A 57,671-nucleotide genomic window follows, 5' to 3' on the forward strand; every position below is an offset into this window, starting at 1 on the left:
ATGCCTAATCTAATCATAGAGTTTCTGCCCAAGTATAGCCCGGACTACAACTTAGTTGAATTGGTATGGCATTCGGCCAAGGAATATGTTGCTAATAGATTATTTGAATCCATTGAAAAACTAGAATCACTGTTAAATAAATTATTAAATGAAGGAGAACTAATTATAAAATGGAACCGAAAAGTAAAAAATAAAGGTAACTTAGTTAATGCAGTTTAGATGTTTGACAGCTTATTAGTAGTTGTAGAGTTAGAATATAAAATTATGAGCATTGAAAATAGAGTCGAAGCCACAGCGAAGAATATTGAAGGCAAAATCCAAGAAGCTGTTAGCGAAGTTACAGGCAATCAGAAAGATAAATTAGAAGGTCAAGCCAAGCAGGATGAAGCATCAGCAATTCACCTGAAAGAAGACCTCAAAGATAAAGCCAAAGAGATTGTAGACCGAGCCTAGTAACAGTATTCCCTACAAGTTTCCTGCCTACTAAATCCCGCAAACGATATGTTGGCGGGATTTTTTATAATGAGACTAAATTATTTGTATCAATATCTAGGGGCGAGTTTATAAAGATTATTCGTGGCAAAATTCATCGAGGAACTGCCCCTACAGATTCTACTAACTCATAGTGTAAAAGCATTAATTTTGTGGCTGGAATTGTTTCCATTGCATAAGTTGTGCCATCTTGATGAGAAAATTCTACCTCAAAAGCACTGCCATCAAATTCCATCACGACTGTTCATACTTGTCCTTTATATAATTTAATGATTTGTTTTGTTTCAAAATGGGTGGCTTCTAAATCTTCAGTTAAAGCAACAATATCTAGGTCTTTAATTGTTTTCATTGTTTTTACCTCACTTTTTGACGGGATAACAACTTGTTAATCTGGGGAAACTTTCACCTAAGCGGACGATCCAAGCTGCTAGAATCAGAGATTCACCTACTTCGGTTTTCAGCAAGAATTTCATGTTGTAATGTGTTCCGTATTCATTGTTTTTTTAAATAACAACATCTTCGTTGATAGCAGCTTCTTTTAAAGCCTGTTTGAGCATTTCAGCATTTTTTAGGGTAATGCCTAACTTACTGGCCAACAAAACAGCTTTATTTTTTCCTTCTTGATGATTCGGATTTAGAGAATATTCTTCTATTTTATTGCCTAAATCGGCTAGATGACCATTGGACAGTTTCACTATTAATAACTTTTTTTGAAGGACAAAATAGAATATTAGTCTGCTACGATAATCGACTGTTACTCAAATGTCAATTATATCGTCTTTGAGTTGGGTGGCTGGTTTATCAACATTATTGATGGGTGGCAAAATGGATCGGTGAATCTGCCCTTCCTTTCAATGCCCAATGCCCAATGCCCTATCCCCGATGCCCAATTCCCAATGCCCACAAAAAAGCCAGGGATGGATATCCCCAGCTCGAAACAAAGCACAATTAGTTTTGAGAGTTGGTAGGGCGATGTTTCAGAATCGACCTCACCCACTTTTACCCAAATTAAATCAGGGTAATGTCAGAAGCCGTCACGCCCGGTCTGCCATTCAGATTTGCCAGCGTAACTACTCCGCCAGCATTACCAAAACCGTTAGAGTCATATCCTAGTCGTCCAGTTTCATTTTCATAAAAGACGAACGGATCTGCTGATGAAACCACCCCGGCTGGACCAAAACTGCCGTTGTACTGCCCACTCTCAAGCCCCAAGAACGCCTTCGTAGAAAGTCGATTCGTACCTTCGAATGCCCTCAAGTTGGGGAAGCCGTTGGAGCCATTGATTTGGAAGATAAACTTGTCTTGGCCGACCGTAAAATCGCCGATTTGGTCTACGTTAGTACCATCGGCGCCCTCACCGAAGTTGTTGTAGTAGAAGCTGTCATTACCCGATCCGCCAATCAGCGTGTCAGCACCAGGCCCGCCGCCGAGAGAGTCGTTACCGTCGCCTCCGATCAAATAGTCGTTACCAAAGCCGCCCAGCAGGGTGTCGTTTCCGGCACCGGAATTTAAGGTATCGTCCCCCAATGTTGCATCGAATGAGTCGCCGAACAGGATATCATCCCCGTTACCAGTAGTGATGGAATCAGTGCCGTTGCCACCAATAATGAAGTTGCTGCCTAAGGTATCGCTTATCAAGTTTGGCGCTGTAAGACCGGTAAAGCTGACGCCACTAGCGTAGGAGATGAAGTCGTTACCCGCAACGTTGCCAATCACGCGATCGCGATTGCTGCCAAAGATGATGGTGTCACTTCCCTCGCCACCGTTCATGAGGTTGGTGACGGTGAAGCTGCTGGCAGTAGTAGGATTGGTGTAGCCAATTAACGAGTCGTTGCCCAGCCCGCCTTCGAGAGTAATCAAAGCAGTACCAGTAGCATTACCAAAAAAGGCAGCGGTAGCATTGATAGTATCGTTGCCATCTCCACCGGCTGCGTTCGTAAAGGTACCGCTCAGGCTGTCGTTGCCTTCGCCGCCAATCATTGTATCCGTCGCAAAAGCTGCAACGATCGTGTCATTGCCCACTCCGCCGTCGAGCAAGTTGCGACCCGCGAAGCCTCCAAATGAACTCTGGGCCCCTCCGCTCAAAGTTACACTCACCGTCGTTCCTGACGTGATGAAGTCGTCGCCGACACCTCCCAACGCGGTATCCTGGGTAGCAAAAACCGTGATCGTGTCGTTGCCGTCGCCACCGTCCAAGAAGTTTTTGCCGGCGGCAAACTCGGCGATACCGCCGACGAGAGAATCGTTGCCGGCACCGCCGAGCAAGGTGGTTTTCTCAACGCCAATGGTGACGAAGCGGCCTGGATCAAACTGGTTCGGCTGGCTAGTGTTGCGAATGACTAAAGTATCGTTGTCAAGGTCGCCGGACAGATAGCTGTTGCTGGCCACACCGTACAGTGTGTCGTTGCCTTTACCGCCGAACAGAGTATCTTTTTGATTGATACCTACAACGTAGTCCTCGCCAAGGTCTCCCCGCAAGTAGTTGCTACCTGCATTGCCACCGGCGCTGCCGCCGACGGGCAGACCGAGGTTGTTGCCGCCGCCGGAGATGAAGAAGCCGAGGGAGTCATTGTCCTTGCCGCCGTATAGGCTGTCTCTTCCGAGGGCGCCTCCGAGCATCGTATCAGTGCCCTCATTACCAAACATGAGGTTGCCATCTACTGTACCTTGGAGCAAGTCTTCTCCCGCACCGCCGAACAGGGTCGTATTCCGGCTTTGAGCGATTACGGTGTCACTGCCTGCATCGCCAAACATCAAAGCCCGCTCGCGCTGGGCTACTAATGAATCTTCGTCCTCGCCGCCCACCAAGGTATCGTTCGGGCCGACGGAAGTCAGAGTATCGTTATCGCCTTGGCCAAATATTAAACTGCCGCCGAGGGTAGAAGTTGTAATTAAATCCGCCCCCGCTCCAGCGAAGATTGTATCCGGGCCCAGTCCCGGAGTGTTTAAATTAGTTTGATCGGAATTGTCAGTTAACGTTGTCATAAAGCTTCACTCCTCTACTTGTTGGTCATCGCTGGTGCGACTACAGACACTGCCTAGAACACCGAATGTTTGGATTCCGCTGTAGTTTAACCTGTTTGCCAGCCGCAAGTCTAGCCTACTGGCGTTAACCCTGTCTAGACTTTCTCCCTCGCGGATTTTTTGCTTGTAAGCTTTTATATTCAAAGTCTTCACCCTTTAATAATCCTGGTGCACTGTCTCAGGTGCTCACGCTCTACAAGACGCGGCTCATATTCTTAATGTTCCATTCTGGATTGGCGGTCGGGGATCGCGTCCGGGGGAGGAAATTAAAGATTAAAAAAGGCAGATCTGGGTGATCCCGAAGACAAGGGAAATTGGGAGATTTGTTACTTGGTAACAAGGCTTTGTGGCAATTTCCGGTTTTCCAGGCAGGGCCGTCATTTAATAATTCTGGCCCGGATTGAACTCGGTACCGCTCCGGGCTTTAAAAGTCTACGCCCCGCTTTAGTTCTACGCCCCGATCGCCGTAGTGTTTGTGACAGTATACCTCGGAGTGTACGCTTGCCAAGTCAAAGTAAGCGTGGGGTTTGTGGCAGCGCCCGGTGATAATAATTTCTGTATCCCGCGGCTTGCGTAGCAGGGCTTCTACGATCGGCTCTACCGGCAGCAGTTCTAAGTCTACTGTGGGATTGAGTTCGTCGAGAATAATCGTTTTGTACCAACCGCTGGCTATCGCACATTTGGCGATTTCCCAGCCGCGTTCTGCTTCTATGCAGTCTAGCTCTTGCTGTTGCCCCCGCCAAACTATAGCATCTCGGCCGCACCGCTGGTGATCTACTAGCTGCGGGTAGCTTTGCCGCAAAGCTGCGATCGCCGCATCTTCTGTATAACCGCTGCCACCTTTGAGCCATTGCACGATTAACACCCGGTGAGATTGGTCTTGACTGATACCCCTACCTATTGCCTGCAAAGCTTTGCCCAAAGCGCTCGTAGACTTGCCTTTGCCTGCTCCAGTGTATATTTCGATACCAGAAATATGATGGTCTGCCGCTGCGGGGTGATAGTGGGGCTTCATTTCTGAGTGTAAGTCGGCAATCTCCAGCAAAGCTTCCGGGGCCGCTCGGCCTGTGGCGATGACTTCTAAATATTCTGGTTTGTTTTTGAGGGTTTGGACTACTTCGTCAACTGGCAGCAAACCCAAGTCCAATACGGGGTTTAGTTCGTCTAGTACCACGACGGAATAGAGCTCGCTGGCGATCGCTCCTTTGGCGATATCCCACCCTCGCTGAGCTTCGGCGCGATCGAAGCGGGTGATTGCTTCGGCCCCAAAATATTCGGCTCTGCCGGTTCGCACTTGGTCGATCAAGTGGGGAAATGCCCGTTGCAAGGCTTCTATTGCCCCGTCTTCGTCGTAGGAGCGGCCGGGGCCTTTGAGAAAGCGCAGCAACAAGACTCGCGTGGGCGAGTCAGAATTGATACCCAGCCCGATCGACCGCAACACTACTCCCAAAGCTGCCTGAGACTTGCCTTTACCAGCGCCGTCGTAGACGTGAATCTGACCTGCAGCGCGTTCCGACCGGGATGAGGCTGTCCGAATACCAATGCCATTCCTTACCATAATCAGCAGTTGTTTGAGTCTGTATCGGGGTGGGTATTCGATCGCGCGCCTTGAATGTTTAATTTTTCCATTCTGTTGGCGGATCTCAACAGATTATACGATAACTTCTAACCCCCAATCTTTTAAGCAGCGATTTAACGGAATCAGGTGCTAAAACCTCCGGTTAAGATTATTCCGTTTGTGCTGTACAATTAAAATTTAACACGGACTGATATACCTAAAGGCTTATGATTGCGAGTGTTTTCCCATTTCGGACTATTTTGGTGCAAATTTTAATTATGTTTTTGGCGATCGCGATCGAATCGTGGTTTTTGCAAAAACTACTTAAACTCGGCCCCAAAACCAGCATTGAATATACAGCCATCCTCAATCTCTCTTGTACTTGCGTAGGCTGGTTAGTTTTCTTCGGCATTGAAAGCGTTCTGAGCAAAGAATTGCGGGAACAGCTTATCGGTTATATTTTATTAGGACGTGTGGATAATGTTTACGCCCCAATAACTATGATAGCACTCTCAGTATTAGCAGTAACTTTTCTAGCTAAATGGCAGGGATTAGAATTCATAGAAAACATGGTTTCCGGGAATAAAAAAGCTTCCAAGCCTCAGTTTTTAGGACCACCAACCCTCACGCGTCGTCCTCCCAAAAAAACTTTTCAAGTAACTACACAGTTTGGGGGAATTTTAATCGCCCACACTGTTAGCAATCTCGTTATTTTAACCGTGTTGTTTTTGCAAAGCGTCTATTGAAATTTATGATGAAGCAATTTTTTGATGCCACTCAGCAACTCACTAAGCTGACGAACAACCTTTGGGAAACCAATAAAAAAATCCAAAAGGCGATGATTCCGCCTAAAGTTGTCCACTGGAAGACTCCTTTACTGCTCAGCATCTTTTTAGCTTTGCTGACAGTGGCGGCAGTCACTGACTGGCGGACGAGAACTCTGCTTTTTGATATGAGCTGGTTATTTTTTACACTTTCAATGGGTTTGCTGACCAGCCAGCAACCTTTTGTGATTAAAGGAGTAAGTCTGAGTCCGTGGGTGACAAGCATCTTAATTGGCTTGTGGTTACTGATAAGATTACCGTCGGATAGGAAGGAAATAGCATGGATATCCGGCCCACTTATAGCAGTAGTGGTTCTTGCTACAATAGAGATTTGGAATAGCGAGTCAAAACGGGAAGGTATCAGGTCGTTGGTGCGCCCTCAGTTTTTGATGATTACTCTAGTTCACATCCTGTTTTCCTGTTGGTTTGCTTTTCACTTTTTAATTCAAGGTTGGATACAACAGTATCCGAGCGTTTTATCTCAGGATTTAAGGCAAAGCGATTATGTGGTGACATTTCAACAGCCAACTATTAATCGCTCCCGAGGAGTTGTCATCCTCAATGAAATGGAGCGATACCTGCGAAATGAAGCCCGCACAAAACCGTGGGCGCAGGTAGAGCAAATGTTAATAGATATTGACAACGAGCGATTTTTTCTGCGGAATCAAGCCTTAAAAACAACTGGGGTCGTCGCAGAAGATGCGAGCTGGGATGTCAAAACTTCGATCGTCCAAGGAGATTCCCGCTATCAGTTAGAGATGCAGGCAACTTGGCTGGGGCTGGTTTTTAGACCGGAAATATATTCGTTTACCAAATCTTGCGAGGTGTTCAATATAGGCAATAGGGCGACTGTAACCTGCGATGCCATCAAACGCTCTCAACCCGGACAGAAAAAAGATGGAACGGCGGGGGACACTCAAGTTTGATTCTGTCTGTGTTAACTAATTGCGATCGGTATAGCGGGAGAGTGAAAGAGTCTGAGAGTGGGAGAGTCTGAGAGTCTGAGATGAAAAAAATCCTCTTTCTTCCTTCTTCCCTCTTTCTTCCTTCTTCTCTGTTCCTTCTTCCTTCTTCCTTACACTAAAGTATGGTGAAAGTTTCTAACGGGTTAATAACTAGATGAATTTGAGAAGACTCTTGACAGTCGCGACCAATGTATTTTGGGAAGTAATTCGCGATCGCATCCTTTACTTAATTATTATTTTTGCTCTGTTGATGGGCGCCTCGGTACGGTTGATACCGGAATTGGCGGCGACAACCGAAAAGAAAATTATCTTAGATATTGGTTTGGCTGCTATAAGCATTCTCGGTCTAATTGCCACAGTCTTTGTGGCTACCGGACTGGTCAACAAAGAAATTGAAAAGCGGACTGTTTATCTGTTAGTTGCTAAGCCGATAAGTCGGGCTGAGTTAATTGTGGGCAAGCACTTAGGACTGTCGGCGGTGCTGGCCGTGCTTGTAGCAGCAATGACTGTTATCTATCTGGCTATTCTGAGTTTGAGCCGCATTCCTTTCCCTTTGGGAAGCATTTTAATCGCTTCGCTGTTTATCTGGTTTGAGCTGTGTCTCATGGCCGGTGTCGGGATTTTATTTGGGGTGTTCAGCAGTTCGCTGTTGGCAACTTTACTGACATTTGGCGTTTATTTGATGGGACATTCGACGCGGGATTTAGTGGCTTTGGGCAAGTTAACTAAAAATCCTGGCCTTGAACAATTGATGATGGGACTTTATCTAGTTTTGCCTGATTTAGCCAGATTCAATTTGAGAAATGATGCTGTTTACGGACAAGTTCCTTACTTGGCAGGTTTGATTACAGATGCTGGCTACGGTTTGCTGTATGCGGTGCTGCTGTTGTCAATTGCGATCGCCATATTTTCCCGGAGGGAATTTTAAAACGCGCCTTCGCTACTTTCAAAAGTGTGAGTATATCAAATTATCACGCTAAAATATAAAGGAGGCAATCACTCAGAAATCTCGACTAAAACTAAAATTTTTATTGGTAAAAGGAGGTGACTTATGACTGCTATAATTCACAAACCGATATCACAGCTAAAAATTACCTGGCGCCTACTTCCCAATGAATTTATCCTACCAGACGACCCTGTAGACGATATAGACCATCCCTTGCTAGCTAACGGTGTACGCCAGTCTGTAGTGGATTCCCCGGAACTAATGCAAGACGCGCTAATAGTTTCTAATTTTGCTTTGTGTGCTGCTGTGGACGATCGCACTATTTGCAAAGCCCCAGACTGGATGTACGTGCAGCCAGTTCAACCTTCGCCTCACAACTATCCCCGTCGCAGTTACACGCCTCATACCGAAGGAACAGTCCCTGTTGTAGAGATGGAATTTCTATCAGCTACTTACGGCGATGAATACTCTGTCAAATACACAGAAGAAATCGGCAAGTGGTTTTTTTACGAACAAGTAATCAAAGTTCCTCGGTATGTTATTTTTCGGTCGCATACAGGCAAAATAGAAGTTTCTGCGCTAGAATCAGACCGTTATGACCATCAAAATTCTGATGAAAACGGCTGTTATTTAATACCTGGATTAAATCTATTTTTGGGAGTGTGGCAGGGAACTCGCGAAGGTAGAACAGGATATTGGCTGCGCTGGCGGACTGCGGGCGGAGAAATGCTTTTGTGGCCGGAAGAAAGGACAGAAAATGAACGCCAGCGGGCAGAAAATGAACGTCAGCGAGCCGATCGCCAACAGCAAGACAAAGAGTTAGCCGAGACGCTGCTGGAACAGGGAAGACAGCGAAATCAAGAAATTTTGGCTCGATTGGCAGCCCTCGGTATCGATCCAGAATAGCATTAGAAGTCCGATGTCCGTCGGAAAAAGGAACAGGTTCGAGGGAAAAAGGGAACCCGATCGAGATATGCTTTCTTCATCCTTCTTTCTTTAGTTTGCTTTCTTACTTCTCTGATTGTCACAAAAAGTTAAAATTATGTTAGTAGAAAAACTCGCTCAATTAAAAAATATTTTCGCACAAATGGAACGGGCTTTGATTGCCTACTCCGGCGGAATTGACAGCACTTTGGTGGCAAAAATCGCTTTTGATGTGTTGGGCGATCGCGCTTTGGCAGTGACGGCAGTTTCCCCCTCTCTACTTCCCGAAGATTTAGAAGATGCGCGCATTCAAGCAGCAGAAATTGGGATTGCCCACCAGGAAGTACAAACTCAGGAAATGGCAAATCCAAATTACACTTCTAACCCGGTTAACCGCTGCTATTTCTGCAAAAGCGAACTGCACGATACTCTGAAACCGCTAGCACTAGCAAAGGGTTATCCTTATGTGGTGGATGGGGTGAATGCTGACGATTTAAAGGATTATCGTCCCGGAATTCAGGCTGCGAAGGAACGCGGCGCGCGATCGCCTTTAGCAGAAGTAGGCATGACTAAATTTGAAGTGCGGCAATTGGCAAAAGAATTGGGTTTGCCTTGGTGGGACAAACCGGCTCAACCTTGTTTGAGTTCGCGCTTTCCTTACGGCGAAGAAATCACCGTTGGAAAGTTGCAAAGAGTGGGGCGCGCCGAACGGTATTTGCGACAGTTGGGACTGAAAAATTTGCGAGTGCGATCGGACGGAGATACAGCGCGCATTGAGTTACCAGCGGAGGAGATTCAGGAGTTTGTGGTAAATACGGATTTGCCTGCATTAGTCGCGGTGTTTCAGGAGTTTGGCTTTGTGTACGCGACTTTGGATTTGGAGGGGTTTCGCAGCGGCAAATTAAATCAGGTTTTGCAGCCGCAGTTGTTGCAGGCAAAAGGTTGATTAATAATTATCCTGAAAAGACGATCGCAATTTCGCTAAATTTGCATAAATCCTGACGGCTGGTTCAATGAATAGCATAAACTAAAGTAGCAGCAAGTTTTATGAAAGTTAAATTTAGGTTAATTTCCGTCGTGTTGGCTTTGTTATTGTCGGCGTACATCCCCTTTCGGGTGTTAGCTAACCCGCAACCTGCTGGTGATACGGTGAGCTCTGCACTATGGTGGCAAGTTGCTGTATACAATCAGGTACAACAAATTAAAGACAAGCAATATCAAGGGTGCGTGTGGGGCGATTCTATTTCCTCGGCCCTCAGCGATTCTTTGGGTGAAGAAAATTTTAATTTTGCGATCGGAGGGATGAGTTCAGTTTCGCTGCTAGAACAGCTTAAACTTGTAGTGCCGCTTCGGTTTAACTGCAAAAAAGCGATTGTGGCGATCGGTACAAATGATGCTATGTACGGCATTAGCGATGAGCAGTTTGTCAGTAATTTAAAAGAGGCGATCGCCGTGATGCGATCGATCGGAACAAAACAAATTATTCTGATTCCTGCTTTTTACTCAACTCTTGCCGCCAGCTACAATCCTAAATTTGCCGGAACAATTGCCAGAGTTGACGAAATCAATGTTCTCATCAATAAAGTAGCCGCCGACGAAAATCTGACCGTGGAATCTAGCGGTATACAAGCCTTGTTTAAAGAAAAAGCTCTGAATGAAGATTTAACAATAGACGGCGTTCACCTCAATGCTAAAGGTTTAGATATATACAGAAAAGTTTTGTTAAATATTTTGAATATTCCCTTAACAACTAGCAATTTTTATGAGATAATATGTGTTTAAATTATTACTTCAAATTCCTTGCGGACTTTAATCTTGTGTTTTGAACTCAACGACCCCAATCATTTTTTTTGCAGGGAGGACTTCAGTCCTCACTACAAACTTATAATGGTTATTTTACCTGACTAGATATCAAGGAGTAGTTGTCGTAGTTTGTGGCTGAATTTGCTGCGGCTGCTGATTTTGGAGCTGAATTTGCTGCTGCTGAATCTCAAGTTGCCGATTTTGCAGATCGATTTGTCGCTGTCTGTCTTCAAGTTGCAGTCTTCTGTCTTCTGCTTGCTGCAATCTATCTTCACGTTGTATCTCTCTTTCTAGCTGTCTGTCTTCACGTTGCTCTTGTCTGTCTTGACGTTGTTCGCGAATCTGTCTGAGCTGATTTCGCCGCTCGAAATCGCCTCCCAAAAATAAGTTTTGAAAAGCGTTGATAGTTGCTTGAAACCCAGTAAAAACGCCGCTAACAGCGCTGATCCCCGTTGCAACTCCTGTTATTGGCTGCAAAAAACTGTTGATATTGTCTCCTACCCTAGCATAGCCCGATCGCGCTACCAGAATCACATCGTCGTTGCGGAGAGTGGGGTTATTGTCAGGATTCAACGCTTGAGCAAAATCCACCTCGATCGTGCGCCGAGAAACAGTACCATTGGGGTTCAATCGCAATAGTTCTACCTTGTCTTTTTTTGCCCGCAATTGATTAAAACTGCCTGCGGTCAGCAAAGCTTGGTGCAGGGAGGTACTAGGCCGCACCTGCAAAGCGCCAGGCCTAATTACTTCTCCTACAATATTGATGCTAATCGCGTTCGGAGAAAAACTACTATTTGCGACTTGAGAAACTTCCGCTAAGTCTACAGTAGCTGCTGTCGGGATAATTACGCTATCTCCTTCTTGCAGCAAAATATCTTGAGTTGCGTCGCCTTTTTGCAGCAAATCCCACAGATTTACCATGATAGTTTGTTCGTTGCCACCTCTGACTCGGCGACGGATTTGCACGCGGCGAATGTCAGCTTCTGTCGTGATACCACCAGCAATTTTCAGTGCTCTAGTTATTGTTGGTAAGCCCACAACTGCTCCTTGCTGTTGGTCGATTGATACAAAACTCAACTCTGTTTGTTGGTTGCTCGATCGTACATCCGAAGCAAATACAGTATAAGGCCCCGGCCGGTTTACTTCCCCGACAATTACCACGCCAATCGGTTTAGTAATATCAGCGGAAAAATTAGCACTGGCTCTTTGACGAACTTCTTGGGTATTAAGGGCCCTTGCTGTCGGTACAAAAATTGTATCTCCATCTCGGATCGTGACATCTTGACGCAAATTTCCCGTGTCTAAAAAATTCTGTAAATCAACAGTAGTAACCTGCTCCGGCCCGCCTCTGCGGGAACGACGAATTTGAACATTTCGCATATCTCCTGCTGATGTCACCCCTTGTGCAAGTTGCAGCATTTCCATCAAAGTCGGGAATTTTACTCCTCCTCCTTCTCTAGTGGGATTAATCTTGTAGGAACCCGGGCGAGTAACTTCACCGGCAAGACCTATATTTAGGGGGCGAGCGACGACCAGAGTCACGGTAACAACGGGAACATTGATGAAGGGTTCGTATCGCCTGGTAATTACGTTAGCGGCTTGTTCCAGCGTCAACCCTTGAATTGAGACGCTACCAATGATTGGCAAATTGAGCGTCCCGTCAACTAACACTTGATATTCTCTGCTGAATTCAGGGACGCCGAAGATCTCTAAAGCAATGCGATCGCCCGACCCTAAAGTATAAGCTGCTTCTTGTGTCAGCGAACCAGAAGTGTCGCTCGCCGGCAAACTCGATCCCGGAGGTGGTGGAGGCGGTACTCTCGGTTGGTTTGGGTTCCTAGCGGGCGCAGGATTTCTGACGGCAGGCAACTGAGCTATACTGGGCAGCGAACTCAATAGCACCAGGAGTGCTGACAAACTCAGACTTGTAGCGGTTTGAATGGTATGTTTCATCTTTCTTTCCTGGTTGCAGCCTGCCATTGAACAAGAGCAATTTAGCTAGTGGATTTTAGTTTATTTTCCCTGCTGTCCAGTGTAGCCTCGCTTCGCTGCAAAATCCACAAGTGCAAGCATAAAAATTGTACGATCGCACTTAACTATTTTGCCCCTTTTTTGTAAAGAAAGTGTAAAGCCCGCCCACTGTTCTCAGGATTAGGATCTCGTTTGAGCAAAATTTTTCATACATAACTCGCGATACAAATCAACCCGCCACAGAAAGGGGATAGGAAAAAACCACCCTGATTTGAGGTAAAATGTTAAATAATTCTCTCTGCAGGACAAAGACAAGTGTCACTAAAATTGGATAAAGTAATTCCCTGGGGACGCTGCTTGGATGAATACATAGGAATGTTTAGCTTGACCTCAAGTGACCTCAAACTAGCAATTCTTGATTGTGCGGGCGGCCCGGCGAGTTTCAATGCCGAAATGACTCGCCAAGGTAAAAAAGTAATTTCTTGCGATCCAGTTTATCAGTTTACTGCGGTAGAAATTGGCGATCGCATCCAAGAAACATATCAAACTGTAATTGACGGTGTTAAGGCCAATTTAGACGGCTACCTGTGGAATAATTTTGAATCGCCGTACCAGCTAGGCGAAGTGCGAATGAAGGCGATGCAGGAATTTTTAGAAGATTTTCCATCAGGCTTGCAGCAAGGTCGCTACCTGAATGCTGAGCTGCCAGTTTTGCCTTTCGAGAACGGTCAATTCGATTTAGCTTTGTGCAGCCATTTCTTATTTGCTTATTCTCACCTGCTTTCCGAAGAATTTCATCTAGAAGCAATTACAGAAATGTGTCGGGTTGCAAAGGAAGTCCGGGTATTCCCTCTATTGCAGAGTTTTAGCGGAGAGGAATCCGATCACTTAAACCCGATCGTCGCCGAATTGAAAAAGAGAAATTTTAGTGTAGAAATTCAAGAGGCTCCTTATGAGTTTCAAAAAGGCGGGAATAAGATGCTGCGAGTTAGAGGGCGAATGTGATTCGCGGCTGCGGAGGGCATGGCAATTTGCGATCGCTTATTTCAAAAAAATTAGATAAGCTAAGCATAAGGTCATGCCTCATCTTGGGGTTCGCCAATCGCACGCTGGACTGCATGGCGAATGTGGATAATCCTCACCGTTGGTATGGGTTGATCGTCAAAAATAGTGAATAGTATGCGATACGTGGTTTTACCACTTCCATACAGAAGCTGGCGAATCTCTTGGCTGAAAAACGCGTTTTCACGGGCTAAAACACAACGACGCGGCATTTCTTTCAGTGAGGAAATCGCTTTAATCAAACCCTGATACCATGCTTGAGCGCGTTCGGGAGTCGTGAATTGGGAAAAGTTCAGAAACGCTGCATCAGCTTCAGATTGAGCTGTACTGGAAAAGTCAATGCGATACATTATGCTTCCAAAGAAAGTCCGTATTTCTGGTTTTGTCTATCGACAAACTCTTCCAGAGTAGAAAACTGACCCCGATCCAAGTCATCAAGTCCGCGTTGAATCCCTTCTAATGCCTCGAAGAAATCGCTTTCATCAAAGCTAAGTCCGAACGCGATAACAGCTAGGGTAACGTTGGTTATATCTTGTCCTGTACTTTCCGCCCGTTGGCGCAGCAGTGCTTCGATTTTTGGGGGTAAGGTGAGTGTAAGAGTCATAAAAGTTATGATGAATGGTTAACTTTATTGTCTAACTTTATTTTGGCATAGGTAGCCAAAACGATCGCTTCCTAAACTATCGGCTCATTGCTTAACCCGATCGCCCGAAATACCTATCTTGTTTGTCTAATAATCTTGCAATGCCCTGAGACTTTGGGCGATCGTTTCTTCTTTGCTGAGGGGTTGAAACTCGTTTACTGTGCCAATTTCTCCCCACTGATATCCCTCCGTTTCCTCGGCAATTTCTGGGATTAGGCGTTCAAAGTTGCTGAGATTACCGTTGGACTGATTCAGCCATGAAAGCACGATCGCCTTAACCGAATCGCTGGGCATGGCTTGAATTTGGGCGTGGAGTTGCTTTATAGATTGAGCCATTGGACAATACAGAGTGACTGATGTAATTTTAGCGCAGTGTCAAATAGTTGTGGACACGATAACGCACAGTTGCGGTAAAATTGGTTAAAGACTTTAAGAATTGTCAAAATGCTAAGCAGCGCCGCATTGAGGAAAACAGGGTCTGGGTGGGAATTTGCAAATGAAGAAGCCTTAGAGGATTTTGTCGAAGTTCACTTGCAGATCTTGCTCGGTTTGACAGTCATCAAGCGGCAATTCACTGTCAACGAGCAAAGATGCGATATTATAGCGGTGGACGAGAATCAACGGTTAGTTGTGCTGGAGTTGAAAAACGGCGAAGATAGATATGTCGTTCAGCAGTTAACCCGTTATTACGATGCTTTGTTGGAACACAAACCTTTTGGCGATCGCGTGGATTACGCTCAACCCGTTCGATTAATAGCAATTGCGCCCAAATTTCACAGGGATAATTTTACAGACAGAAAGTATCACGGGCTATTTTTTCAGTTTTTGCAATTTGCGATCGTTCCTGACGGGGAAAAATTATATTTACACTTTAAAGATGTAGATGCCGAACATATTGCACGAGTAGAGATTACATATCGAGAAAGAGAAAGCACAGAGAACATACCCAGTCCACCCAAAGCACTGTTGAAACTTTTGAGTAATTGCGATCTTAGTCAACAGCAAGAAATATTAAAAACTAGGCAGAAACTACTCTGTTTTGATAAGCGGATGGAAGAAGTTGTGTCGGCTGGGAGTATCAAGTATGGAAAGGGAAACAGTAAAAATAGTAAATTCTGTGCTGAGTTATGTTCGGATAGCAAAGGAACTATAATCTTATTTCTATGGGTGCCATTAAAAGGCCTGACAAGTAACACTATTGGCAGAGCAAGAATTTGGACAAATTGGAATGACAAGGCATTGATCGAAGGTTATGTTAAAAGTGGAGTGGGCAGACAAATATCAGCGACAAAAAAAACTATCATATATCGCGGCTGGAAAATGAGTGCTATTTTAAATCCCGATAACTATAAAAATAATGAATACGAAAGGCAGAATATTTATGAAAAAATCAAGCAAAGTAATATTGATACTGCTTGGCAAGCCTATAAAAAAATTATTGATTCCCAGTTGGCAACATATGAAGAAGTGAGATGTATAGAAGAATATATATCAGAAACAGAGATAAACCGAGTAGTTCATGGAGTAAATAATTTTTATTATTCAAAATTTAAAGAACTTACTTTGCCATATCACTCTCTCGACTCATTGATAAATTTATCCTTGGATAAGTGGCTATCAAAAATTTAATGAAAGCTAAAGCGATCGCACCCCATCACCCCTTACCCAATCCACCATCCATCTGCGTCTATCTGCGTACATCTGCGGTTAAAAAAAATCTCATCAATAGCTTCGCAAGAAATCAAATTAACAAACTTTGATATAATATTACACCTAGAAGCCAAACTCAAACCAACTCATGCCACAAACAGTCTGGATCGCACGACACGGAAACCGCATCGACTTCGTTAACCCCGACTGGTTTATCACCGCAGAACACCGCTACGATCCCCACCTTTCCGAAGACGGTCACGTTCAAGCTAAACAACTCGCCAATCGCCTCAAAGGTGAAGGAATTTCTCATATTTTTGCTTCCCCTTTTCTGCGAACAGTCCAAACAGCAAATCACGCGGCAGAAGCTCTCGATTTGTCAATTAAACTAGAGTGGGGACTGTGCGAATGGCTGAATCCGGAATGGATGACAGAAATGCCGGAAACAGAGTCAGTCGAAGCTTTGTGCAGGCGTTTTCCCAGGATTGATGCTTCCTACAAAGGCGGTATTGCTAATTATCCCGAAACTGGGGAAGCTTGTCTCAAAAGGGCGGGGGAAACTGCTAAACGCCTCGCGACTGAGTTTCCAGAAGATATGCTATTGGTAGGTCACGGTGCGTCGGTTTTAGGAACTGCGATCGGGCTGGCGGGCTGTGCAGAAACGGAAATTAACGCTTCTTTATGCTGTTTGGTGAAAGTGGTGCGGGGTGAGGGAGAATGGTCGATCGCACTTAATGGCGATACTTCTCACCTGACTGACTCTGAAGCCGTGATCCGGTTTAATTAAAGTTGAGATTCGTGCGAAAAATCGCATTTTATGCTATGTGTGTAAGGTGCGCCGAGGTGCACCCTACGTTAATCTGATTAGTCCGAATCTGGGTGTTATTGTTTAATCTTGATCGCACATTTTAAATCGAAAAGCTTAAATAGGTATGGCAGGACACAGTAAGTGGGCGAATATTAAACGCCAAAAAGCTAGAGTTGATGCCGTTAAAGGCAAGGTTTTTGCTAGAATATCTCGCGAAATTATTGTCGCGGCCCGCAGCGGAGTTCCCGATCCCGCTGGCAATTTTCAACTGCGGACGGCTATTGAAAAAGCCAAGGCGGCGGATATTCCTAATGAAAACATAGAAAGGGCGATCGCCAAAGGTGCGGGCTTGGCGGGGGGAAGTTCGGAATTAGAAGCTATTCGCTACGAAGGTTACGGCGTTGGCGGGGTTGCTATTCTGATTGAAGCGCTGACAGACAACCGCAACCGCACAGCGGCTGACTTGCGAGAAGCTTTTACTAAAAATGGCGGAAACTTGGGCGAAACAGGTTGTGTGGGCTGGATGTTTGACCACAAAGGAGTTTGTACGGTACGCGGCCCGATTGATGAGGAACAATTGTTTGAAGCGTCGCTAGAGGCGGCTGCGGAATCTTATGATTTGATATTAATTGATGAGGATACTGAAGGTGCAGAGGTATTTACAAGCGTGGCTAATTTGGAACAGTTGGCTGATGTTTTGAAACAAAAAAGTTTTGCAGTTTTGCAGTCGGAAACTCGCTGGATTCCCAGCAATACAGTGGAAATAGACACTCCTGAAAAAGCTCGATCGCTCCTGAAGTTAATGGATGCACTGGAAGATTTGGACGATGTGCAAAGCGTGACGGCGAATTTTGAAATGACTGATGAATTGATGTCTTTGAGTATGGTTTAACAATCTAAATCACCAGATTTTTGCCATCCGCAAGACAAATCCCGGTAACTCTGGATCGGCGCTGACTGTTTCAGGATTATCCAAGATTTCAGGTTCGCAATCGGGACGGTAGATGTAGACTTTTCTGTTTTTGGGATCGAGCAAAAAGCCGAGCGATACACCATTCTCAATATATTCTTGCATCTTGTTTTGCAATCCCTTGAGAGTGTCACTAGCAGACCGCAATTCAATCACAAAGTCTGGACAAATCGGTGCGAATGAGGCTTTTTGTTCTTCAGTTAAGGCATTCCAGCGCTCTAGTTTAATCCATGAGGCATCGGGAGAGCGGGTTGCTCCATTCGGCAAGGTAAAGCCTGCACTGGAGTCAAACGTTTCACCTGTGCCATCTTCTTCTGCCCAGTTCCCCAATTGTAGGGCAATCTTACCGTTTCGATTCCCTGTATCTGAAAAGGCGGGTGACATAATGATAACTTCCCCACTGGCAGTACGCTCAATTCTCAAATCGCGATTAACCAGACAGAATTCATAAAACTGTTCAACAGTCATCGATTGGATCGCAGGGAAATTGACTGTCATTGGGACGCTTTGGGTTTGAATTAGCAGCGTCGTCATGGTTTTTCCTCAGTTAGTGTAGGGGTGATAGAATACCTTGAGCTTAGACTATTTTAGCTTTGCGATCGAAAGTCTTAGTCGATCGCGGATTCGGAGGCTTGTATCCGTTTTTGGGCTAGGTCAATAATCTTTTTTCCCAGTCAGCAAATAAGTAACCATGTATCCCTTGCCCTTAACTTGAATAGCGCCGCGCTTCTGAAAAGTATATTTATCTTTTAATATCTCGTAGGTTTCGGCGGTGACTTGAATGCAGCCGGTAATCCCGTGGGATTCCATTCGCGAAGCAATATTTACTGTGTCGCCCCAGAGGTCGTAAATAAACTTTTTTAATCCGATAACGCCGGCAACGACAGGGCCACTGCTAATCCCGATCCGAATGCTGAAAGGTTCCGAATGTTCTAAACTCAGCAGCCTAATTTCGTGCAGCATATCGATCGCCATGTTCGCAACCGCCTCGGCGTGATCCTCTCTGGCTGTAGGCAAACCGCCGACAACCATGTAAGCGTCACCAATCGTCTTAATTTTCTCCAAACCGTGGCGATCGGCCAAGTGGTCAAAAGCCGAAAAAATATCGTTGAGCACTTCCACCACCGCCGTCGCTGAAATTCTCGACGAAAGCTCTGTAAACCCCACAATGTCGGCAAACATCACAGTTACTTCCGCAAAACTTTCGGCGATATTGTGTTCATTGTCCTTCAAACGCAGGGCGATCGCAGCAGGCAAAACGTTCAGCAGCAGTTGCTCGGATTTAGCTTGTTCGAGTTCCAATTGTAGGTAAGCAGCCTGCAACTGTTCGGCTTGGCGAATTCTTTCTCGGGCTAGCTTTTCGATTTGGGCGGTGCGGCTCAAAGATGTCAGCATATATGTCACCGGAATCAGAGTCCACAGCATCCCCATCGTCAGAGTTCCCCAAGAGCGCCAGTGCTTGCGAAGCCTGCGAATTTCCGGTGTTGCTGACACGTACATAGACCACTGGCGGCCGCTAATTTTCAGCCGCCTTCTGCAAGCTGTATAGTTCGGGCCTGGATTGTCAAGAATCGGGCAGTTTTGCATCAGGGATCGGTCAGCAGTGGCTGATGCTGGAAGCACTTGTTGGCTCGCGGATTGGAACTGCACCGCAAATTGCTGAATTTGCCTCTCAGCAGGGAGATTTTTGAGAACCTGGTTGGCCCTTTGCGGTAACAGTGGCGCTGCTTGTGGCTTGTCTGGAGCCTCGCTAACGAGATAAATATTGAGGTAGTCGGTATTGCGTCCTTTTAAAGAGGTTTGGAAAATATCTTTGCCTCGAAATACGCCCAGAACAAATCCTTGTAGCAATTGGCGACGGGATTCCAGGGTAGTCGGGTTACTGCTGTTTTCGTAAATCGGAACTATTGCCAAAAGACCCTGTTCCGGGGAAGTGCCCTGAGTTAAGCCGATGTAGTTGGTGACAATCATTTCTCCTGTATCGCGCCCTCGATCGAGCGCGGCGCGGATTTCTGGGTGGGAGGCGAGGTCAAAGCCTAATACTGTCTCGTTTCCGGCTGGTGGTTCGACGTAGAAAGCCGGGAAGTATTCGGAACGCTGGAGGGCCTTGCGGAGTTCTCCTCGCGGGCCGCGTTCTGTAATCTCGAAGCTGGGTTCTGTTTCGGTTCTAGCTTTGGTTTCGTAGTTGCGCCGCTGCGAATTGGGGACGCGGGGGGCCCAAGCCAGGAGTTGCAGGCTGGGGTGGACGGATAGGGGACGGGTGACAAACCTCGCAAAAGAGGAACGCTCGACGGCGCTGAAGGCTTTCATGTAGTCGCTGAGGGCGAGAACAGTATCTAAGTCGGAGTTGAGCTGGCGTTCGATGCCGATCGAAATATCGTCGATGCGGCGGTGCATTTCGTAGTCGCGGCGCTTGTCTTCCCAGTCCCAAACCAAGGCGAATGCCAGGGCCGACAGCCCGACACCCAAAGCCAGCGTCAACCCGGCTGGAATGTAGCGAGACCAGGATAAAGGTAGTTTTTTCAGCATAATTGCCTAGCGAATAAGGGCAGCAGATTAGCACACCGCTGAGTGCGATTTGTTCCGGTCTCTGAGTGCGGTTAATTCAAAACCCTGATAACTCAAGCACCGACGGCAATTGGGAATTAAAAGTTAGATATTTAAACTTTTAGATTAATGGACGATCGCTCAGCAGGGGATTTCAATCCAGAATTCCGCTCCCTGTCCGGGCGCTGAGATGCACTGCAGGCTTCCCTTATGTTTTTCTACCACAATCTGATGGCTGATGGATAATCCTAAGCCGGTTCCAGCCCCTACGGGCTTGGTGGTGAAGAACGGGTCAAATAGCCGCTTGCGAACCTCTTCGCTCATTCCCGGGCCACTGTCGGCGATGCAAATTACAATGCGATCGCAATCACTGAGCTGGTTTTTACTGTGGCTTTTCAACCCAGCTTTTTTCATGAGGGTGCGAATCACGATCGTCCGAGGTTCCGGTTGGTTTTCGAGAGCATCGATCGCATTGCTGATAATATTTAGAAATACCTGGTTCAACTGACCCGCACAACAGTAAATTTTGGATGTTTTTCCGTATTCTTTAATAATTTCAATCCCACTTTTTATACTTGCCTGATGCAATCTGTGCTGCAAAATTAATAGTGTACTGTCAATCCCTTCATGAACGTCTACCAACTTCATTTCTGATTCATCCAGTCGCGAAAAGTTCCGCAGCGACAACACAATATTACTGATTCTTTCTACTCCTACTCTCATGGAATTAAGCATTTTTGGCAAGTCTTCCTTGAGAAAGTCTAACTCTAAGTCCTTAACTTTTTCAGAAATCTGAGGTACTGGGGACGGATAGCATTCCTGGTAGAGACTTAACAGTTCAATTAAATCGTGAAAATAGTTGTAGGTATGAGAAATATTGCCGTTAATAAAAGTTGCCGGATTGTTGATTTCGTGGGCAATCCCAGCCACCATCTGACCGAGACTCGACATTTTTTCGGATTGAACTAATTGGATTTGAGCGTTTTGTAGTTGTTCGTAAGCTTCTTGCAATTGGGCGGCTTGTTTTCTTAATTGAGATTCAGAAGCTTGGAGTGCGGCGGCGGAAATTTTGCGATTGGTTATATTTTCAATCATCCCTAAGTTGTAAATAGGTTGTCCTTCACCGTCTCGAATCAAAGTAGCTGTCACGTTTACCCAAACAATTTTACCTGTAGCGGTAATCTGGCGGAGTTCAATTTGATAGTGAGTAATTTCTCCCCGCTTAAGAGAATCAGCAACTTGGAGATTTTTGGGTGAATCTTCGGGATGCCCAAGTTCAATAGATGTTTGGGCGAGCAATTCTGCTGCAGTATATCCCAGCATTTCGCAGTAAGTTTTATTGACTCGTACTAACTTGTTATCGTCTAAATTAGCTAAGTAGATAGCGATGGGTGCATCTTCAAAAATTGTGCGAAATAGTTCCTCGCTGGCCCGGACTTTAGCTGTTAGGAAAAGCCTATCTGTGATATCTTCAAACGTAGACAAAATGCCGACAACATTGCCTGAATTGTCGTGTAAAGGTATTTTATTTGTATCCAGATAGCGCTGGGTGCCATCGGCTTGCATTTTGAATTCTATGATGTGATATTCAGGGGTGTTGGTTGTCATGATGCGGCGGTCGCAGGATCGAAAAAATTCTGTTTCTTCCGGCTTCCAGGGCATATCGAAGTCGGTGAGACCAGCGATGTCACTGGGGTGATTGAAACCTGCGACTTTGGCAAAGTTTTTGTTGCCTCCCAAGTAAACTAAATCTCGATCTTTCCAGGCAATTAACTGAGGAATGTTATTGATTACTAACCACAGCATTTTTTGGGATGTTTCCAAGGCTTCCGTGCGTTCTAGGACGCGCTTTTCTAGTTCTTGATTGGCTTGTTGCAGGGCGATTTTTGACTCGCTGAGGGCGATTTCTGCTAGCTTGCGATCGCTGATGTCGATTGTCACCCCTTCCCACAGTATATCGCCCCCAGGCTGCGCTTCGGGGCGGGCGATGCCGCGAATCCATTTCAGTTTTCCCGATCCGGTTACGATCCGCCCTTCATATATCCAAGGTTTTAAAGTTTTCCCGGAAATTGTGATTGATTCTAACATGGGTTTTAGGTCTTCTGGATGCACCATTGACCACATTAAACCGGAGTTTTCTTGAATTTTTTCTGGCTCTAATTCGTAGAGTTCCCAACAGCCTGAACTTACATAAATGAATTCATCGGAACCGTCGGGATGCAGCAAGTATTGATAAATCATTCCCGGCACGTTGGCGGCCATTTTTTGGAATCTGGCTTCGCTTTGGATCAGTGCTGATTCTGCAAGTTTGCGATCGCTAATGTCAATCAACACGCCGTCCCAAATAATGTCACCTTTTTCGCCCTGTTCTGGCCGGGAAGCTCCGCTAATCCACTTAATCCGATCGCCCGGAAAAACAAATCTGCCTTCCCACCGCCAAGGCTCTAAAGTTTTAGCTGAGATACCAACAGATTCCTGGAAGCTTGGCGCATCGTCTGGATGAATCATTTCGATCGCGGGAATAGCTGAGTTTTGGAGTACATCTGGCTCTAATTCCCAGAGTTCCCGGCAGCCGGAACTGACGTAGGGGAATGACATAGTGCCGTCTGCTGCTAACTGAAATTGATAAATCATCCCAGGAACGTTGGCGGCTAGTTTTTGAAACCTAGCTTCGCTTTGCCGTAGTGCGGTCTCTACTTCTACGCGATCGGTAATATCGTGAAATGCCGATAAAATTGCGGCTTCGCCATTAAAATTAATCGCTCGCATCGACATTTTTACCCAAAAAAAACTGCCATTTCCTTTCTTGAGGCAGATTTCTTCGCTGTCGCTAAAGCCGTTTTGTTTGACTAATCCTATCAATTGACGGCGGTCATTGATATTGGCATAAAGTGCAATTTTTTTGCGCCCGATAAGTTGTTCATGACTCAAACCTAAACTTGCTCCGAGGGCAGGATTTGCATACAAAATAACGCTATCTTCTATGCGCGTAATTGACATAGGAATGGGAGTCACAGTGGCGATCGCCCGCAATCTTTCTTCGCTTTCTTCCCTCGCTGTTTCGGCGGCTACTCTTTTGCTAATATCGTTCTGAACTCCGATAAAATGAGTTAATTTTCCCTCATTGTCTAAGATGGGGGAAACCATTAATTCATTCCAAAAAGGAGTTTTATCCTTGCGGTAATTTTTGAGAACTACCTGAATTTCCGTTCCCGATCGTAAACTGCTGCGAAGTTTGTCTAATTCGGCCTGATCGGTATCGGGGCCCTGCAAAAACCGGCAGTTGCGTCCAATAACTTCTTGGGCACTGTAACCGGTCAGTTTCTCAAAAGCAGGATTGCAGTAGATAATAGGTATGTCAGGCCTGCGAGCATCGGCGATGAGGATGCTGTTGCTCGACGCTGCGATCGCCCGCTCTAGGAGAGACAGGTTGAAAGAGTCTGTTGTCATCTGTAGCAATATTCACGCTCCTGCGGAGCGGACAGAAGAATAAAAAATTCTACACACCTTAAGCTATTCTTATTCTATAATCTTATTTTTAATTTAGCTTTGTTAACAAAGTCAGCAGCCCAAAAAAGTCGGCGAGGGAGACGACTAATACCATTTTAGATGTTAGATTTTGGATTGGCAATGACTGATTCCATCATGGTTTGGATGATGGGTGTACAGTTGCTTCTTTTGGGAAATTAGTATCACCGAAGGCATTAGGCACTTATCCAGAAAACAGAAGGTAAAAATACCGAATGCCCACAGAAAATAGAAGGTGAAAATACTGATATGTTGAACTTTTTTTCTTCTCCTCCTTCCATCCGGCTCGCCAACCCTTTTAAATGGACAAGTTGATGCAAGAACCCTGAGCAGTTTTGCTTACTTCAATCCTGGCTTGAAAAGCTTCTTTCAGGTGGGGCATATGGGTAACGGTGAGGATGCAGGCGAAGTCGGAGGCGATCGCATTAATTGCAGCAATCAGCCGATCGCAACCTTCAGCATCCTGAGTCCCGAACCCCTCATCAATAATCAACATTTGTAAAGCCGTTCCCGCCCGCTGAGACAGCAGTCTCGCCAGCGCCAGCCGAATCGCAAAATTAATCCGAAAAGCTTCACCGCCCGAGTAAGTTTCGTAGGCGCGAGTACCGCGAGCATCAGCAATTAAAATGTCTAAAGTGTCAATCAATTTAGTTGCTTTTTTAGAAGCAGCAGCCCGCTGAGTAATAAATTGAACGTGCAATTGATTCGCGCTCAATCTCGACAATATCTGATTTGTTTCAGCTTCAAGTTGAGGCAAAACATTTTCAATCATTAAAGCTTGAATGCCATTTTTACCAAATGCTTGACCCAACTCTTGATAAACTCGCTGCTGGCGTTTGGCAACTTGCATTTGCTCTTTTTGAGCTACTAGCTGAACTTGCAGATTTTCCAGATTTTGCTGCTGCTGCTGGAGGCGTCCGAGACTTCCTAAATGTTGGTCTAGCTGCTGGCGGCGGCGACTGATTTGCTGTTCGATCGCACTTATTCTGGCTGTGGGATCGGGATGTTCTTGCAATTGCTGGTTCATCGCGGAAGTTTGAGCACTGACAGCTTGCAAATCTCGATCGCGCACTGCGATGGAATTTGCTATTTCATTAACCCGCTGCTGCACTTGCGGGTACTGCACAGTTGCCGATCGCAATTTTTCGGCGCGCGCAATCCAAAACTGCGATCGGCGCATTTCGCTGCGGACGTGTTCGTGCTGTTCCAAATTATAGCCAATTTCCGCAATGTATCTATCTAAAGACAGAATTTGCTGCTGTATTTCCGAGCTATTTTTTTGCTGTTCTAACTGTTGCTGTACGGTGGCTAATTGAGTTTGAAAATCCGGGCGGCGGGCATTAATTTTATTCAGTTTCTGCTGAGCATCTTTGATTTGAGCTTGCTTAATTTCCGCCCACCGCAAGCGCTTTTCATCGCTGCGGGCGAGGGAGTGGCTGCGATCGCTATAATTGAGCTGTTGCAGTTGCTGTTCGATTTGCTGGAGTTCGCCCAAATCCTCGGCTGCATACTCGCCGGTGCGTAACAACCGCTCGATTTCTGCCGCGTCTTGACGCATACTTTGCAGTCGGTTTTCGTCTTGGCCCAGGCTATCTAATTGTGCTTGTAAATGACTGCGGCGTTCCCGCAATTCTTGGTAGGGCGCTAATTCCTCTTCTAGTTCGCGGTATTCATGTCTGAGAACTTGAATTTCGCGCTCAGAGACGGCCAACTGTTCGCGGACAACCCACAGTTGGTTCCAGATTTCCTGCTGTTGGGAGTGGTGTTTTGTGACTACCAAATTCCAGTAGTGTTCGTCTAAAGGCCGATCGCACAAAGGACAATTGCCAAAATTTGCATCCCGCACCATTAAAGGCGAATTCGATGGCTCGTTTTCCGCAAAATTCGAGGCTTGACCTTCGCCTGCGGTTTTTTCTCCTTCATGTTTCCGCAGCAGTTGCAGTTTTTGGTCGAGCTCGGCGAGTCTGGTTTGATAGTCGCGGCTTTTGGCTTGCAGGTTTCCCAGAAAGTCGTGCCTTTCTTGACCTTTTTCGCGGACTCGCTGCTGATAAACTCGCTTGTTTTCCAACTGCAAAATTTGATTGCCGATGGCCGAGATTTCCTGCTGTAATTGCGGCTGTCGCTGCTGCTGCTGAACTTGCACCTGTCGGTTGATTTCGTCTAAGCGGGCGGTTAAACCGGCGCGGGCGCGATCGAGCTTTTGTTGCTTTTGCTGCTGCTGTTGTAGCAGCGGCGAAACTTGCAATTGCAGTTGCTCTAGTTCGTTGAGGCGCGATCGAACTGCTTGCAACTGTGCGAGTCCTTTGTCAACCTCCGGCTGCTGTTTGAGAATTTCCAGAACATCTTTTTCTTCCTGTTCTAAAACATCTAATTGAGCTTGCAACTGCTGAATTTTGCTTTGCAAAAAGCTCAGTTCTTGCCGTTGCTGTTCTTGCAACTGCTGACGCTGATTTTGGGCTTGTTGATTAACCTTGAATTTGCCAGCCAGAGTTTCTTCTGTGGCTTGCAAGCTTTGGAAATACGCGATGCCTGCTGTTATTTCCTTTTCTTGTTGTAGGAGGGCTTGCAGCTCATTTTGCTGCTGTTTGGCTGCGTTGAGTTCCTGCTGCAAGCGGCGGCATTCTTGAGTGATATTGTAGTGCTGTTGCTGGTGGCCGGCGAGGAGTTTTTGCCAAGTTTGGCGGTTGTGGTGCTGGAGTTGCAGTTGCTGTAACTCGGTTGTGTCGGCTTGCTGCTGCTGCTGAAGCAAATCGGTTGCTTGCTGCAATTGAGTTTGTTCGGAGGCGATCGTCTCTTTTTGTTGCAGTTGCTCTTGTACGGTTAGCAAACTCTGTTTGAGCACTTCGACTTGAGCTTTAAATTGTTTGGAGGTATCCTTGGCTTGGTCGGATAAAGTATCGTAGGAGTCGAGCTTGAGCAGGTTGGCTAAAACTTGTTTGCGTTCGATCGGCTTTTTGAGCATAAATTCATCAGCTCGCCCCTGCCGCAAATACGCCGAGTTGATGAAGGTATCGTAATCTAGTTTGATGTGTTCGAGGATTTTTTGCTGAGTTGTTCTCAGACCTTTGTCTGTGAGCGTGCGAAAATTAAGTTTTTCCTCACTCTCGGCCGAATTCAAGCTGACTTGAAATTCCAAACTTCCCGATTGTCCGCGCCGACGGTTGCGAATCACCCGGTAGATTTGGCCGCCGGTCGAGAAAGTGAAATCAACGCGGACATCTGTTTCGCCGATATGGATGATATCGTCTTCTGTATCGCTACGACAACAGCCCCAAAGTGCCCAGGATATGGCTTCTAAGAGGGAGGATTTGCCAGCACCGTTAGGCCCGCAAATGCAAGCAGTGTGCAAGCCGCGAAAGTCTAAAGCAGCTTCGCGATAGCTGAGAAAATTTTTGAGTGTAAGTTGTATAGGAATCATTTAGGCCATCGCGCCATACAATCTATCTATAAATAACACTATTTGTACGCTGTTGCCTAGTTATTCAATCTAGATCCAGAACAATTGTCAGTGCTTCTGCAATTTCTTCCATAATTGTCTCGGACAGGGTTCCGAGTTGTCGGACAAATCTTTGTTGGGAAACGGAACGGACTTGAAAAGCGTCGGCGGCGGAGACTTTAGTCAAGCCATTTTCGCCACTCGGTTCTAGTCGAACCATCCAATTTCTCTCGGTGTATCGCTCTTTCCAGTCAGTGATAGGAACAATAACTTCAAGCAGCAAAATTCCCACCGTTTCATCGCTGACAATTACTACCGGACGGGTTTTGCCGATTTCGGCGCCCACAGTAGGTTCAAGCGCAACCAGCCAGATTTCACCTCTACGCATTAGTTTTTATCCCTGCGTTCAGGTATTCTTCCTCGGATTCAAAATAGGGTTCGCTGTCAGCCGACCACAAATCATGTAAAGCACCTCCCGGCATATAATCTTTTACTGCTGCTTCTGCTGCAGCTCTGAGTTTCTGCTTTCGCTCAACTTTACGCTGGGCTTTTTCTTCTATTTCTTCGCGCATCATCCGCGAAGCTGTTTCGATAATTTCTAGGCGTTCTTCTGCTGTCAGATTTTTGAGTGCTGCTAAGATTTCTGTTTTGGTCACGGTTTTTTCGGGTGGTTGGTGAGAAAGTACGATCGCACCATCATTATATCTTTCACAAAAATCAATATCGGCGCTCTGTGCTGATGACGCAACCTACATTACCGGTCTGTGCTTATGGCGCACCCTACATTGATCGCATAGGCAAATTTTCCATCATCAAAAAGGGTTGACTGTATTCCGACAGCCAACCCCGCGCCTATTTATTTGTCCTGCGTTTGCTCAAACAGCAACACTACCGGGCAATATTCGGGAACGTATAGCCGACACCGACTAACAATCCCACTTCAGCTCCGTCTACAAAACCAACATTCAGTCCCGCTGTTGCTGTAAAATTTCTCGTCAGCGGCACATCTACACCCCCCGAAATCAGGAAGCCCAAAGTACCGTCATCCCCGGTAGAAATTATCACGCCAGCACCTGCATAAGGAGCAGCAGTAATCACAAAATCCTCGGTGACTTCGACGGTATTTTGAGATACAAAATCGAAGGTAACGGGAACTAGAAAAGCTAAGTCGTCCTGGAACAAAACAGTCGGTCTCACCGACAAATTGTTTGTCAAACCGATTTTGCTAATAATGGCAAATGAACCGTCGCCTAAAGCTGAATCTCCGCCAAAACCTAGATTGCCGCCAATGCCGATGTAGCTGGGTCCAGAACGGGTAGCTCGGCCTGGTCGAATTTGAGTTCCCTGAGCCACTTTTTCAGTTGGTTCCGAGACAGTTGCAGGTTTTTCAGCAACTTTGGGTTGGTTTGTCAAAGCTGAGGCGGAAGTGCTGACAGGATTGCTCAACAATTCTTGTGCTGTTTGGACTTCTTTTTCTTCCTTCGTTGCTGTTACTTCAAGATTATTGCTTTGGGCAACAATGGAGGTAGGTCGATCGCTCTTTTTGGCAGTCTCGACTGTTGAGTGCACTTTGACATCATTATCAGCAATTTTAGCGGTTTCTTCCGACTTTTGGGTCTCGGCAGCAATGGATGTATTTGGCGCTGTTTCAGTCTCAGCAATTTCAGATGTTGCTGCTTCCGATTTTTCAGGTGCAGCAATAGATACTTGCAAGTTGGCTGTCTGTTCAGAGGCTGCTGGCTCTGCCGCTTCTGTTAGTTCGCTCCAACTGATTGAATCAATTTTTTTATTACTAGCCGTTGTTTCTGCGTCGGGTTTAACTGCTGAAGTTGCCGTCGGCTCAGAAATTTGGTCAATATTTTGAGCGGCTATTGTTGCAGTTGTAGCGACATCGGGCAAGTTGCCAGTTTCAGCTTTCGCTGACATACTACTGCAACAAACAGCTAAAGCTGCAAGATTTATTAACGCAAAAGTAGACTTGGAAAATAGACTATTCATAGAAACTCCTCAATGAAGGGTGTGTTAAAAGTGTAAGTGTTTGAGGGCGACCGTCGAGAGCTTTGCTCAAAAAAGACACAAATATGAGTTGTGTTGTTCCTAGATTGCCATTTTACCGTTGAATAGTCAACTCTCAAGCTGATTAGATTCAAGAACGGACGGCGGGTTTAGAGGCTAATTTTAATTTACAGATCGATCGGGTAAAAATCAATCCTAGGGATGATTCCATTCTTAATCCTGTTTAATTGATGGGTCGATCGCGCGTCTGGCTTGCATTCTACAAGACTGTACTTGGGGGCGCTGCACTCGCAGCCACGCCGGAAAAATCCGGTTTTTGAGGGCGCACCAGCTCGAAACCAAGAGACAACAAGCTTTCAAAACTGTTTTGGCAGCCCCGCCGTCCACCGCAAGTGCAGTTAATACAACGCGATCGGCTGCTGCACAGTCCATGACAATTAATGTAGAATAATACCACCGATCCGAGAAATATTTGTGGGTCGATCGTGTAAAAATTACGGAATTTTATGAAAATTGTGTAAAATTTAGTGTTCTATTTGTAAAGTTTAGCCTTCGCTTTCGCTCAGGGTCTGACCATCTCACAACAGCACGCAACTAAACAAGTAAAAAAATACAAATTATCTCATCTCAACCTGACTTTATGAGCAAAGTTCTAGTCATATTAGGCGAATTGAGCGATCGCGACATCGATTGGATGCTCGCCAACGGCACCCGCACCCAAGTCCTCCCCGGCACAACCCTGATCACCGAAGGTAAGCCCTTAGACGCCCTGTACATAGTTCTGGAGGGAACTTTGAGCGTTTCTGTATCATCTTTGGGCGACAAAGAAATTGGAAAAATTATTTCCGGGGAAGTTTTGGGCGAAATGTCTTTTGTAGACGGGAGGCTTCCTTCTGCTAGCGTCACGGCAATTGAAGAGTGCCTCATCCTGTCAATTCCCCGGCGGCTGCTAACTGAAAAACTAGAGAAAGACGTGCTTTTTTCCCTGCGGTTTTATCGGGCGATTACCAAATTTCTGTCGTCGAGACTGCGGGGTACAGTCAAACGTTTTGGCGATGATAGTGATGGTTTAATATATCAAGAACCCGACGACGAGGGCGCTATCCCGGAAAATGTCGAAAATCCCGATTTGGCGGCATCGAGATTTCAATGGCTGTTGGAGCGTTTGAAGGGGAGTTGAAGGAAGAAGGAAGAAGGAAGAGGGAAGAAGGAAGAGGGAAGAAGGAAGAAGGAAGAGGGAAGAAGAGAAAAGAACACCTCTTTTCAATTTCCAATTTTCAATTTTCAATTTCCAATTTCCAATTTCCAATTACAATTAGAAAACATATTTTTCAGCGACGCGCCAATAGCGAGAAAAACGCTTCAAATCAATGTAACCATCGTAGCGGACAAAGGGTTCGGGTGGCAAAACTTCTACTGGGTGCGATCGCTTAATTTCCCGGCAAATATCCTGAAACCGAGGACTGGGACTTTCCGCAGTTACCACTTGATTCGCGCCGGATTCGATCGCAAAAGCGATAACTTCTGCAGCCACATCACCCCGCCGAATAACTACCGGCAACTCCAGCAAACATTCGTAAATAAACACCATTCGTTTGAGACTCAACTGCCATTCATCAATGAGCGCATCATCCCAAACCCAGATTGCCGGTGCCTGTGGGTGCGCTTGAAAAGCCGGGCCTTCAGGACTCAAGCAGTCACCGTGCAGCCAAATAATCGGATTGTTCATAAATTAGTAATTGTTGACTGTTGACTGTTAACTGTTGACTGTTAACTGTTAACTGTTGACTGTTGACTGTTGACTGTTGACTGTTGACTGTTGATAACTAATGACTAATGACTAACAATACTCCGGACAGTTTTTGAGGCCGAGGCTGAAACCCTCATTCTACCGTTAGTATTTGACCTCACTGAGAAGGCTGAAACCCTCATTCTGCCGTTAGTGATTGAAAACTGTCCGGACTATTGGACTAATGACTAATGACTAATGACTAATGACTAATGAATTTTTAATTTCTGCTACCTTTTTTAGAGCCTTGCCAACTTTTAGAACCGCCACTACGATCGACCTTTTCTCCATTAGGAAACAACTTCCCTTCCAAATATTCGTAAGTTCCCTCAAAATCGCATTGCCCATACAGAGGACAATCGCGACAATAAACCGCCTTAGTGTAACGCTCCAAATTTTCCCGATTAAAAAAATAAGGTTTGTGACTAAAAGTGCTCGCTACCCACTGCCAAGAAAGATTATTGCTCGCCGGATCTCCATCTAGCAAATGTTGTAAAAACCAGCGAGCTCCGGCTTGCCAACGCACGCGGCGCCAGTGTACGAGATAAGCGGCAGTCCACATCCGCTGGTGATTGTGCAAATAACCAGTTTCTCGCAACTCGCGGCTGAAACTGTCGATGCAAACCAAACCAGTCGTGCCCTCGACGACATCCTGTGGCAGAGTTTCGCTGTAATCTTTAGCAGTGTAACCAGTTTTGTAGGGTTCCCGGTCTTGCCAAATCCCGTTGCCCAATTCGGCGTACAGTCGCTGCCAATAATCCCGCCAACCCAACTCGTTGACGAGTTTTACGGCCTCTTCTGGATGCCGAACCTTCTCCAGTACGGCATCCCGGACTTCCGCAAGACTCAAAACTCCGTAGCGCAAATAGGGCGACAAGCGCGTTACCGCACCGTTGAGGAAATTGCGGGTTGAGGCGTATTTGCCGAGGTCAATTTGTTGCAGGGCTGTCTCGGCTGCTTTGCGCCCGCCTGGGGTTGGGGGTACGTTACTATCCTGGGCGGCGGCTTCGGGGAACTGTTCACGCACGTAGGCAATTAATTCGTCGCGGCTGGCAAATTCCCGCTTCATGTCCTGACTCATTGTTTTCTCAAGCGCCTGCTATTCTTTACTCATGTTAAAGCTATTCGATCGGGCGTGCCGGATCGATGCCCTAAATTGCCCTTCACTCCTGGTAACGTACAGTTTGCCCCAGCCGCAATCGATCGTCGGATCGCAGCCAAAATTAGCATCAAAGTTCAGTACACTCAGGGATAGATATAATACCAAAATCCTATGGAAACTTTTCCGGCGCACGCTAAAGCGATCGCCAGCTTAACTAACGGACAGCAGCAAGGTACAAAACAACTGGAAAACAGCGAAGTTCAAGAGTTCGATCGAGCCATGATGCGCCGCTGCATAGAATTGGCTCGCCGTGCTCTCGGCAAAACCGCACCCAACCCCCTTGTCGGTTCTGTAATTGTCCGAGACGGCAAGATTGTCGGCGAAGGGTTTCATCCCGGTGCCGGTCAACCTCACGCCGAAGTTTTTGCGCTCCGAGAAGCGGGGGAACTCGCCGAAGGAGCGACCGTCTACGTGAACCTGGAACCCTGCAACCACTACGGCCGGACTCCCCCCTGTTCCGAAGCTTTAGTTAAGGCCAAGGTGGCAAAAGTAGTGGCTGGCATGGTCGATCCGAATCCTTTGGTAGCTGGAAGTGGGCTAGCCCGGTTGCGAGAGGCTGGCATTGAAGTGGTGGCGGGAGTGGAAGGGGAAGCTTGCCAGAAACTCAACGAGGCGTTTGTGCACCGGATTTTGCACCGCCGGCCTTTTGGAATTTTGAAATATGCAATGACTTTGGACGGTAAAATTGCTACCAGTAGCGGCCACAGCGCTTGGGTGACAGGCGAGGAGGCTCGGAGCGAGGTTCACCGGGTGCGCGTCGGCTGCGATGCTGTGATTGTTGGGGGAAATACGGTGCGTCTGGACAATCCCCTACTGACGAGTCACAAGCCTGATAGGAATAATCCTCTGCGGGTGGTGATGAGCCGCACTTTGGATTTGCCGAAGTCTGCTTGGTTGTGGGAAACCTCTGTGGCGGCTACTTTGGTGCTGACTGAGCCTGGGGTTAACCCGGAATTTCAGGAATTTTTGATTGCCAAAGGGGTGGAAGTTGTGGAGCTCTCGCCTCTGACACCGACTAATGTTATGGCTTATTTGTACGATCGATCTTTTCTTTCTGTACTCTGGGAGTGCGGTGGCACTTTGGCGGCTCAGGCAATTACTGAGGGTGCAGTTCAAAAAATTATGGCTTTTATTGCTCCTAAAATTGTCGGTGGCCAAGGAGCTCCAACTCCTGTGGGAGATTTGGGCTTTTCGGCAATGACTGAGGCTTTGACTTTAGAGCGGGTTTCTTGGCGCGCGGTGGGTGCAGATTGTGTGGTAGAAGGCTATTTAAAAATTAAAGATTGAAAGTTAAAAGCGAGTCTTTTGAGTTTTTGATTTTTAACTTTTAACTCCTTTTATGGTGGAAATTCTGATTTGGAGTTTGATGATTGGCAGTCTCGGCTTGGAGACTGCGCTTGTGGGTCTTTTGGTGAGCCACGAGCAATGGGATGCGGGGCAAAAATGCGATGAGGAGGAGGAAGTTTTGACTAGGTACGAATCTCAAGAGGATAATTTTAATGCGCCTGAAAATGCGCCAGCCAAGGGCAATCCCAAATCTGAACCTAATGCTGTTGATTTGACGGTTTGGGAGTACAAGATTGTGCGGGCTAGCAACGATTTGTTCCGCAATCCTGCGATTTTTCACAAGCTATGCCGGGAAGAGGCGGAAGTTGGCTGGATTTTGCTCGAAAAGCTAGACGACAGGCGGGTGCGGTTCAAACGTCCGATCGCGCTGCGGGACGCGCCGAGGCCTAATTTACCAACCTTTGACCCTTACCGCACTCATTACGGCCCGATCTCGAATACGATGAGTTGGGCGGTGACGATCGTGTTTCTGAGTGCGATCGTCCTTCCTGCTATTTTAGGCTATGCTTTGGTGTCTACTACTCTCACCAGAAGTCGCTCTAATTGGCCTCCGACACCTGTTCAATCTTTGCCCTCTCCCAGGGGGTAAGAAACTAATAAGTGAAACATCGGCTTTAAGGAAAATGAAAGATGGAAGAATGAAGAGAGAATTGTTTGTTTTAATATCAAGTCCGGTCAAAAAAATATAATTAAGTTTGTAGTGAGGACTTCAATCCTTTATTCTCTTAAAAAGCTGACAACAAACAATTCTATTATAAGCAATTAACCGGACAACATCTAACTGACAAACCAGCAGAATTAGGGAATGATAAATTTTTCTTTAATTCTGCCTTCTGTCTTCCACCTTCAAATTTGGGCTGCCTTCGACTGTAAGCCATCCTGTCATACAAGCGGAGTGGGAGAAGGAGCTGCTAGCAATCTCAAGTCATAATTTGTATCGCCTTGAAATTGAGAAACGCGGACAAAATAAGTCCCCGCAGGTAAAGGCCCATTGCTGACAATTGTTTCTGAAGCCGTGCCTAAATTGTTAGACGAAGCAATAAGATCGTCTAATCCAACTGCGCCGTTGCCGTTAAGATCTTGAATTAATTCAACATCAACATCTGCGCTCAAGCCGTCAACAGTTACACTGAAAAGGCTGGGAGTATTGAGGATGAAACTGTAAATGTCGGCTGGTTCAGCATCTCCCACAAAATCGCTGGCAGTTTGAATTTCTGTGAGAATGCCCAGGCTTTTTGCTGCGTTCAAATTGTCTGAGGGATCGGGGAGAGTGCTCAACAGTCCTTCTTGTAGACCGAATTGAATGTAATGGTCGATCGCACTTTTAACTGCGCCGTTTTGGACTGCGGCTGCTACCAGGGGATATTTTTCTAGATAAAAGCTGGGATCGAAGAAAACGCTGGCTTTGCGGTTTTCTAATTGACCGGCTTTGAAGTAGTGTTCAAAAGGGGTAAATTGATTTGTTTGGACTGCTGTCTGAACATCTGGGTTGCTTGCTAAATAGAAACCAACATCGAAGAAAGGGTTGGGGTTGCGTCGTTCAAATTGACCGAATCTGATAAAGTGATCTGCGACTGAAAAGCCATTGAGTTTGGCTGATACCGCTACATCTGTATTGGTGTCTAAATAATAGCTGGCGTCGAACAGGGCATTCGGGTCGCGATTTTCAAATTTGCCAATTTTTCGGTAGTGATCGAAGGGACTCGATACCGTGCCTCTGGCAACTGCTACGGCGACATCTGAGTTGTTTTCGAGATAAAATTTGCTGTCGAACAGTGTTCTGAGGGTTAGCATTATTAAAAAAATCTCTCTGGACTTTAGTCTGGAAATTGCACGATCGAGAATCCAGTTTACATCAAAGTTTTGTTTTGTGAGGATGTCTTAACTATGGCTAAGTCTGCACTGATGGCTATGCTGCGCCGCGCTGCTAGTATTGCCCAGAAATCAAGGGAAACGGGCATTCCGGCTGATGAACTGCTGGGGATGCTGACAGATCGCATTCCTAATTCTGCCATATCTCGTCGCCAGTTGCTGCACGGGGGTTTAGCTGCTGCGGGGGCTGCCGCTGCTGCGACTTTTACCAGGGAGGGAGGGGGAGCTTTTGCTCAACAGGGCGGACGATCGCCCATTTTGGTTGTGGGTGCGGGGATTGCGGGTTTGACGGCGGCTTATCGCTTGCGCCAAGCGGGCGTGCGCGCCGATATAATCGAGGCAACGAATCGCGTGGGGGGGCGGATTCGCACTATTCCCAAGGTGGCTGGAACGCTGATTCCGGCGGATCTGGGGGGAGAATTTATTGACACCGGCCACACTAATTTAATCTCGCTGGCGACGGAATTGGGTTTGCAGGCGATCGACTTAGCCCAAGTGCAGAGTGGATTGGTGAAGGATACTTTTTTCTTTGAAGGGCGACGATTTCCTCTTGAGCAATTAATCGCGGAATTTGCGCCACTAGCGAGTAAAATTACTGCTGATTTGGAGGCGGTTGGCGATGAAATTAGCTATCAAGATTTTACAGAAGCAGCGGAAAGATTAGACAATCTTTCGATCGCTGAATATGTAGACCAAGCTGAGACTAGCACGATTGTCCGCCAGCTACTCCGCATTGCTTACACGACTGAATACGGTCGAGATCCTGAAGAACAGTCGGCGTTAAATCTGCTGTTTTTAATCGGTTCTGAACCTGGCAGTTTTGAATTGTATGGCAACAGCGATGAGCGTTATCAAATTGACGGCGGCAACAGTCAAATTATCAACCGTTTGGCGGGTCAATTGTCTGGTTCGATCGAGGCGGGGACGGTTTTGGAAGCGATTACTCTTTTGCCGGATGGCCGCTATCGGGTAAATTTGCGATCGGGACTAAGCGCGTTCGAGCGCACTTACGAGCGAGTTTTGTTAACTTTGCCGTTCAGCACTCTGCGAGACGTTAAAATTAACGTACCTTTGCCCCAACCGAAGCTTAGGGCGATCGAGCAGTTGGGTTACGGTACTAATTCTAAGTTAATTACCGGCTACCGCAGCCGAATTTGGCGGGAACCTTATCGATCGACTGCTTCTGTTTATAGCGATTTAGGATTCCAAAATACCTGGGAAGCTACGCCTTTTGCTCCTACTCCTAACGGTTTAGTTACTAATTTTACAGGAGGAAAGCAGGGTTTGTCGATCGGTGCCGGAACTCCAGAAGACCAAGCACAAAGATTTTTGAACCAATTTGAAAGAGTTTTTCCCGGAGTGAGAAATTTGCGATCGGGCAAAGCTGTGCGTGCTTATTGGCCGGGAGAACGCTTTTCTAAAGGTTCTTATTCCTGCTATTTAGTCGGACAGTGGACGCAAATGTACGGCGTTGAAGGCGAACGAGTTGGGAACTTATTTTTTGCCGGGGAACACACTTCGCTGGAAAATCAAGGTTACATGGAAGGTGGTTGCGAAACTGGACAAAGGGCGGCTGTTGAAATTTTGCAAGATTTGGGTTTGATAGCTCCTGCTAATGCTTTGAATGCTCGAACTGCTAGCAGTTTGAACAGTCGCCGTCCCAGCCGGAAAGTTCCCGGAGCGCAGAATCTTAGGAATAGGAAGCCGAGTATTAGATAATCTCGTAGGGGTCGCATCTAATTCTTGTTTGCCGTTGCTCCTAGCCCGTGCATCTAATTCTTGTGGGGTGGGCTTCTAGCCCGCCCAAAAATTTAAATTACTCGTAAGGTGCACCATAAATAGAGATATGCAAACGTAAAAATCATGTGAATTATTATGTACAACTTTTTGCAAAAAAACATGATTATTTTACCTTTAACAGTAGCTTTATCTAGTTTGCTAATCTCGCCGATATCGGCTCGCCCTTTGCTTACAGAAGCTACAAATACACTTGCTCAAAACTCACCACTTGACGAGCCGTTTTGCTACATGAAAACCCCCGACGGCAAAACAGTAGACTTGGGCAAATTGTGCGAGAAACAGCCAGCCTCGGGAACTGCCCAAACTTGCATTCCCGGTTCCAACATCGCTGCAAAAGTGTCAATTGCGGCGGCTAATTATGACGGCAACTTTTTTAGCGGTCAAGTGCTTAATCAAGGCTGCAAAACAATCAAGAATGTCAAAGTCAATTATGAAGTTTTGGACGAGTCAGGCAATTTAATTGACAACGGATTTATCTACGCTCAACCAGTTACTCTTGCACCCGGACAGTCAGCCGCCTTTCGGGGCGAAGTTGTCGCGGGGGCTCAGGTACTAGCGACTCATGCAGACGCTCAAGAATGATTTTAGATTTTAGATTTTAGAATTGAAGAATTGGACAATTAACCCACGGATTAATCCGGGGGCTTTGTATCCCGGATGCTTTTGGTGAAGAATGATTGTTGAGATTTGTCCGATCGCTGTTATCATATTCTGGCTCCAATATCTCTATGACTTACGCAATGAGTGACGCAGAGATCCCCCTAAATCCCCCTTAAGAAGGGGGACTTTGAATAATAATCTTGTCCCCCCCTTATTAAGGGGGGTTAGGGGGGATCGAAGTTTGAATATTCTTGCAGAGATCCCCAAAAACAGAATTTGCGAGGGCAAAATATCTTGAAAACTCGATCGACATACTGGCAAATCTTACCCTACCTCCGTCCCCAAAAACAAACCATCGGTAAAGCATTAGCTTGTACCGTAGTATTTACCATATTCTGGCCGATTATAGCGTGGCTGGTTGGCGAAACAGCCAAATTTATAGGAAAAGGAGATTTACAAGGGTTCGCTCAAATTGCTGCACTCAGCGCCATTATATTTCTACTTCGCGGTACAGCCCAGTACGGTCAAGATACGCTGATGGCAAAAGCTGCTTTGACTATTGCTTTAGAAATTCGCAAAAAAGTCTACTCCCACCTGCAAAAACTCAATATCGGCTACTTTGAAACTGCCAAAACCGGAGACTTATCCTACCGCCTCACCGAAGATATTGACCGCATTGGCGAAGTCGTAAATAAATTTTTTCATCAATTTATCCCTTGTGTTTTGCAGCTAATTGCGGTTCTGGGATATATGATTTATCTCAACTGGCAATTAACTTTAGGTGCATTAATTATTGCACCGCTGATGGCTATTTTAATTGGTTGGTTTGGGGAGAAACTGCTAAGTTACTCGCGGCAAAGTCAAAATCGTATCTCTGATTTATCAGCTTTGCTGACAGAAGTATTCAGCGGCATTCGTTTAATCAAAGCATTTGTGGCTGAAGACTACGAAATTGCCCGCTTTGCAGAAGAAGCAGAACAAAACCGCCGCGCTAAGTATTTGTCAGAAAGAGTAAAAGCACTTCAGTTCGTTGTAGTTGGCTTTCTGGAAGCGATGAGCGTAATTTTGCTCTTTTTCTTGGGAGGTTGGCAAATTTCTCAAGGAAATCTCACAGGTACTCAATTTATCAGTTATATCGCAGGGGTGGCACTTTTAATTGACCCGATCGCCATTACCACTGCTAATTACGGCGATTTCAAGCAGGGAGAAGCTTCTAGCGATCGCATTTTTGAATTATTAGCAATTCAACCGACAGTAGTCGAAAAGTCGGGGGCGATCGAACTTCCCCATGTTACAGGCAAAGTCGAATATCGCAACATTAATTTTGCCTATAACTCAGAGACACCGATTTTACAAAATATGAGTTTGTTGGTGCTGCCCGGAGAAATGATTGCCCTCGTGGGTGCATCCGGTGCGGGTAAAACTACTTTAGTAAACTTGTTACCCAGATTTTACGATCCGCAAGCGGGACAGATTTTAATTGATGGTATTGATATTCAAGATGTCACCTTAAATACTCTGCGGCGGCAAATCGGCATTGTACCGCAGGAAACTATTCTTTTTTCGGGTACAATTGCTCAAAATATCGCTTTCGGTCAATCTTATTATGAACTGAAAGATGTTCAAAAAGCTGCGGAGATTGCCAACGCTCATCAATTTATTAGTCAGTTTCCTGACGGCTATCAAACTTGGGTAGGAGAAAGGGGTGTAAATTTATCTGGGGGACAAAAACAAAGAATTGCGATCGCCCGTGCAGTTTTGCTCGATCCGAGAATATTGATTTTGGATGAAGCGACATCGGCGCTGGATTCGGAATCCGAAGGTTTAGTGCAAGAAGCGCTGGAAAGATTGATGCGCGATCGCACTGTGTTTATTATCGCGCACCGCTTGGCTACTGTGCGGAGAGCCGATCGCATTTTAGTTTTGGAAAAAGGCAGAATTGTCGAATCAGGGACGCACGAGGAGTTGCTGGAAAAGGGCGATCGCTATGCTGGCTACTACGCTCAACAGTTTAGTCAGTAGGCTACGTTAGAAACCGGGTTTTTAGCTGTTTCTGCTGGCCTCAACGAAGTATTCTCGTAAAAAACCCGGTTTCTGACCACCCGTGTGTAAGTCCTATCAGAAATCGTATTTTGTCATCTGCCTTCCCCGAAGTCAACCTGACGGTTGAACAGGTTTTCAGATATATCCAAAGAGAAGAATAGCATTATTTTGGGAATGCGATCGCCTATGATTATGATGCCAAAACATCACTCAGGATGACAACAGATAGATTGGGAACATTACGAAATCCATTGTCATTGGTGAGAAACAGCGTACAACCTTCACTGATGGCTGTTGCAGCATGAATAGCATCAGGGGTTTTGAGATTGGTATTAGCTCTTAAATTAGCTGCTGTTCTCAGTACAGATTGAGTGATGGGAACTAGCTGTATATCTGAGGATAATAAAAGTTGTTCGTAGTCACTGACTAAGATAGTGTTAGCATTTTTCAGAGGGAAAACTAAGGTTTCCAGTAACGTCAATTCACTGGTCATAAGTTCAATCTCACCTGTTTGAAACTTCAGCCACAAGGGTTGGAGAAGCGAATAGTAATTCGGGTGAGCTTCAACGGTGTAAATAATGACTTGTGTATCCAAGTAAATTGTAGCAGAGGATGGTAGGTTTAGTTGTCCCATGAGTTTCTTTCTTCTTCTAGTTCCCGGTCAATTTCTTCAACAGTTCTAGAGACATGACGGCTGCGGATTTCTGTAAGCAATTCCAACACCTTACGCCGCCCGCCTTGCGGCTTTTCTGGTATGATCACAAAAACTTCAACCTCTTCGCCCACCGATCCAGGTGGCACTTGAATTTCAAGTTTATTTCCTGCAAGAACTTTGGTTGTAATCCGTATTGCTGACTGCATAGTTTCTACTTTTCGATGATTAATTTTCAACAGCCCCTAAAGCTTTGAGCGTGGCTTTTTCAACTTCTGTTAAACCCGTAACTCCTGCAATATTCATGTTTTCATAAGGTCTGTCACTTTTGAGTATTTTGAGGCACTCACCTGTCTCAACATCCCAAAGTCTAATTTTGCCATCACGACTGCAAGCAGCAATAATTTTTCCATTTGAACTGAAGGCAACTGAGTTAATTCTACTGGTATGATCTTGCAAAATTTTTAGACATTCACCTGTACGGATATCCCATATTCTTACCGTTCCATCTACACTTCCACTAGCAACTATTTCACCCGAATAACTAAAGGCAACTGAACGTATCCAATCAGTATGCCCGTGAAAAATATTGAGGCATTCACCGCTGTTGATATCCCATAGTCTTACTGTTTGATCGATACTTCCACTGGCAAGTATTTCACCGTTCTGGCTAAAGGTGATCGCGCGTACCCAATCCGTATGCCCGTGCAATATTTGGAGGCATTCACCAGTATGGATATCCCACAGCCTCACCGTTCCGTCAAAACCTTCACTGGCAAATATCTCGCCCAAAGGACTGAAAGCAGCCGAGTATACATAATTGTTATGTCCGTGCAACGTTTTGATGCATTCGCCAGTACCGATATCCCACAGCCTCACCGTTTGGTCATAACCTGCACTCGCAAGTATTTCACCATTTGGACTGAAGGCGATCGATCGTGTTTCATTGCCAAATTCTGGCAAAGTATGAAGGCATTCACCACTGCGAATATCCCACAGTTTCAGTGTTTGGTCATAACTAGCGCTGGCAAGTATTTGACCCGAAGGATTGAAGGCAACTAAGTTTACCCGATCGAGATGCCCGTGCAAAATTTGGAGGCACTCACCGCTGCTGACATCCCACAGCTTGACAGTTTGTTCGTCATCGCCGCTAGCAAGTATTTTACCGTTTGGACTGAAGGCGATCGATATTACTTGATTGCGATGCCCTTGCAGTGTATTCAAGCATTCACCGCTGTCGATATCCCACAGCCTCAGCGTTTTATCGTAACTACCGCTAACAAGTATTTCACCGTTTGGACTGAAGGCGACTGACCTTACTTGATTGCTATGTCCTTGCAAAGTATTCAAGCATTCACCAGTGCGAATATCCCACAGCTTTGCTGTTCGATCGTGACTTCCACTTGCGAGTATTTCGCCCGAAGGACTGAAGGCTATTGACCGTACTCGATCGCCATGTCCCTCCAAAGTTTTGAGACATTCACCGCTACTGATATCCCACAGTTTCACTGTTTTTTCGCTGCTGCCACTAGCAAGTATTTCACCCGCAGGATGGAAAGCTACTGAAAACACGTTTTTAGTATGACCGTACAAAATTTTGAGGCATTCACCAGTACCGACATTCCACAGCCTTACTGTTGTGTCGCCGCTTCCACTGGCTAACATCTCACCAGCAGGATGGAAAGCCACTGAAAATACAACTTTAGTATGGTCTTGCAAAATTTTGCAGCATTCACCCGTGTGAATATCCCATAACCTGATCGCGCCATCAAAACTCCCGCTAGCGAGTATATTTCCATCAGGATTGAAGGTGACTGACATTACCGATCCGGTATGTCCCTGCAAAACTTTTAAACATTCACCAGTCTTGACATCCCATAACTTGATTATATTTTCATAGCTCCCGCTAGCAAGTATCTTACCGTCAGGACTGAAGGCGACTGACTCCACCACGTTGGTATGTCCTTTACAGGTCAATATTTCTCTGCAACTGCTAGCTTCCCACAAGCGAACTATGCCATCACTATCACCTGTAGCTAACAGTTTGCCATCGGGACTAAATATGACAGATCGCACGCTGCTGAAGATTTTAGTAAAAGCTGAATTAGCCAAATTAGCTTCAGCAAAGTTGACGTGGCGCAGATTAGCATTTGTAAAATCAGCACCTAAAATAACTGCACGAGAAAGGTCTTTTGTTTCTAACGCAGTGCGATCGATTTTCACCAACAGCGTCGCTGCATTGCCTCCCACATAACCCACCTCGCTTTCAGTTTTGCCCCGCGTTGCTTCCAGAATTTCCAATAATTCCTCCGTAGCTGCCCCTACATCAAGGCAGGGCCGGCACGAGGACACCGCCCCTACCATTGGTAACAACAAATCCATCACAGCTTTTGTCAGCGGCGCTTTTCCGAAACTCTGACAAAGTTGCCCTAAATCTTCAGCAGTAAATCCCTGCAAAGGCGCGATAAGTTCACCATTGTTTCTCTTTTGGGCTTGCAATCGACAATAATTAGACCAAGTATATTTTTGAGGCGCTGCATTAGGATCTAAACAAGACTGTTCAGGCGCAACTAATTCGGTAAAATCTGCGGCCAAAACTCCCAATTCCGCCGCAAATTTGTAAGCGACAAAAAACTCTAACAGCGAACGATGCGCTGGAGTATAATCTCCATCTGCATTGCGAATTAGCATCGTTTGACCCATCATGTCGTAGTGCCAGTGGTCTAAGTCTTTTTCCTCCTGCACGACGGAACCAAACAGGCCTCGAATGCGATCGGGAAAACCGCGATAATTGAGACTCATTTGGTTGGTAGACAGCATTTCCCAAGACAGTTCGCACAAAAAGTAAAGCTTATCTGCTACTGAAGTAAAAGTACGTTCAGCTTTGATATCTCTCTCTATCTTCCGCCGCACCGCATACAGATAAATCCGCGACATATCGACTGGTTTTCCAGCTTCAATATCGGGCAATGCTTCCAAAATTAACTCGGTCATCACCGGGCGACGCGCTAAATCCAATAGCTGCGGGTTTCCCATCACTTTTTCGACAGTAGCAGCTTCGGTTTGAAATGACAGCGCTTGCCCAATTTGCTCGTCGTTAAATTTCTCTAATTCTAAGACTTCAAATTGGGGAGTTTCGCCTGTTAAAATGGTTGTTGATGCTTGCAGTTCTGCATTGAACAATGCCCGTCCTTCCTTGCCTTCAGGAAAGTGTTCGGTACGGCAAGTCAGGATGACTTTTGCGCCGGGAACGACGGCTTTTGCTAATTCCCAGAAGTTGTTGATGGTTTCTTGCCGATCGCACTTAGCGGCCATTTCATCAAAACCATCGAAAATCAACAGAAACTTACCCATGCGATTCAGTTGTTCAAAGGCCGAATAACCCGCCAAAGGTATCTCGTGTTTCCGAAAGAAAAACTCGGAAAATAGCGACTCCACACTAACGGCTTTCGCGTAATCTCGCAAAGGAATTACTAACGGCAACCTCGGACGTTGCAAGCCGCCCTTTTGAGCTTTTTTGTAGCGTTGCAGCGCCATCCAAGCATAGTGCATTGCAAACCAAGTTTTCCCCGTCCCAAATTCTCCTAAAACTGAAATATGTTCTTTTACGGGGTCATCCAACCACAGGTCAATATAACCTTCAATCCAGCCATCTCCTTCGCCATAATGACTCACTCCTATTTTGCGGTGAGTATCGGGGTCAATTTCTTCTTTTGTACAAGCTAGTGGCACGTATTTTGTATTAATTTTCCGGCTGGTAATTTCAGTTTCTAGCCAATCCAGATAAGCGGTAAAATCGGCATCTTGGTCGAGCAATTCATCGAAAGTATAGCAAGCTAAATCGCGATTTTCATCTTTTTTTACTTCATCCCGCGCGGCGCTACTGATGCGGCGGGCGGTGACTAACCAGCCTTCATCGGTGCGCTGTTTTTCCACCGACTCGCGCAAGGCCGAAATGTCCTTAAGTCCGGCTTCTCCGGCTATTCCGCGCACTAAAATGCGATCGTACCGATTGCGTCTGACGGGAACATTGATAATCCATTCAAAATAGTTATCTTCCGAGATGTGATAGGTTTCAAACTTATAACTTAATGTTTCAAACCAACCACGAACTTGCTGTGATAAAATAAAAGCTTGAGACTTTTGAATATTAGTTGATGCGGCGGCGGGAAGTGCGGGATAATCTTCAGCTTCCAGTCGTGCAAACTCGGTGCGAATTCCTTCGATAGTGGGCAGGCGTTCGATGCGATCCATTACCAAAGATAGGCGTTTTTGCAAAGATGCGATCGAATTTCCCACCATCACGTCGTTGATCGATCTCGTCCGCTTTGCTACCTCCATAAACACGGCCGCAAACGCCATGAATTCCCGTCTGGGGTCAATCCCTAAATTTCGGAGTTCCCGACCCAAAGCAGACTCGCTGAGAAACTCATCGCCTGCTTGAATTAAAATGGCTGGGCTATCGGACTCGAAGGCTTTGCGAAATGCTGATTCAATCTCTTTTTGGCGAAACAGTTCTAAAATTTGTTTGGGTTTGCCAGCGCCGTACTCGACTAAAGTATAAACGTAAACTCCGCTAAAATCTGCGGGCGGAGCATCAGGATCGAGGTTAAATTTTTTTAAGATTTTGATGACTCTTTCGTTGCGCTGAAGCTTGTCTTGTAGGGTGCCGAAGGGAATTGTCGTCAGGAGACTGATAACTAAGTCGAGACTAATTAGCATGATTTAGGCTTTCCTGTTTTTCTGTGGAAGTAATGCTCAAATCTAGAATCGGTAGGCTGTGTCCCTGAAATGCGCTGCGGGCGATGATCGCAAACAGCTCTATTTTTATGTTAACAGGATTTACGCGCTCCGACCAAAGAAACCGGGTTTTTACGGAATCTGCTGGTAGGAGCGCGTCTTTTCCTAAAAAACCCGGTTTCTGACCCACCGTTGGTAAGTTATATTCAGTTAATTAACTTAGCACTTTTTAGGAAATTTTACAACTATAAAACACAGTAAAAACCAAAATAAATTGTAGCAATAATAGCTCTAATTGAGTTGTCATATACGATATTTAAAAGTTAAAATATAGATAACTAACAAATAAAATTTGCTATCTATGAAAATACAATCTTCTGTCTTAGTCCACCTTGGATTTGGCAAATATGTACGCTCAGATCGAGTAACAGCAGTAATACCAATTGAAGAAGAACGCGGGCCCGGTCGCCGCACTTTTGTGCACGTAGATGGCGAAGCAGACCCGATCGTTGCTTCGCGCGCAGAAGATACAATTGTTCGCGATTTGGTGCAGGAACCGCGCGAAATAACTCAAGCTCGGCAGCAACAAGAAATCCTGCAAGATTTGCTGGCAGATTTGAGCAATGTTAACGTCACCGTGCGCCGCATCAGCCGCGATGAAGGTGGACTCGATCTCGAACGTTTGGAGCGCCGCATTCGCCAAATTTTAGACGCCTAAAAAACAAAGACCGCCCGCGCGGTCTTTGTTATTGTTTGTGTCGCTAAAAAAATTAAGTTGAGGGCTTCAATGTAATTTCAATGTCCGCTAAACCGGTGAGTTTTTCTACCACGGGTTTTTCTTCAACTCGCGGTACAAAAATAGTTAAACCTCCCGGAACGCACTCAATAGAAACCGGAGTCATGCCGATGAGTTCGCCGTCTACAACCACTTTTTGAGGCGGATCGGCACTAATTTTTACTTTTTTTGCCCGCAAATAACCGATGTCATCGCGATCTGTAGGATTGCCGCTCAAAGCTGTTTGCAAAAGGTGATAAGAAGCTGCGATCGCCCCAGCTTTATTCTCAGGCGCCACCAGCGTCACGTCCAGCAAGCCGTCATCAAAAACGATCCCCGCCGGGCCTTGAGCTAAAATCGAAGTAGGCGGCGCTGCATTTGCCACTGTCACCGCGACAGCAGTAAGGCTGATAATTCTATCTTCCGTTTCGATTTCCGCTTCAAATCTTTCTAAATTGTTTAACTGTTTAATTCCCGACAAAATGTAAGCCAGCATTCCCCAGCGATTCTTCATTTCGCGATCGGCTAGTTCGACGGTTTCTGCCTCAAAACCCACTCCAGATAACAAAACCATCGGCATTTCACCGTTGCAAATCGCCGCATCCACCACCCGCGTCAACCCTCCAAAAATAGTGGCGCAGGCGGTTTCAATTGTATTCGGAATATCTAAAGCATTAGCAAAAGCATTAGCCGTTCCCCGCGAAATAATTCCTAAAGGAATATTTGTGCCCACAATCGCCCCAGCAACTGCTGATAATGTGCCGTCGCCCCCGCAAGCAATAATTTCTTCAACTCCTCTATCAACTGCTTCGCGGGCGATTTGATCTGCGTCTAATTCGGGGGTTGTCAGCCGAATGTCTAAGTCAATAAAAGGCTCTAAAAGTTCCTGAATTCTAGCTAAGTCTTGGTCTGGGTCGCTGTTACCGGCGACGGGATTGAAAATTAGGCAAGCTGAACGTTTCATAGTTGGTAATAGGTAATAGGTAATGGATAATGGCTGAACTGAAACCCTCGATTTTTTTTCGTTGGTCTCGAAGTTTCGATAGCCATCACATCCCCCTTAATAAGACCCATTTTGACTGTTCTTATCCCCCCCTTATTAAGGGGAGTTAAGGGAGAGCAAGACTCAACTATAACGCTGATTGATATCATGTCCGATCGAGTGACCGCGATTAACAGGGCGGGTTTTTGAGATTGTCAATTATTGGCAGATATTTTTCGTGAACCCGCCCCTACCTTATTAGGGGTAATCGACCCGACATAATATGAGACATGGTTTTAACATTAAGTTAACACAAATGTCATGCCCGCTAAACTTCCACAACAACCCTCACCTATTTTTCAAAGGTTTAATTAAGACTTGACAAAAGTCCACTCTAAGACTTGGCGCGGAGCTTTTTGCAGCGCTTCCTTAATTTCCTCGTTGCTGTCAAACTTGACTTTATCCAAATTGCACGCTTCGACGTTCACAGTAAACTTATCGTCTTCAAAAGGCCAAGGAGTTACAGTCACGAGTTCGTTGCTGTGCTGTACAATATCGTAGCGCTTGCCGTCCGGGCCGACAGTAATTTCTAAAGCTCGTTCTCCGGCGGGTAACTCGCGGCAGCAAAGAATTAATGATAGCCGATCGCACCACTGGAAAAAAGCATAAGCTGCCTTAGCATCTTCCTCAGAAATATTCAACTCTTTTTGCCATTTTTTTTGATTTTCCAGTTGTTCGTCCAAAAACTCGTCGAGTTCCTTCGACTCTCCCCGCTTTCCTTCATTGAGATAGCTCATGTGCATAGAAATTAGCATTGCTACCCACCTACCGCGATATAGGGAATTCTCCGTCATGGCTTTAATTTTAGGCAGAGAAGTTTCCGTCTGCAACGTAAAATCAAAGGGCGCGCCCGCTTCAGTTAAAATATTATCTTCCCACTCTTTCTCCAAATCATCGTGATGCGAAATCGCGGCTATGGTTTCGTACAAGCGAAGCGGAGATTTCGAGCGCTTCCACTGTCCGCCAAGTTGGGCGGCGAGCAAAGCATGGGCGCGGTGGTAAATAATTTCCCAGCCGGTGGCGGTTAAGTTAGCAATCATTGAATTTTTGTCCTGAATTAAATTGATAAAAGTATTTTGTGCGATCGTTCGGCTCTCGATCGCCTCTAGCCTTAAAAAAGCGGGAACCGGAATCGGTCAAAGTCCACCTGTTTAAGGGCGATCGAAACTTGCAGAAAAACGAAAGTTAAATCACAAAAGGTTCGATCGATATCTCCTGCCATTTCCCCTCAAATCGTTCGACAACCATAGGTCGGATGCGGAACTTCGGGGGACACCCATCGAGAACATCAATCCGCAAACACGAATAAGGACGGCGTTTGTGGGAACCTTGACCGCTGCGGCCGACAAATAGCAAAGACTCCGCTACCCGCCGGCTAGCTGTTTCGGAACCAGACTGCCGCGCCAACCGATAAGCTTCAGGACTCAATGCTTCCTGCAACATCGGCCCTTCCGGGCGCTGGCGGCGGAGACTGTGGCCGCTTCCCCCGCAGACAATCCAATTAATCCCAGAGTCGCCGTGTCCGGTATCCCCAGTCCGCAGGTATTCCAAACAGTGAGCGTGGCCAGTCAGCACCAAATCTACTAGCGGGCGCCCCCGCGCCACATCCCCAACTGCATCGGCCACCGTGTCGAGTACCTCGCGCAATCGCCACCGAACCGCCAAAGTTTGAGCTTGATTCCACTTTGTCGCCTCGGTCACGTAGGGGGGATGGTGCAGGTAAATTACCCGCCCCCGCACTTCGGAATCGCGCCAAGAATTAATCAGCCTTTTTTTCAGCCATTCGAGCTGTTCCACGTCCGTGGCGGCTGTTTGGTGGGGCGACAGTTGTTTGTCAATATCCATGAGCATTTCGTCAACTTGCTCTAATTTGGCGGCCAAGTCGTCTAGCTGTTCGGCTTCATCGGGAATTTCGGGGTTGAGCCGATCGCAGATTTCGATCATTGCCAATTTTTCTTGTTCCAACTTCTGACGATCGAGTTCCAAATTCTGGCGGCGAATGTCGCCCTGTTTGGTTTTCGGGATCGGTAAGGGTTCGTTGAAGGTGTTGGAGTCGAGGGCGAAGAAGTCGATGCCGCCACTGCGGAAGGTGTAGTAGCGGTTAGGTAAGCGGGTAAAGCGTCCGGGTTGGTAGCGGAGGCAGCGGCCTGTGCTGGTGCTGGCGGTGTAGTGGGCGTCTAGGTGGCGATCGATATCTCCGGGCATTTTGTGAGCTTGCAGGTAGTCGAGAAAGGCTTTGGCGTAGGTGTTTCCGCGATCGGAACCGCGCCAGCCGACATCGAGATCCAACTTGGAACCCAACAGCCGGCGCAGCGGCAAAGCTGTCGCCGACAGAATGCCGTAGACTATGGGCAAGTCGTAATAGTCGTGGTTTCCCGGTACGGGCAAAAACGGAAAGTTAAACACCATGCGATCGTAGGCAATGCGAGAGGGATGCTCGCCGCCGACTATAAATTCTCGGTAGGGGCGAATAAAGTTTTGCAAGTAATATTCGCTGGAACCGACGAGATAAACTACATCGCCGGTGTGGAGGACGAAACGGCAAGTTTCGCGTTCGGAGACCATCTGTTCGGCAATCTGCCGCTGGGGATTGTGGCCGCGGTGATTGCCCGTGCCGCTGTCGCCTACGACTAAAAACGAAAACTCAGGAGAGTCGGTGGTTTGAGATTCCAAAACCATCCGAGTTTGGTCGATTCCCCGATCGACGATTGACTGTTCTTGCCACCGCACCCGCTCTTTCATTTTGCGGATTTTGACTTTTATTTGCGGGTCGGAAACGAATTTCAATTCACCTCTTCTCCAAAATTGCTGAGTTCCTAATTAATCATAGTGTAGCGATCGGGCGAGTTGTTACATCTCTCTAAAAGCTGAAAATCGAGGCGCGGGTACTCAGAAACCGGGTTTTTTACGAGAATACGGCGTTAAAACCGACAGCAACGGCCAAAAACCCGGTTTCTTTGGTTTTGATGCGATCGCCCCGTATCTAAACTCAAATAAGATTTTGTACGAGGCGGTGCTGTTTGTTGTTGCCGAGGACGAGGGCATCAATCAAGGACGTGGGAAGATAACACTAACAATGCTAGCCAACTACAGCAAACTCTAAATACGAGAGAGTAATTATCGCAATTTGCGGTTTGATTAGATTGAGAGTTGGAGCTTTAGTTTTACCTAGTTAATAGCTGACACTATTCTCAAAAAAACGAATAAGTTAATCGATATTTATTGACCAGTTATTAACTATAATAATTGCTTCTAATCCTTATGCGATCGTCACATCTAGGTTAAGCCAACTGGCTGTGCAAATTATGCACAATTGACTGCCAGTAAGCCATTCAGCTTGTGCCCAGATGTCTAGTGTTTTTGCGAAATAGTTTTAAGGTTCTGGACTAGAGGGATTAAACCCCCTAATCATTTGATCCTCGCAACTATTGCCGAGGAGTGTTCAGATTTTATTTTATAATCTTAATCAACACTCAAGGTATCGAACCACTGTAAAATCCGATTCCATGCCCACCACCGATCGCTATCAGCAAATTCATTCTGACAACGTTTACTACTGATATACCCAACATGACCGCCGTAGGCTGTCAGCCCTAATTTTAAGGCTGGATTGTTCGCGCTAATGGCTTGCAACTCAGAGACAAGCACCGGATCAAACATCGGATCATCTGCTGCATAAAGGATGTAAGTGGGTTTATTGAGGTGAGGCAAAATGTGTAGAGCGCTGCTAGCCTCATAGTATTCTTCCACAGAGGAGAAACCTAACGGGCCAATTACCAGTTCATGGTCAAAGCCCCAAATGCTGTTGGCGCGTGCAATAGCGGCAGGATCGATCGCCCCCGGATGCGATGCGGCGATGTTTTTTGCTAGTTTTTTTAACTGTCGCGCGATCGCTTTTTCTAAAAATTTCCCCCACTCATCTTTAACTAGATAAGACAGAGAACGGTTCGAGTCCAAGCTGGGGCAAATCACCGCCGCGCCTGCTAGTTCTGACTCTTCGATCCCTAAGTCAGGTCCCCAATCTGCGATCGTCTGAGCTGATTTTACAGCCCACAAGGCTAATTGTCCGCCCAGGGAATAACCCGTGAACCAAAAAGGGGCGGGACATCCCATTTCTTTAGCAGCAGCAGCAATCCGAACGAAATCTTCACCTTCGTATAGACCATCAGAAGTCAGGGTGGGAGAGAGTTGGGCAGTTTTGCCGTGAGCTCGCCAGTCAAATAACACCACTGCACAGCCTTGGGCATAGGCTTTACGGCCTAATAGCCTGAGAAACCATTGATTATCCAGATCGCCAGTAATGCCGTAAGTGCCGACAATGGTATATCGGGGATTTTCGGGGATGGCAACCCAGCCGAAAATCGGGACTCCACAGGCACCCGTAAAGATGTGTTCTCGGTAAGGGGGTTCTGGGAGAGCGATCGTCTTTTCCCAGCGGCGACTAGCCCTTAATGCGGTGTACAACGTCATTAATAGGCCGTTGTTCAGCAGCCAAGGTGGAGTATAGGCAATGGTCATAAGCGGATGTGGGAAATGTCTGTCTTGTTGATGGGATTTTTTTACTTGACAGGTTGGCTATTCTAGCGAATAACCCTGAAAATCGCAATACTTTTTGAGTAAATGCACTCAAGGGCGAAGTCAAGCCAAAATATTAATGGCTATTTATTTGGAACCATTTATTGGCGAATAGAGAAGAATGCCAGCTAACGAGGTTTAGCATATTGTAGCCGATCGCCCAAACTACAAACAAAAACCTGGTTACTTTCAGAAACAGGGTTTCTGAGTCTTGCATCCCCGCGCAGATGTACAATAGGATGATCGCACTCTCCGACTCCAAGCGCGATCGATCCCTACACCCTGGCCCAAGTGGGCAACATCAGATAGAACTCAGTAAACAAATATAAAATGGAAGCAATACAACTGTCTTTATTCTCAAATGAGTCAGAACCAATTCCTGTCAAAAAGCAAAAGAAAGCAAAATTAGGACGTTACGAACGCATCCAACGCGAATTAGAAGCAAATGACTGCGACCCCTACAAGATATTCATTGATGTTGAATCTCAGTCAGTGCCAAAATCAGACTATACATTTGTCGATCTTTTTTGCGGCGCGGGCGGTATGACCCAAGGTTTATTGCAAGCAGGTTTTCGACCAGTAGCAAGTGTTGAAATTAATGCGATCGCCTCGGCAACTCATACAAAAAACTTTCCCGATTGCCATCACTTGTGCGACGATATAAAAAACTTAAATCCCCAAAAGTTGCTCGCTGAAATTGGTTCGCCAGAAGTTCATGTTGTTGTAGGCGGGCCGCCGTGTCAAGGGGGAGCATCCCACTTTTGCAATCAGTATAAATACTCAGACAATTGTCTGGCTAAGTTGATGGCATAATAGAAAGCAAATAAATTACCATAACCCAAGTTCGCATGACCCCAGAAGAACAGCAGAAGATCAAAATAAATCTCCAAGAAATAGCAGAGATCCTTTATAAAAATACCCCAGTAGACAATCTACAAAGCTTTGAATCCGTAGAACTGAGTGTGAGGGAACATTTAATTGAAACAGTAGCACCAGAAATTAACGGTTTTTTTTTAACTCGGCGGCTGGAAAAGGTTCGGGTAGAAAAAGAACCATAAAAAGTTGTGTAGGAGAAATCACTCTATCGAGCAAACAAGCCCAAAGGCTGGGAGTGAAGAAGGGAAGTCGCCTGAGTCCGAATCTGGAGAAATGTTGTTTATTATTAGTGGGAAATGAGTCTTTTGCCAATGCGGAGAGAGACCTCAAAATGTTGACAGGAATTTATGTACCCCACAGTACACAACATCGGCTATTAGAGCGTTACAAATTGCCTGAGCCTGAAACTACTGAGAAAGTAGAAGCATTGAGTATAGACGGAGGAAACGTCAGACTAAGAACTCCTTTAGGAGAAGAAAGTGTCTGGAGGAATTATAAGGCAGTTAAGTTACATGGTCAAGTAGCTGCCGCCTTCTTTCAAAATAATGCAGATTTAGTGGCGTGGGTAAATAGCCAAATTCAAAGTGAAGTAATAACTTGTTTGGGAGATGGTCATGATGGAGTGTGGAATCTGTTTAATCAAATTGGGACTACAGAGCAAAGAAGAGAGGTTTTAGATTGGTATCATTTGAGAGAAAATCTACATAAAGTAGGGGGGTCACTCAAACGACTCAGAAGAGTCGAGAGCCAACTGTGGCAAGGGTCAACAGTAGAAGCTATAGCCGAATTTATAGGAGTGAGAGCTAAAGAAAGTAAAAATTTCCAGAATTATCTCCGAAAACATCAGTCAAGAATCCCAGATTATCATAATTATCAAAATCAGGGTATTGATATTGGTTCGGGGGCTGTAGAGTCTTTAATTAAACAGATTGGAGCAAGAATTAAGATTGTAGGTGCACAGTGGAACGAAAAAAATGTGCCTCAAATTTTAAGACTCAGATGTGCATATTTAAATAATGAGATTAAAATGGGTAGGTATGCTTAGTTAAAAAGCGGGATGCTCCCTGTCAAGGCTTCTCAGTTGCAGGAAAACGCGACCCCAACGACCCTCGAAATCGCCTCTTTAGAGAGTTTGTCCGCGTTGTCTCTGAAATACGTCCTTGGTATATTGTCATGGAAAACGTACCCGGAATATTGACTATACAAAAAGGAGCTGTTAAGCAAGCCATTTGCGCGGCTTTTCGGGAAATTGGCTATCCCCATATGTCCGTTGCTGTTCTGGAATCAGCCGCCTATGGAGTCGCGCAAATCCGCCCGCGAGCTATTTTTATTGCCAATAGATTTGGGATGCAAAATCCCTATCCGAAGCCGCAATTGTTTCCAGAACAATACCAAGCGATTGAGTCAGCAATTGATGATTTACCAGAATATACTCGCATACCGGAAATTAACCACGAATGGACTCGTCATTCTGTTGAGTACATGGAAAGACTTGCTAAAGTTCCACCAGGCGGTTCTTTGTATGAAAGCTACGCCGATGCTTTCAAGCGACAGTATCCGGGAAAACCGAGTATGACTGTTAAAGAAAATCACGGCGGCACTCATATTCATCCTTATCTTAATCGCGTGATTTCAGCTCGCGAAATGGCTAGATTGCAAACTTTCCCGGATTCATTTATTTTTGAAGGTTCGATGAAAAAGGCAATGTGGCAAATTGGAAATGCCGTGCCGCCTCGTTTGGCGGAGTGTATCGGCTTGGCACTTATTCCATATTTGACTGATATTGCACTTAACAAACCTAGCTTAGTTAATAAGTTCCTGTTCCAGAAATCTTAAATTAGTAAAAAACGTAAGCGCATCTCAGCTTGCTATTAATGATTTTGTCTGACTCAGAAGTTCATTAGCCTTCTCTTTCAACTTATCCACCTGTAATTTATCATTACCTACTGAAAATGATTCAAGCGCTTGCTTTAATTCTTTCAGTGTTTCTAAAGGTAAAGCTTGAGCTTTTAGTGATTGCTCCAAATCCTTCCTATAATCACCTAGAAGAGAGTCTAGAGCCTCAAAGTACCTTTTAATTTGTCGATCCAATGATTGCTCAATCAATCGGTTAGATTGTTCTTGAATTTCTTCGACTTTGTTGTCAAAGAATTTAACTATTTCACCCTTGAAAAGGATTATGTTAACTGTATATCTTTCTTTATATACAAATTTGTCTAAGTCCACACGGAACCAACCAACAACGGCGCTAACTGCACCATAAATTGTGCTCAGTATTGGATTGTTAGCTACCATTGCCACTAAACGAGCAGCAAACTGCACCAACAAACCATCAAATGCTCCTTCTAACAATGCTGCGAGTAAATCAGATAACCCATATCCTCGGAATTCAAGATCCGGGGTATTCACTTCTATGTGAATATTAACTAGCTTGTGTATATCTGGCTTAAAAATAACATCAAAATCTCTTTTTAACCGATCTTGAGCGCGTTCAATAATAGGCTTAGTTTTATTATCTAGTAACTCGGATAATTTTTGAATCCTGCCTTCAGTCTGTTTATCCGTCTCTTTACAAGCGACATCCAATTGACGTTCAATAATTTGCTTCGCCGAAGCTGCTATTTGCTCAGCGAATAGCTTGGCATCTTGCTTACTATCAAATTCAAATTCATCCTTATCTCTATTAAAGATGTTGGATATGTCGCCCCACAAATTGGAAAATACTTTTATAGCAGAATCTAAAACATATTTTTTCAATAGTGTATCAAGTTCGTTTTTTACGTCTTTTTTGAGGTTTTCTAGGTTGGCGTTTACGGTTTCCTTTATTTGCTTTTTTGTTTGGGCAACCTCTTTATCTAGATTCCGACGGCAATCAGCTAGACTAGAAAGCTCTTTTTTAAGATCCTCAATTGCTTGCTGGAGCTTTTCAGCATTACTGTTAATGTAAGTCAGGTCATTTTTTGCATTATTACATAAATCATCTAGATTAATAAGACAACGATTCAATGCAAACTCCATGCAGCGGGGGGCAACTTGTAGCAAAATTACATTAATTGCTTCTTCCAGAAAAGATGCAAACTTTGATGCTTCCCAAAGTTTTACCGCTATCTTTTGTAATTTATCTACAGTTGCCTCCTTCAGTTCATCTTCCCAATTAACAGGCCAGAATTCTCTAGCTAATGCTTCGGCAGCTTCAGGATCTTTAATATCTTGACTACTGAGAGATGATTGACGGAGAAAATCCTTAGCGCAGAATGCTTGCCTAGCCGAAACTTCAAATACGTGGTCTGTGTCGCCCAGTTTGAGGTTATTAGCAACAAATTGTTTTACCATTTCGGTATTTATGTCACCTGGACGACGCTGATCGATTTTATTAACTAAAACATATAAATTTTCTTGACTGCTTGTTCTGATAACTTTTTGAACTTCTGCTTTAATTTTTTCGGCTGCTTCAGCCCTCAATTCAGTAAAATTAAGAACAAGTAGCACAAGTTGGCTACGCTTAAGTTGCTTGGAAACTACAATTTCTAGTTTTTCGCTGACTCCGGCTTCACTTGGCCCAGGCGTATCAACGATTACAAGATTACCTAGCTTCTCTAGTTGTTGATTTTGCTGTGTTCTGAAAAAAGGAGTTTCGATAGATGGAATGTCATTGTCATTGAGCAACTGGAGAGGATCTTGATCTTGGGATACTGCCAAAATGTTGCAAAGACGGATAATATGATTCAACTCTGTCAGGATTTTGTTAATATTTTTACTGCCATAGATTTCTTCGGAAATTCCAAAATCTGTATCACTGTAAATTTCTTGGAGTAAACTTGCTAAATGCGGATATTCACCAGTATGTTTAAGAACTTCTTCCATCCCTTGCTGCTCAATTTTCAGCCTGATAGCATCCAATGCTTTCTTAAATGCTTCACAGATTCTAGGACTCAATTTTAGAATCGGCTCTGCTGCATTTTCTTTCAATACAATCTCTGTTGGCAGTGTGGTCATCGCTGTAGCAGAACTTGGCAGGAGTTCTTGACCAATAATAGCATTAATAATTTTGGATTTGCCAGCATTCATCGGTGCGGCAATAGCCATCCTGAGTTTTAGGTCTGTGACTGTACCAATCTCCTTTGCAATTTCCTGTTGATATATCTGGTACTTGTTTTCTGAGCTATCCTCCGACTTAAGTTCTTTGCTAGCGCGACCCATCAGAGTGCTAACTTCTTGTAACAGGGAAATCACCTGTCTTTGCAGGTCTTGGACATTTGGGTTGGAGGTTTGAGAAGTCATAGGGTTTTTAGTTGGTGTTTATGGTGAATGGTAGCAGAAATTGTATAACAACTCTACGCTATCTGTAATCGTTTTCCCAATGTCTGAGGTTCTGGTAGAGGTTTGCCATCTTCTTGATAAAGTTCAATCAAGGTTTCTAACAATTCTTGTCCGTGTTTTGCCGCTTCCTCGTAAGTGTGTCCGTGAGTGCAAGGCTGCATGACATCGGTAAACTCAGGCCAACTGACAACAAAAAGTCGATCTTCTTCTGACCACTGGATGATGAGACTGTAACGGCTATTCATTCTTCTATCTCCTTTAGCTCCTGCAAATCGGTTATTTTAATCAGCTTGTTGCTCCTAAACCTTATTTATTGTTAATTCTCAATCCCAGCTTTGAGCAAATATTTTTAAGGCTTTGACATCATCTGATGAGATATTCCCCTCAATTTCCTGATTCTGAAATCGTAGAATTTCACCTCTACCATCTTTCGCAGTAATTGTAAGTGTTTTTTCTTGCTGCCAAATACGATACCGCTCTCCCTCAAGAAATTTACCGCCTTCGGGTATTTGTCTGCCGTAGTTCCTTAAGACTGTTTCCGCAGTTTGCACAATATCTAGACTATATTCATATAACAAAATATCACTAGCAAATTTGGGCATACCTGCTTTTTTTTCCAAAAATTCAAGTAATTCAGCAACAGTCTTCGGAGGTTTTTTGTACCTTTCCGACTGTTGCCCTAATAATCTCACTATTAAGTCCGGGTATTCGTCAAATAGCTCGCTCATAAACTCATCAGGTGACAGCGATTTGATGTTCCAAGGAGCTAAATCCTTTTCTTTGAAATCCGCTAGATTGCTGGTAACAATGACATCAGCCTTGGCTGTTACAGCAGCAGCAAGAACATGACGGTCTTTAGGGTCATTTTTCATGATTTGCTCTAAGCCGACAGGTACTTCAATTATTGCTTC

General features: G+C 45.5%; 50 protein-coding genes and 1 pseudogene (1 of these 51 running past the window's edge). 22 read left to right on the forward strand and 29 right to left on the reverse strand.

Annotated elements, in window-relative coordinates; genetic code table 11:
• Both QUB37_RS13605 and QUB37_RS13610 read left to right on the forward strand, forming a co-directional pair.
• Positions 1 to 219 (forward strand): transposase (locus QUB37_RS13605; protein ID WP_333162738.1); only part of this gene is annotated, 219 nt, incomplete at its 5' end.
• Positions 220 to 453 (forward strand): CsbD family protein, encoded by a 234-nt coding sequence (locus tag QUB37_RS13610; RefSeq protein WP_445300027.1) that lies wholly within the window; start codon positions 220 to 222, stop codon positions 451 to 453.
• Positions 454 to 586: 133 nt separating this feature from the next.
• On the opposite strand, the gene QUB37_RS13615 is transcribed toward QUB37_RS13610, so the two are convergent.
• The 4 genes from QUB37_RS13615 to QUB37_RS13630 all read right to left on the reverse strand — a co-directional run bounded on the left by QUB37_RS13615 (position 587) and on the right by QUB37_RS13630 (position 5,074).
• Entirely contained in the window at positions 587 to 727 is a 141-nt protein-coding gene (locus QUB37_RS13615) for a DUF4926 domain-containing protein (protein ID WP_333162888.1), read from the reverse strand.
• Between the two features lie 268 nt (positions 728 to 995).
• Complete coding sequence (locus QUB37_RS13620) at positions 996 to 1,187, reverse strand: DUF6883 domain-containing protein (RefSeq protein WP_333162740.1); 192 nt, start codon at positions 1,185 to 1,187, stop codon at positions 996 to 998.
• 313 nt (positions 1,188 to 1,500) lie between these two features.
• A complete protein-coding gene (locus QUB37_RS13625; RefSeq protein WP_333162742.1) occupies positions 1,501 to 3,477 on the reverse strand; it encodes a calcium-binding protein in 1,977 nt (658 codons plus the stop codon).
• Between the two features lie 463 nt (positions 3,478 to 3,940).
• Entirely contained in the window at positions 3,941 to 5,074 is a 1,134-nt protein-coding gene (locus tag QUB37_RS13630) for a cob(I)yrinic acid a,c-diamide adenosyltransferase (protein WP_333162744.1), read from the reverse strand.
• Positions 5,075 to 5,301: 227 nt separating this feature from the next.
• Between QUB37_RS13630 and fraC the strand changes: the two genes are divergently transcribed.
• The 6 genes from fraC to QUB37_RS13660 all read left to right on the forward strand — a co-directional run bounded on the left by fraC (position 5,302) and on the right by QUB37_RS13660 (position 10,515).
• On the forward strand, positions 5,302 to 5,820 hold the full coding sequence (fraC, locus tag QUB37_RS13635; RefSeq protein ID WP_333162746.1) for a filament integrity protein FraC: 519 nt from the start codon (positions 5,302 to 5,304) through the stop codon (positions 5,818 to 5,820).
• A 5-nt stretch (positions 5,821 to 5,825) separates the two neighbouring features.
• Positions 5,826 to 6,824: a DUF5357 family protein gene (locus tag QUB37_RS13640; protein ID WP_333162748.1), complete on the forward strand. Its 999-nt coding sequence runs from the start codon at positions 5,826 to 5,828 to the stop codon at positions 6,822 to 6,824.
• A gap of 193 nt (positions 6,825 to 7,017) precedes the next feature.
• Complete coding sequence (locus tag QUB37_RS13645; RefSeq protein ID WP_333162750.1) at positions 7,018 to 7,791, forward strand: ABC transporter permease; 774 nt, start codon at positions 7,018 to 7,020, stop codon at positions 7,789 to 7,791.
• Between the two features lie 123 nt (positions 7,792 to 7,914).
• The gene (locus tag QUB37_RS13650; RefSeq protein WP_333162752.1) at positions 7,915 to 8,715 is read left to right on the forward strand and encodes a Uma2 family endonuclease; all 801 of its coding nucleotides are present in this window, start codon (positions 7,915 to 7,917) and stop codon (positions 8,713 to 8,715) included.
• A 136-nt stretch (positions 8,716 to 8,851) separates the two neighbouring features.
• On the forward strand, positions 8,852 to 9,679 hold the full coding sequence (gene larE / locus QUB37_RS13655; RefSeq protein ID WP_333162754.1) for an ATP-dependent sacrificial sulfur transferase LarE: 828 nt from the start codon (positions 8,852 to 8,854) through the stop codon (positions 9,677 to 9,679).
• Positions 9,680 to 9,780: 101 nt separating this feature from the next.
• Positions 9,781 to 10,515 carry an SGNH/GDSL hydrolase family protein gene (locus QUB37_RS13660; protein WP_333162756.1) on the forward strand — a complete coding sequence of 245 codons (735 nt, stop codon included), beginning with the start codon at positions 9,781 to 9,783 and terminating at the stop codon, positions 10,513 to 10,515.
• 129 nt (positions 10,516 to 10,644) lie between these two features.
• On the opposite strand, the gene QUB37_RS13665 is transcribed toward QUB37_RS13660, so the two are convergent.
• A complete protein-coding gene (locus QUB37_RS13665; RefSeq protein ID WP_333162758.1) occupies positions 10,645 to 12,489 on the reverse strand; it encodes a polysaccharide biosynthesis/export family protein in 1,845 nt (614 codons plus the stop codon).
• Between the two features lie 333 nt (positions 12,490 to 12,822).
• On the opposite strand from QUB37_RS13665, the gene QUB37_RS13670 reads away from it, so the two are divergent.
• Positions 12,823 to 13,512: a class I SAM-dependent methyltransferase gene (locus QUB37_RS13670; RefSeq protein WP_333162760.1), complete on the forward strand. Its 690-nt coding sequence runs from the start codon at positions 12,823 to 12,825 to the stop codon at positions 13,510 to 13,512.
• A 71-nt stretch (positions 13,513 to 13,583) separates the two neighbouring features.
• Here the strand turns inward: QUB37_RS13670 and QUB37_RS13675 are convergent, their stop codons facing one another.
• From QUB37_RS13675 to QUB37_RS13685, 3 genes are all read right to left on the reverse strand, one after another.
• The gene (locus QUB37_RS13675; protein WP_333153864.1) at positions 13,584 to 13,919 is read right to left on the reverse strand and encodes a type II toxin-antitoxin system RelE/ParE family toxin; all 336 of its coding nucleotides are present in this window, start codon (positions 13,917 to 13,919) and stop codon (positions 13,584 to 13,586) included.
• Positions 13,919 to 14,173 carry a hypothetical protein gene (locus QUB37_RS13680; RefSeq protein ID WP_333162762.1) on the reverse strand — a complete coding sequence of 85 codons (255 nt, stop codon included), beginning with the start codon at positions 14,171 to 14,173 and terminating at the stop codon, positions 13,919 to 13,921. The genes QUB37_RS13675 and QUB37_RS13680 overlap by 1 nt, the downstream gene beginning before the upstream one ends.
• 126 nt (positions 14,174 to 14,299) lie before the next feature.
• Positions 14,300 to 14,548, reverse strand: coding sequence for a hypothetical protein (locus QUB37_RS13685; protein ID WP_333162764.1), 249 nt, complete (start codon positions 14,546 to 14,548; stop codon positions 14,300 to 14,302).
• 108 nt (positions 14,549 to 14,656) lie between these two features.
• On the opposite strand from QUB37_RS13685, the gene QUB37_RS13690 reads away from it, so the two are divergent.
• The 3 genes from QUB37_RS13690 to QUB37_RS13700 all read left to right on the forward strand — a co-directional run bounded on the left by QUB37_RS13690 (position 14,657) and on the right by QUB37_RS13700 (position 17,562).
• Positions 14,657 to 15,841 carry an endonuclease NucS domain-containing protein gene (locus QUB37_RS13690; protein WP_333162765.1) on the forward strand — a complete coding sequence of 395 codons (1,185 nt, stop codon included), beginning with the start codon at positions 14,657 to 14,659 and terminating at the stop codon, positions 15,839 to 15,841.
• Positions 15,842 to 16,010: 169 nt separating this feature from the next.
• On the forward strand, positions 16,011 to 16,649 hold the full coding sequence (locus QUB37_RS13695; RefSeq protein ID WP_333162767.1) for a histidine phosphatase family protein: 639 nt from the start codon (positions 16,011 to 16,013) through the stop codon (positions 16,647 to 16,649).
• Between the two features lie 145 nt (positions 16,650 to 16,794).
• The gene (locus QUB37_RS13700; RefSeq protein WP_333162769.1) at positions 16,795 to 17,562 is read left to right on the forward strand and encodes a YebC/PmpR family DNA-binding transcriptional regulator; all 768 of its coding nucleotides are present in this window, start codon (positions 16,795 to 16,797) and stop codon (positions 17,560 to 17,562) included.
• Between the two features lie 9 nt (positions 17,563 to 17,571).
• Here the strand turns inward: QUB37_RS13700 and QUB37_RS13705 are convergent, their stop codons facing one another.
• The 8 genes from QUB37_RS13705 to QUB37_RS13740 all read right to left on the reverse strand — a co-directional run bounded on the left by QUB37_RS13705 (position 17,572) and on the right by QUB37_RS13740 (position 29,599).
• A complete protein-coding gene (locus QUB37_RS13705) occupies positions 17,572 to 18,174 on the reverse strand; it encodes a Uma2 family endonuclease (RefSeq protein ID WP_333162771.1) in 603 nt (200 codons plus the stop codon).
• A gap of 120 nt (positions 18,175 to 18,294) precedes the next feature.
• Positions 18,295 to 20,169 carry an adenylate/guanylate cyclase domain-containing protein gene (locus tag QUB37_RS13710; protein ID WP_333162773.1) on the reverse strand — a complete coding sequence of 625 codons (1,875 nt, stop codon included), beginning with the start codon at positions 20,167 to 20,169 and terminating at the stop codon, positions 18,295 to 18,297.
• A 159-nt stretch (positions 20,170 to 20,328) separates the two neighbouring features.
• Positions 20,329 to 23,637, reverse strand: coding sequence for a PAS domain S-box protein (locus QUB37_RS13715; RefSeq protein ID WP_333162775.1), 3,309 nt, complete (start codon positions 23,635 to 23,637; stop codon positions 20,329 to 20,331).
• Between the two features lie 376 nt (positions 23,638 to 24,013).
• Positions 24,014 to 27,133, reverse strand: coding sequence for an AAA family ATPase (locus QUB37_RS13720; protein WP_333162777.1), 3,120 nt, complete (start codon positions 27,131 to 27,133; stop codon positions 24,014 to 24,016).
• A 64-nt stretch (positions 27,134 to 27,197) separates the two neighbouring features.
• Positions 27,198 to 27,539, reverse strand: coding sequence for a type II toxin-antitoxin system PemK/MazF family toxin (locus QUB37_RS13725; RefSeq protein WP_015175564.1), 342 nt, complete (start codon positions 27,537 to 27,539; stop codon positions 27,198 to 27,200).
• On the reverse strand, positions 27,532 to 27,807 hold the full coding sequence (locus QUB37_RS13730) for a hypothetical protein (RefSeq protein WP_333162781.1): 276 nt from the start codon (positions 27,805 to 27,807) through the stop codon (positions 27,532 to 27,534). The genes QUB37_RS13725 and QUB37_RS13730 overlap by 8 nt, the downstream gene beginning before the upstream one ends.
• Positions 27,808 to 28,039: 232 nt before the next feature.
• Positions 28,040 to 29,077, reverse strand: a complete 1,038-nt coding sequence (locus QUB37_RS13735) for a hypothetical protein (RefSeq protein ID WP_333162783.1) — start codon at positions 29,075 to 29,077, stop codon at positions 28,040 to 28,042.
• A gap of 303 nt (positions 29,078 to 29,380) precedes the next feature.
• Positions 29,381 to 29,599 (reverse strand): hypothetical protein, encoded by a 219-nt coding sequence (locus tag QUB37_RS13740; RefSeq protein WP_333162784.1) that lies wholly within the window; start codon positions 29,597 to 29,599, stop codon positions 29,381 to 29,383.
• Between the two features lie 208 nt (positions 29,600 to 29,807).
• Here QUB37_RS13740 and QUB37_RS13745 point away from each other — a divergent pair, with 208 nt between their 5' ends.
• On the forward strand, positions 29,808 to 30,347 hold the full coding sequence (locus QUB37_RS13745; RefSeq protein ID WP_333162786.1) for a cyclic nucleotide-binding domain-containing protein: 540 nt from the start codon (positions 29,808 to 29,810) through the stop codon (positions 30,345 to 30,347).
• 135 nt (positions 30,348 to 30,482) lie between these two features.
• Here QUB37_RS13745 and QUB37_RS13750 read toward each other — a convergent pair whose 3' ends face one another.
• Together QUB37_RS13750 and QUB37_RS13755 are read right to left on the reverse strand one after the other, a co-directional pair.
• A complete protein-coding gene (locus tag QUB37_RS13750; protein ID WP_333162788.1) occupies positions 30,483 to 30,896 on the reverse strand; it encodes a hypothetical protein in 414 nt (137 codons plus the stop codon).
• A gap of 280 nt (positions 30,897 to 31,176) precedes the next feature.
• Entirely contained in the window at positions 31,177 to 32,037 is an 861-nt protein-coding gene (locus tag QUB37_RS13755) for an FAD-binding domain-containing protein (RefSeq protein ID WP_333162791.1), read from the reverse strand.
• Between the two features lie 192 nt (positions 32,038 to 32,229).
• On the opposite strand from QUB37_RS13755, the gene ribD reads away from it, so the two are divergent.
• Both ribD and QUB37_RS13765 read left to right on the forward strand, forming a co-directional pair.
• Entirely contained in the window at positions 32,230 to 33,405 is a 1,176-nt protein-coding gene (ribD, locus tag QUB37_RS13760; RefSeq protein WP_333162793.1) for a bifunctional diaminohydroxyphosphoribosylaminopyrimidine deaminase/5-amino-6-(5-phosphoribosylamino)uracil reductase RibD, read from the forward strand.
• Between the two features lie 52 nt (positions 33,406 to 33,457).
• Positions 33,458 to 34,054, forward strand: a complete 597-nt coding sequence (locus QUB37_RS13765) for a hypothetical protein (RefSeq protein ID WP_333162795.1) — start codon at positions 33,458 to 33,460, stop codon at positions 34,052 to 34,054.
• A 293-nt stretch (positions 34,055 to 34,347) separates the two neighbouring features.
• On the opposite strand, the gene QUB37_RS13770 is transcribed toward QUB37_RS13765, so the two are convergent.
• The gene (locus QUB37_RS13770) at positions 34,348 to 35,259 is read right to left on the reverse strand and encodes a PPC domain-containing protein (protein ID WP_333162797.1); all 912 of its coding nucleotides are present in this window, start codon (positions 35,257 to 35,259) and stop codon (positions 34,348 to 34,350) included.
• A 93-nt stretch (positions 35,260 to 35,352) separates the two neighbouring features.
• On the opposite strand from QUB37_RS13770, the gene QUB37_RS13775 reads away from it, so the two are divergent.
• From QUB37_RS13775 to QUB37_RS13785, 3 genes are all read left to right on the forward strand, one after another.
• Positions 35,353 to 37,056 carry an NAD(P)/FAD-dependent oxidoreductase gene (locus QUB37_RS13775; protein ID WP_333162799.1) on the forward strand — a complete coding sequence of 568 codons (1,704 nt, stop codon included), beginning with the start codon at positions 35,353 to 35,355 and terminating at the stop codon, positions 37,054 to 37,056.
• Positions 37,057 to 37,236: 180 nt separating this feature from the next.
• Complete coding sequence (locus tag QUB37_RS13780) at positions 37,237 to 37,719, forward strand: FxLYD domain-containing protein (RefSeq protein WP_333162801.1); 483 nt, start codon at positions 37,237 to 37,239, stop codon at positions 37,717 to 37,719.
• A 312-nt stretch (positions 37,720 to 38,031) separates the two neighbouring features.
• The gene (locus QUB37_RS13785) at positions 38,032 to 39,759 is read left to right on the forward strand and encodes an ABC transporter ATP-binding protein (protein ID WP_333162803.1); all 1,728 of its coding nucleotides are present in this window, start codon (positions 38,032 to 38,034) and stop codon (positions 39,757 to 39,759) included.
• Positions 39,760 to 39,970: 211 nt separating this feature from the next.
• On the opposite strand, the gene QUB37_RS13790 is transcribed toward QUB37_RS13785, so the two are convergent.
• Genes QUB37_RS13790 through QUB37_RS13800 form a run of 3 tightly spaced genes read right to left on the reverse strand, consistent with a single transcriptional unit; the run spans position 39,971 to position 45,154 of the window.
• Complete coding sequence (locus QUB37_RS13790) at positions 39,971 to 40,414, reverse strand: type II toxin-antitoxin system VapC family toxin (protein ID WP_333093073.1); 444 nt, start codon at positions 40,412 to 40,414, stop codon at positions 39,971 to 39,973.
• Complete coding sequence (locus QUB37_RS13795; protein ID WP_332974168.1) at positions 40,402 to 40,641, reverse strand: hypothetical protein; 240 nt, start codon at positions 40,639 to 40,641, stop codon at positions 40,402 to 40,404. Before QUB37_RS13795 ends, QUB37_RS13790 begins: the two co-directional genes overlap by 13 nt.
• Before the next feature lie 19 nt (positions 40,642 to 40,660).
• Entirely contained in the window at positions 40,661 to 45,154 is a 4,494-nt protein-coding gene (locus QUB37_RS13800; RefSeq protein ID WP_333162805.1) for a WD40 domain-containing protein, read from the reverse strand.
• Positions 45,155 to 45,533: 379 nt separating this feature from the next.
• Between QUB37_RS13800 and QUB37_RS13805 the strand changes: the two genes are divergently transcribed.
• A complete protein-coding gene (locus tag QUB37_RS13805; RefSeq protein ID WP_006631047.1) occupies positions 45,534 to 45,890 on the forward strand; it encodes a hypothetical protein in 357 nt (118 codons plus the stop codon).
• Positions 45,891 to 45,942: 52 nt separating this feature from the next.
• Here QUB37_RS13805 and QUB37_RS13810 read toward each other — a convergent pair whose 3' ends face one another.
• The 4 genes from QUB37_RS13810 to QUB37_RS13825 all read right to left on the reverse strand — a co-directional run bounded on the left by QUB37_RS13810 (position 45,943) and on the right by QUB37_RS13825 (position 51,507).
• Positions 45,943 to 46,911: a YegS/Rv2252/BmrU family lipid kinase gene (locus QUB37_RS13810; RefSeq protein WP_333162807.1), complete on the reverse strand. Its 969-nt coding sequence runs from the start codon at positions 46,909 to 46,911 to the stop codon at positions 45,943 to 45,945.
• 389 nt (positions 46,912 to 47,300) lie between these two features.
• Positions 47,301 to 48,029, reverse strand: a complete 729-nt coding sequence (locus QUB37_RS13815; RefSeq protein WP_333162809.1) for a DUF3891 family protein — start codon at positions 48,027 to 48,029, stop codon at positions 47,301 to 47,303.
• Positions 48,030 to 48,174: 145 nt separating this feature from the next.
• The gene (locus QUB37_RS13820; protein ID WP_333162811.1) at positions 48,175 to 49,776 is read right to left on the reverse strand and encodes a metallophosphoesterase; all 1,602 of its coding nucleotides are present in this window, start codon (positions 49,774 to 49,776) and stop codon (positions 48,175 to 48,177) included.
• A 675-nt stretch (positions 49,777 to 50,451) separates the two neighbouring features.
• Positions 50,452 to 51,507: an alpha/beta fold hydrolase gene (locus QUB37_RS13825; RefSeq protein WP_333162812.1), complete on the reverse strand. Its 1,056-nt coding sequence runs from the start codon at positions 51,505 to 51,507 to the stop codon at positions 50,452 to 50,454.
• Between the two features lie 387 nt (positions 51,508 to 51,894).
• Here QUB37_RS13825 and QUB37_RS13830 point away from each other — a divergent pair, with 387 nt between their 5' ends.
• The 3 genes and pseudogenes from QUB37_RS13830 to QUB37_RS13840 form a co-directional block, all read left to right on the forward strand.
• Entirely contained in the window at positions 51,895 to 52,377 is a 483-nt protein-coding gene (locus QUB37_RS13830) for a DNA cytosine methyltransferase (protein WP_333162814.1), read from the forward strand.
• A gap of 35 nt (positions 52,378 to 52,412) precedes the next feature.
• Positions 52,413 to 53,485, forward strand: a protein-coding gene (locus QUB37_RS13835) for an ISKra4 family transposase (RefSeq protein ID WP_333162816.1) whose coding sequence is annotated in 2 segments (ribosomal slippage) — positions 52,413 to 52,566 and positions 52,566 to 53,485 — 1,074 coding nt in all. Because the reading frame shifts where the segments join, the coding sequence is not laid out codon by codon here.
• A gap of 17 nt (positions 53,486 to 53,502) precedes the next feature.
• A pseudogene (locus QUB37_RS13840) lies at positions 53,503 to 54,276 on the forward strand (DNA cytosine methyltransferase); the annotation flags it as partial.
• A gap of 24 nt (positions 54,277 to 54,300) precedes the next feature.
• Here the strand turns inward: QUB37_RS13840 and QUB37_RS13845 are convergent.
• The 3 genes from QUB37_RS13845 to QUB37_RS13855 all read right to left on the reverse strand — a co-directional run.
• Positions 54,301 to 56,721: a dynamin family protein gene (locus tag QUB37_RS13845; protein WP_333162817.1), complete on the reverse strand. Its 2,421-nt coding sequence runs from the start codon at positions 56,719 to 56,721 to the stop codon at positions 54,301 to 54,303.
• A 53-nt stretch (positions 56,722 to 56,774) separates the two neighbouring features.
• Positions 56,775 to 57,005 (reverse strand): type II toxin-antitoxin system HicB family antitoxin, encoded by a 231-nt coding sequence (locus QUB37_RS13850; protein WP_333162819.1) that lies wholly within the window; start codon positions 57,003 to 57,005, stop codon positions 56,775 to 56,777.
• 78 nt (positions 57,006 to 57,083) lie between these two features.
• Positions 57,084 to 57,671, reverse strand: partial view of a PIN domain-containing protein gene (locus tag QUB37_RS13855; RefSeq protein WP_333162821.1) — the 3' portion only. 210 nt of this gene lie beyond the right edge of the window; 588 of the gene's 798 nt are visible here — the last part of the coding sequence; the start codon falls outside the window, past its right edge; its stop codon occupies positions 57,084 to 57,086.

Origin of the sequence: Microcoleus sp. AT3-A2, from assembly GCF_036705685.1 — a bacterium.
In the GTDB taxonomy this organism is placed as follows: Bacteria; Cyanobacteriota; Cyanobacteriia; order Cyanobacteriales; family Microcoleaceae; genus Microcoleus.

What these genes read in the sequence shown, in the direction of transcription:
- QUB37_RS13610 (WP_445300027.1), top strand. Translation starts at nt 220, where the DNA reads ATGTTTGACAGCTTATTAGTAGTTGTAGAGTTAGAATATAAAATTATG.
- QUB37_RS13615 (WP_333162888.1), bottom strand. Translation starts at nt 727, where the DNA reads ATGGAATTTGATGGCAGTGCTTTTGAGGTAGAATTTTCTCATCAAGAT.
- QUB37_RS13625 (WP_333162742.1), bottom strand. Translation starts at nt 3,477, where the DNA reads ATGACAACGTTAACTGACAATTCCGATCAAACTAATTTAAACACTCCG.
- QUB37_RS13630 (WP_333162744.1), bottom strand. Translation starts at nt 5,074, where the DNA reads ATGGTAAGGAATGGCATTGGTATTCGGACAGCCTCATCCCGGTCGGAA.
- fraC (WP_333162746.1), top strand. Translation starts at nt 5,302, where the DNA reads ATGATTGCGAGTGTTTTCCCATTTCGGACTATTTTGGTGCAAATTTTA.
- QUB37_RS13640 (WP_333162748.1), top strand. Translation starts at nt 5,826, where the DNA reads ATGATGAAGCAATTTTTTGATGCCACTCAGCAACTCACTAAGCTGACG.
- QUB37_RS13645 (WP_333162750.1), top strand. Translation starts at nt 7,018, where the DNA reads ATGAATTTGAGAAGACTCTTGACAGTCGCGACCAATGTATTTTGGGAA.
- QUB37_RS13650 (WP_333162752.1), top strand. Translation starts at nt 7,915, where the DNA reads ATGACTGCTATAATTCACAAACCGATATCACAGCTAAAAATTACCTGG.
- larE (WP_333162754.1), top strand. Translation starts at nt 8,852, where the DNA reads ATGTTAGTAGAAAAACTCGCTCAATTAAAAAATATTTTCGCACAAATG.
- QUB37_RS13660 (WP_333162756.1), top strand. Translation starts at nt 9,781, where the DNA reads ATGAAAGTTAAATTTAGGTTAATTTCCGTCGTGTTGGCTTTGTTATTG.
- QUB37_RS13665 (WP_333162758.1), bottom strand. Translation starts at nt 12,489, where the DNA reads ATGAAACATACCATTCAAACCGCTACAAGTCTGAGTTTGTCAGCACTC.
- QUB37_RS13675 (WP_333153864.1), bottom strand. Translation starts at nt 13,919, where the DNA reads ATGTATCGCATTGACTTTTCCAGTACAGCTCAATCTGAAGCTGATGCA.
- QUB37_RS13680 (WP_333162762.1), bottom strand. Translation starts at nt 14,173, where the DNA reads ATGACTCTTACACTCACCTTACCCCCAAAAATCGAAGCACTGCTGCGC.
- QUB37_RS13685 (WP_333162764.1), bottom strand. Translation starts at nt 14,548, where the DNA reads ATGGCTCAATCTATAAAGCAACTCCACGCCCAAATTCAAGCCATGCCC.
- QUB37_RS13690 (WP_333162765.1), top strand. Translation starts at nt 14,657, where the DNA reads ATGCTAAGCAGCGCCGCATTGAGGAAAACAGGGTCTGGGTGGGAATTT.
- QUB37_RS13695 (WP_333162767.1), top strand. Translation starts at nt 16,011, where the DNA reads ATGCCACAAACAGTCTGGATCGCACGACACGGAAACCGCATCGACTTC.
- QUB37_RS13700 (WP_333162769.1), top strand. Translation starts at nt 16,795, where the DNA reads ATGGCAGGACACAGTAAGTGGGCGAATATTAAACGCCAAAAAGCTAGA.
- QUB37_RS13705 (WP_333162771.1), bottom strand. Translation starts at nt 18,174, where the DNA reads ATGACGACGCTGCTAATTCAAACCCAAAGCGTCCCAATGACAGTCAAT.
- QUB37_RS13710 (WP_333162773.1), bottom strand. Translation starts at nt 20,169, where the DNA reads ATGCTGAAAAAACTACCTTTATCCTGGTCTCGCTACATTCCAGCCGGG.
- QUB37_RS13715 (WP_333162775.1), bottom strand. Translation starts at nt 23,637, where the DNA reads ATGACAACAGACTCTTTCAACCTGTCTCTCCTAGAGCGGGCGATCGCA.
- QUB37_RS13720 (WP_333162777.1), bottom strand. Translation starts at nt 27,133, where the DNA reads ATGATTCCTATACAACTTACACTCAAAAATTTTCTCAGCTATCGCGAA.
- QUB37_RS13725 (WP_015175564.1), bottom strand. Translation starts at nt 27,539, where the DNA reads ATGCGTAGAGGTGAAATCTGGCTGGTTGCGCTTGAACCTACTGTGGGC.
- QUB37_RS13735 (WP_333162783.1), bottom strand. Translation starts at nt 29,077, where the DNA reads ATGTCAGCGAAAGCTGAAACTGGCAACTTGCCCGATGTCGCTACAACT.
- QUB37_RS13740 (WP_333162784.1), bottom strand. Translation starts at nt 29,599, where the DNA reads ATGGACTGTGCAGCAGCCGATCGCGTTGTATTAACTGCACTTGCGGTG.
- QUB37_RS13745 (WP_333162786.1), top strand. Translation starts at nt 29,808, where the DNA reads ATGAGCAAAGTTCTAGTCATATTAGGCGAATTGAGCGATCGCGACATC.
- QUB37_RS13750 (WP_333162788.1), bottom strand. Translation starts at nt 30,896, where the DNA reads ATGAACAATCCGATTATTTGGCTGCACGGTGACTGCTTGAGTCCTGAA.
- QUB37_RS13755 (WP_333162791.1), bottom strand. Translation starts at nt 32,037, where the DNA reads ATGAGTCAGGACATGAAGCGGGAATTTGCCAGCCGCGACGAATTAATT.
- ribD (WP_333162793.1), top strand. Translation starts at nt 32,230, where the DNA reads ATGGAAACTTTTCCGGCGCACGCTAAAGCGATCGCCAGCTTAACTAAC.
- QUB37_RS13765 (WP_333162795.1), top strand. Translation starts at nt 33,458, where the DNA reads ATGGTGGAAATTCTGATTTGGAGTTTGATGATTGGCAGTCTCGGCTTG.
- QUB37_RS13770 (WP_333162797.1), bottom strand. Translation starts at nt 35,259, where the DNA reads ATGCTAACCCTCAGAACACTGTTCGACAGCAAATTTTATCTCGAAAAC.
- QUB37_RS13775 (WP_333162799.1), top strand. Translation starts at nt 35,353, where the DNA reads ATGGCTAAGTCTGCACTGATGGCTATGCTGCGCCGCGCTGCTAGTATT.
- QUB37_RS13780 (WP_333162801.1), top strand. Translation starts at nt 37,237, where the DNA reads ATGATTATTTTACCTTTAACAGTAGCTTTATCTAGTTTGCTAATCTCG.
- QUB37_RS13790 (WP_333093073.1), bottom strand. Translation starts at nt 40,414, where the DNA reads ATGGGACAACTAAACCTACCATCCTCTGCTACAATTTACTTGGATACA.
- QUB37_RS13795 (WP_332974168.1), bottom strand. Translation starts at nt 40,641, where the DNA reads ATGCAGTCAGCAATACGGATTACAACCAAAGTTCTTGCAGGAAATAAA.
- QUB37_RS13800 (WP_333162805.1), bottom strand. Translation starts at nt 45,154, where the DNA reads ATGCTAATTAGTCTCGACTTAGTTATCAGTCTCCTGACGACAATTCCC.
- QUB37_RS13805 (WP_006631047.1), top strand. Translation starts at nt 45,534, where the DNA reads ATGAAAATACAATCTTCTGTCTTAGTCCACCTTGGATTTGGCAAATAT.
- QUB37_RS13810 (WP_333162807.1), bottom strand. Translation starts at nt 46,911, where the DNA reads ATGAAACGTTCAGCTTGCCTAATTTTCAATCCCGTCGCCGGTAACAGC.
- QUB37_RS13815 (WP_333162809.1), bottom strand. Translation starts at nt 48,029, where the DNA reads ATGATTGCTAACTTAACCGCCACCGGCTGGGAAATTATTTACCACCGC.
- QUB37_RS13825 (WP_333162812.1), bottom strand. Translation starts at nt 51,507, where the DNA reads ATGACCATTGCCTATACTCCACCTTGGCTGCTGAACAACGGCCTATTA.
- QUB37_RS13830 (WP_333162814.1), top strand. Translation starts at nt 51,895, where the DNA reads ATGGAAGCAATACAACTGTCTTTATTCTCAAATGAGTCAGAACCAATT.
- QUB37_RS13845 (WP_333162817.1), bottom strand. Translation starts at nt 56,721, where the DNA reads ATGACTTCTCAAACCTCCAACCCAAATGTCCAAGACCTGCAAAGACAG.
- QUB37_RS13850 (WP_333162819.1), bottom strand. Translation starts at nt 57,005, where the DNA reads ATGAATAGCCGTTACAGTCTCATCATCCAGTGGTCAGAAGAAGATCGA.